The organism is Marinibactrum halimedae, assembly GCF_021234875.1.
GTDB lineage: Bacteria > Pseudomonadota > Gammaproteobacteria > Pseudomonadales > Cellvibrionaceae > Marinibactrum > Marinibactrum halimedae.
Window position 1 is genome coordinate 173,014 of sequence record NZ_JAJQVM010000003.1, and the last position, 57,671, is coordinate 230,684.

42 protein-coding genes (1 of these 42 running past the window's edge) are annotated in these 57,671 nt (G+C 43.3%); 23 read left to right on the top strand and 19 right to left on the bottom strand.

Annotated elements, in window-relative coordinates:
- The first annotated feature begins 144 nt into the window (after positions 1–144).
- The 5 genes from aceE to sbcB all read left to right on the top strand — a co-directional run bounded on the left by aceE (position 145) and on the right by sbcB (position 9,719).
- Entirely contained in the window at positions 145–2,796 is a 2,652-nt protein-coding gene (gene aceE, locus LU351_RS03080) for a pyruvate dehydrogenase (acetyl-transferring), homodimeric type (RefSeq protein ID WP_232592532.1), read from the top strand.
- Positions 2,797–2,974: 178 nt separating this feature from the next.
- The gene (gene aceF / locus LU351_RS03085; protein WP_232592533.1) at positions 2,975–4,921 is read left to right on the top strand and encodes a dihydrolipoyllysine-residue acetyltransferase; all 1,947 of its coding nucleotides are present in this window, start codon (positions 2,975–2,977) and stop codon (positions 4,919–4,921) included.
- 369 nt (positions 4,922–5,290) lie between these two features.
- Positions 5,291–7,507, top strand: a complete 2,217-nt coding sequence (locus LU351_RS03090; RefSeq protein WP_232592534.1) for a TonB-dependent receptor — start codon at positions 5,291–5,293, stop codon at positions 7,505–7,507.
- A gap of 183 nt (positions 7,508–7,690) precedes the next feature.
- A complete protein-coding gene (locus LU351_RS03095; RefSeq protein ID WP_232592535.1) occupies positions 7,691–8,059 on the top strand; it encodes a 4a-hydroxytetrahydrobiopterin dehydratase in 369 nt (122 codons plus the stop codon).
- 214 nt (positions 8,060–8,273) lie between these two features.
- Positions 8,274–9,719 carry an exodeoxyribonuclease I gene (sbcB, locus tag LU351_RS03100; RefSeq protein WP_232592536.1) on the top strand — a complete coding sequence of 482 codons (1,446 nt, stop codon included), beginning with the start codon at positions 8,274–8,276 and terminating at the stop codon, positions 9,717–9,719.
- An 88-nt stretch (positions 9,720–9,807) separates the two neighbouring features.
- Here sbcB and LU351_RS03105 read toward each other — a convergent pair whose 3' ends face one another.
- Positions 9,808–10,707 carry a DUF2971 domain-containing protein gene (locus tag LU351_RS03105; protein ID WP_232592537.1) on the bottom strand — a complete coding sequence of 300 codons (900 nt, stop codon included), beginning with the start codon at positions 10,705–10,707 and terminating at the stop codon, positions 9,808–9,810.
- Between the two features lie 263 nt (positions 10,708–10,970).
- Here LU351_RS03105 and LU351_RS03110 point away from each other — a divergent pair, with 263 nt between their 5' ends.
- Together LU351_RS03110 and LU351_RS03115 are read left to right on the top strand one after the other, a co-directional pair.
- Complete coding sequence (locus LU351_RS03110; RefSeq protein WP_232592538.1) at positions 10,971–11,981, top strand: aspartate carbamoyltransferase; 1,011 nt, start codon at positions 10,971–10,973, stop codon at positions 11,979–11,981.
- A 346-nt stretch (positions 11,982–12,327) separates the two neighbouring features.
- Positions 12,328–12,921, top strand: a complete 594-nt coding sequence (locus LU351_RS03115) for an EF-hand domain-containing protein (protein WP_232592539.1) — start codon at positions 12,328–12,330, stop codon at positions 12,919–12,921.
- A 270-nt stretch (positions 12,922–13,191) separates the two neighbouring features.
- Here LU351_RS03115 and LU351_RS03120 read toward each other — a convergent pair whose 3' ends face one another.
- Positions 13,192–14,271: a DUF3549 family protein gene (locus LU351_RS03120; protein WP_232592540.1), complete on the bottom strand. Its 1,080-nt coding sequence runs from the start codon at positions 14,269–14,271 to the stop codon at positions 13,192–13,194.
- A 330-nt stretch (positions 14,272–14,601) separates the two neighbouring features.
- On the opposite strand from LU351_RS03120, the gene LU351_RS03125 reads away from it, so the two are divergent.
- Positions 14,602–15,795, top strand: coding sequence for an aminotransferase class V-fold PLP-dependent enzyme (locus tag LU351_RS03125; protein ID WP_232592541.1), 1,194 nt, complete (start codon positions 14,602–14,604; stop codon positions 15,793–15,795).
- Between the two features lie 57 nt (positions 15,796–15,852).
- Here the strand turns inward: LU351_RS03125 and LU351_RS03130 are convergent, their stop codons facing one another.
- Entirely contained in the window at positions 15,853–16,374 is a 522-nt protein-coding gene (locus tag LU351_RS03130; protein ID WP_232592542.1) for a YchJ family protein, read from the bottom strand.
- Between the two features lie 246 nt (positions 16,375–16,620).
- Between LU351_RS03130 and LU351_RS03135 the strand changes: the two genes are divergently transcribed.
- The 5 genes from LU351_RS03135 to LU351_RS03155 all read left to right on the top strand — a co-directional run bounded on the left by LU351_RS03135 (position 16,621) and on the right by LU351_RS03155 (position 24,517).
- On the top strand, positions 16,621–17,814 hold the full coding sequence (locus tag LU351_RS03135; RefSeq protein ID WP_232592616.1) for a 1-acyl-sn-glycerol-3-phosphate acyltransferase: 1,194 nt from the start codon (positions 16,621–16,623) through the stop codon (positions 17,812–17,814).
- 586 nt (positions 17,815–18,400) lie between these two features.
- Positions 18,401–20,272 carry a hypothetical protein gene (locus LU351_RS03140; RefSeq protein WP_232592543.1) on the top strand — a complete coding sequence of 624 codons (1,872 nt, stop codon included), beginning with the start codon at positions 18,401–18,403 and terminating at the stop codon, positions 20,270–20,272.
- Between the two features lie 198 nt (positions 20,273–20,470).
- Positions 20,471–22,600, top strand: a complete 2,130-nt coding sequence (dinG, locus tag LU351_RS03145; protein WP_232592544.1) for an ATP-dependent DNA helicase DinG — start codon at positions 20,471–20,473, stop codon at positions 22,598–22,600.
- A 242-nt stretch (positions 22,601–22,842) separates the two neighbouring features.
- Positions 22,843–23,649 (top strand): flagellin, encoded by an 807-nt coding sequence (locus LU351_RS03150; protein ID WP_232592545.1) that lies wholly within the window; start codon positions 22,843–22,845, stop codon positions 23,647–23,649.
- A gap of 460 nt (positions 23,650–24,109) precedes the next feature.
- The gene (locus LU351_RS03155; protein WP_232592546.1) at positions 24,110–24,517 is read left to right on the top strand and encodes an RrF2 family transcriptional regulator; all 408 of its coding nucleotides are present in this window, start codon (positions 24,110–24,112) and stop codon (positions 24,515–24,517) included.
- A 41-nt stretch (positions 24,518–24,558) separates the two neighbouring features.
- On the opposite strand, the gene LU351_RS03160 is transcribed toward LU351_RS03155, so the two are convergent.
- The 5 genes from LU351_RS03160 to pspA form a co-directional block, all read right to left on the bottom strand.
- Positions 24,559–24,846, bottom strand: coding sequence for a hypothetical protein (locus LU351_RS03160; protein WP_232592547.1), 288 nt, complete (start codon positions 24,844–24,846; stop codon positions 24,559–24,561).
- A gap of 106 nt (positions 24,847–24,952) precedes the next feature.
- On the bottom strand, positions 24,953–25,405 hold the full coding sequence (locus tag LU351_RS03165; RefSeq protein WP_284285473.1) for an NINE protein: 453 nt from the start codon (positions 25,403–25,405) through the stop codon (positions 24,953–24,955).
- Positions 25,406–25,539: 134 nt separating this feature from the next.
- Entirely contained in the window at positions 25,540–26,028 is a 489-nt protein-coding gene (locus LU351_RS03170) for a PspC domain-containing protein (RefSeq protein WP_232592548.1), read from the bottom strand.
- Positions 26,029–26,051: 23 nt separating this feature from the next.
- Complete coding sequence (pspB, locus tag LU351_RS03175; protein WP_232592549.1) at positions 26,052–26,366, bottom strand: envelope stress response membrane protein PspB; 315 nt, start codon at positions 26,364–26,366, stop codon at positions 26,052–26,054.
- A 74-nt stretch (positions 26,367–26,440) separates the two neighbouring features.
- Positions 26,441–27,118, bottom strand: coding sequence for a phage shock protein PspA (pspA, locus tag LU351_RS03180; protein ID WP_232592550.1), 678 nt, complete (start codon positions 27,116–27,118; stop codon positions 26,441–26,443).
- A 251-nt stretch (positions 27,119–27,369) separates the two neighbouring features.
- Between pspA and pspF the strand changes: the two genes are divergently transcribed.
- Positions 27,370–28,551 (top strand): phage shock protein operon transcriptional activator, encoded by a 1,182-nt coding sequence (gene pspF, locus LU351_RS03185; RefSeq protein ID WP_232592551.1) that lies wholly within the window; start codon positions 27,370–27,372, stop codon positions 28,549–28,551.
- 78 nt (positions 28,552–28,629) lie between these two features.
- Here pspF and LU351_RS03190 read toward each other — a convergent pair whose 3' ends face one another.
- Positions 28,630–29,517, bottom strand: coding sequence for a fructosamine kinase family protein (locus LU351_RS03190; RefSeq protein ID WP_232592552.1), 888 nt, complete (start codon positions 29,515–29,517; stop codon positions 28,630–28,632).
- Between the two features lie 617 nt (positions 29,518–30,134).
- On the opposite strand from LU351_RS03190, the gene LU351_RS03195 reads away from it, so the two are divergent.
- Positions 30,135–30,893 (top strand): ParA family protein, encoded by a 759-nt coding sequence (locus LU351_RS03195; RefSeq protein WP_232592553.1) that lies wholly within the window; start codon positions 30,135–30,137, stop codon positions 30,891–30,893.
- Positions 30,894–31,322: 429 nt separating this feature from the next.
- A complete protein-coding gene (locus LU351_RS03200; RefSeq protein ID WP_232592554.1) occupies positions 31,323–33,713 on the top strand; it encodes a response regulator in 2,391 nt (796 codons plus the stop codon).
- A 6-nt stretch (positions 33,714–33,719) separates the two neighbouring features.
- Here the strand turns inward: LU351_RS03200 and LU351_RS03205 are convergent, their stop codons facing one another.
- The 3 genes from LU351_RS03205 to LU351_RS03215 all read right to left on the bottom strand — a co-directional run bounded on the left by LU351_RS03205 (position 33,720) and on the right by LU351_RS03215 (position 38,347).
- Positions 33,720–36,881, bottom strand: a complete 3,162-nt coding sequence (locus LU351_RS03205; protein ID WP_232592555.1) for an ATP-binding protein — start codon at positions 36,879–36,881, stop codon at positions 33,720–33,722.
- 495 nt (positions 36,882–37,376) lie between these two features.
- Positions 37,377–37,904 carry a flavodoxin FldB gene (gene fldB / locus LU351_RS03210; RefSeq protein ID WP_232592556.1) on the bottom strand — a complete coding sequence of 176 codons (528 nt, stop codon included), beginning with the start codon at positions 37,902–37,904 and terminating at the stop codon, positions 37,377–37,379.
- On the bottom strand, positions 37,901–38,347 hold the full coding sequence (locus LU351_RS03215; RefSeq protein WP_232592557.1) for a flavodoxin domain-containing protein: 447 nt from the start codon (positions 38,345–38,347) through the stop codon (positions 37,901–37,903). Before LU351_RS03215 ends, fldB begins: the two co-directional genes overlap by 4 nt.
- Positions 38,348–38,618: 271 nt before the next feature.
- Between LU351_RS03215 and LU351_RS03220 the strand changes: the two genes are divergently transcribed.
- Positions 38,619–39,083 (top strand): tRNA (cytidine(34)-2'-O)-methyltransferase, encoded by a 465-nt coding sequence (locus LU351_RS03220; protein WP_232592618.1) that lies wholly within the window; start codon positions 38,619–38,621, stop codon positions 39,081–39,083.
- A gap of 97 nt (positions 39,084–39,180) precedes the next feature.
- On the opposite strand, the gene LU351_RS03225 is transcribed toward LU351_RS03220, so the two are convergent.
- Positions 39,181–40,941 carry a sensor domain-containing diguanylate cyclase gene (locus LU351_RS03225; RefSeq protein ID WP_232592558.1) on the bottom strand — a complete coding sequence of 587 codons (1,761 nt, stop codon included), beginning with the start codon at positions 40,939–40,941 and terminating at the stop codon, positions 39,181–39,183.
- A gap of 518 nt (positions 40,942–41,459) precedes the next feature.
- Positions 41,460–42,359, bottom strand: coding sequence for a hydrogen peroxide-inducible genes activator (locus LU351_RS03230; RefSeq protein ID WP_232592559.1), 900 nt, complete (start codon positions 42,357–42,359; stop codon positions 41,460–41,462).
- A 258-nt stretch (positions 42,360–42,617) separates the two neighbouring features.
- Between LU351_RS03230 and ahpC the strand changes: the two genes are divergently transcribed.
- Entirely contained in the window at positions 42,618–43,181 is a 564-nt protein-coding gene (gene ahpC / locus LU351_RS03235) for an alkyl hydroperoxide reductase subunit C (protein WP_232592560.1), read from the top strand.
- Positions 43,182–43,397: 216 nt separating this feature from the next.
- The gene (gene ahpF, locus LU351_RS03240) at positions 43,398–45,041 is read left to right on the top strand and encodes an alkyl hydroperoxide reductase subunit F (RefSeq protein WP_232592561.1); all 1,644 of its coding nucleotides are present in this window, start codon (positions 43,398–43,400) and stop codon (positions 45,039–45,041) included.
- Positions 45,042–45,206: 165 nt separating this feature from the next.
- Here ahpF and LU351_RS03245 read toward each other — a convergent pair whose 3' ends face one another.
- From LU351_RS03245 to LU351_RS03260, 4 genes are all read right to left on the bottom strand, one after another.
- The gene (locus LU351_RS03245) at positions 45,207–46,841 is read right to left on the bottom strand and encodes a putative bifunctional diguanylate cyclase/phosphodiesterase (protein ID WP_232592562.1); all 1,635 of its coding nucleotides are present in this window, start codon (positions 46,839–46,841) and stop codon (positions 45,207–45,209) included.
- A 400-nt stretch (positions 46,842–47,241) separates the two neighbouring features.
- Positions 47,242–48,930 (bottom strand): methyl-accepting chemotaxis protein, encoded by a 1,689-nt coding sequence (locus LU351_RS03250; protein WP_232592563.1) that lies wholly within the window; start codon positions 48,928–48,930, stop codon positions 47,242–47,244.
- Between the two features lie 492 nt (positions 48,931–49,422).
- The gene (locus LU351_RS03255; protein WP_232592564.1) at positions 49,423–50,856 is read right to left on the bottom strand and encodes an ATP-binding protein; all 1,434 of its coding nucleotides are present in this window, start codon (positions 50,854–50,856) and stop codon (positions 49,423–49,425) included.
- Between the two features lie 15 nt (positions 50,857–50,871).
- Complete coding sequence (locus tag LU351_RS03260) at positions 50,872–52,161, bottom strand: FIST signal transduction protein (protein ID WP_232592565.1); 1,290 nt, start codon at positions 52,159–52,161, stop codon at positions 50,872–50,874.
- Between the two features lie 242 nt (positions 52,162–52,403).
- On the opposite strand from LU351_RS03260, the gene LU351_RS03265 reads away from it, so the two are divergent.
- The 4 genes from LU351_RS03265 (at position 52,404) to LU351_RS03280 (ending at position 56,895) form a co-directional block, all read left to right on the top strand.
- On the top strand, positions 52,404–54,458 hold the full coding sequence (locus LU351_RS03265; protein ID WP_232592566.1) for a DNA topoisomerase III: 2,055 nt from the start codon (positions 52,404–52,406) through the stop codon (positions 54,456–54,458).
- A gap of 113 nt (positions 54,459–54,571) precedes the next feature.
- The gene (locus LU351_RS03270) at positions 54,572–55,147 is read left to right on the top strand and encodes a DUF1415 domain-containing protein (RefSeq protein WP_232592567.1); all 576 of its coding nucleotides are present in this window, start codon (positions 54,572–54,574) and stop codon (positions 55,145–55,147) included.
- A gap of 85 nt (positions 55,148–55,232) precedes the next feature.
- Positions 55,233–55,604 (top strand): nucleotide pyrophosphohydrolase, encoded by a 372-nt coding sequence (locus LU351_RS03275; protein ID WP_232592568.1) that lies wholly within the window; start codon positions 55,233–55,235, stop codon positions 55,602–55,604.
- Positions 55,605–55,962: 358 nt separating this feature from the next.
- Positions 55,963–56,895, top strand: a complete 933-nt coding sequence (locus LU351_RS03280) for a vWA domain-containing protein (RefSeq protein ID WP_232592569.1) — start codon at positions 55,963–55,965, stop codon at positions 56,893–56,895.
- A gap of 246 nt (positions 56,896–57,141) precedes the next feature.
- On the opposite strand, the gene LU351_RS03285 is transcribed toward LU351_RS03280, so the two are convergent.
- Positions 57,142–57,671, bottom strand: the 3' portion of a protein-coding gene (locus LU351_RS03285) for an FHA domain-containing protein (protein ID WP_232592570.1). Its footprint extends 403 nt past the window's final position; 530 of the gene's 933 nt are visible here — the last part of the coding sequence; its start codon lies off the right edge, out of view — the gene reads right to left on this strand; the stop codon is at positions 57,142–57,144.

Genomic DNA, 57,671 nt, shown 5'->3' on the forward strand with positions numbered 1-57,671 from the left:
TCTAATTAAAACCATTGGGGTTGATATTCTGCTTTTGTTGATTTGTTACCACGATGAAGACAGAGCAAGAATGTTGACTTGAAATATTCTGGAAACCATACCCTGACTCTTACGTTTAAGGGTGCAGTGCCGAGGAGATTATTAATGCGAGAGGACATCGATGCCCTGGAAACCCAGGAATGGACTGACGCGCTATATTCAGTCATCCGCCATGCCGGGCCAGAGCGTGCCGCTCAGTTACTCATCGAGTTGGCTAAAAAAGCCAATGCAGCCGGCGTGGAGCTACCACAAGCCATAACCACTCCCTACCGCAACACCATCCCCACGTTTAAAGAAAAACGTATGCCGGGCGACCTCTTTATGGAGCGCCGGATTCGATCTTTAATTCGTTGGAATGCCATGGCGATGGTGATTCGCGCTAACGATAATAAAGATGGCTTAGGTGGCCATATTGCGACCTTTGCATCGGCAGCCACACTGTATGATGTGGGCTTTAACTACTTCTTCCGAGGCAATGATGGTGATCAGCCCGGTGATTTAATTTATTTCCAAGGCCATGCTGCACCAGGCATGTATGCTCGTTCATATTTAGAAGGTCGTTTTGACGAAGAGCAATTGGATAACTTCCGTCGCGAAGTCGATGGCAATGGCTTGTCGTCTTACCCGCATCCTTGGCTAATGCCGGATTACTGGCAGTTCCCAACCGTTTCTATGGGCCTTGGTCCCATCAATGCAATTTATCAAGCGCATGTTATGCGTTACATGTCTGCTCGTGATTTAGTGAAACGTGGTGATCGTAAAGTCTGGGCGTTCCTTGGTGACGGTGAGTGTGATGAGCCAGAAACGCTGGGTGCGATTTCTTTGGCCGGACGTGAAGGGTTAGAGAATCTTATCTTCGTCATTAACTGTAATTTGCAGCGTTTGGATGGCCCGGTTCGTGGTAACGGTAAAATCGTTCAAGAACTCGAAGGTGTCTTCCGTGGTGCAGGTTGGAATGTCATCAAAGTATTGTGGGGTCGTCATTGGGATCCATTACTTGAAAAAGACAAAACCGGCTTGTTGCAAAAGCGCATGGACGAAGTGGTCGATGGTGAATTGCAAAATTATAAAGCCAATGGTGGAGCCTATACCCGCGAGCATTTCTTCGGTAAATACCCAGAGTTACTTGAGTTGGTAAAAGACATGAGCGATGAGGACATTATGCACCTCAATCGCGGTGGGCATGATCCATTTAAAGTCTATGCTGCTTATGCCGAAGCAATGGCCAGCAAAGGTAAGCCAACGGTGATTCTTGCGCAAACCGTAAAAGGTTACGGTATGGGCGCATCGGGTGAAGCCATTAATGAAACTCACTCGGTGAAAAAGCTCGGTAAAGATGATTTGAGCGCCTTCCGTGATCGTTTTGGTATCCCGATCAGTGATGAAGAATTAGAAAAAGTTTCTTACTATCGTCCATCGCCAGATAGCCCAGAAATGAAATATATGATGGAGCGTCGTCGTTCGTTGAACGGGTTGATCCCATCTCGTAACACCGAATTCCCTGTCTTAAAAACACCTGAATTAAAAGCCTTTGAAGCGCAAATGAAAGGTTCGGGTGAGCGTGAAATTTCTTCCACCATGGCTTTTGTTCGTGTGTTATCGACGTTGGTGAAAGACAAAAACATCGGCCAGCGTGTCGTACCGATTGTTCCAGATGAAGCGCGTACTTTTGGTATGGAAGGCATGTTCCGTCAGTTAGGAATTTATTCTTCTGCGGGACAGAAATACACCCCGCACGATTCCGGTCAGATCATGTATTACAAAGAGGATAAGAAAGGTCAAATCCTCGAAGAAGGCATCACCGAATCGGGCGCTATGTCAGCATGGTTAGCGTGTGCAACGGCTTACACCAACAGCGGTTGCCCAATGATTCCGTTCTACATTTTCTATTCAATGTTTGGTTTCCAACGTATTGGTGACTTGTGTTGGTTGGCCGGTGACATTCAAGCACGCGGCTTCTTGATTGGTGCAACGGCAGGGCGAACCACATTGAATGGTGAAGGTCTTCAGCACGAAGATGGCCACAGTTTAATTATGGCGAACACCATCCCGAACTGTAAAAGTTATGACCCGTGTTATGCCGGTGAATTGGCGGTGATTATTCAAGATGGTGTGAAGCGTATGTTCGAAGACCAGGAAAACTGGTTCTACTACGTGACCGCCATGAACGAAAACTACGTTCACCCAGAAATCCCAGCAGGCTCTGAAGAGGGCATCATTAAAGGGATGTATCAGTTGAAGCCGGGTAAGAAAAAATCGGGTAAGAAAATTCAATTATTGGGTGGGGGTACCATTCTTCGTGAAGTGGAAGCGGCAGCGGAAATCTTGCGCGATGAGTACGATGTAGATGCCGATATCTGGAGTTTGACCAGTGTGAATGAGCTGACCCGTGAAGGTCAGTCGGTGGCTCGCTGGAACATGCTTCACCCAGAAGACGAAGCAAAAGTGCCTTACGTCACTGAGTGTTTGAAAGGCACCAAAGGCCCCATCGTTGCGGCGACTGATTACATGAAAGCCTACGCAGAACAATTGCGTGCCTTTATGCCACGTTCGTACACCGTTTTGGGTACCGATGGCTTTGGCCGCAGTGATACTCGCGCTAAGTTACGTCGCTTCTTCGAAGTGGATCGCGGCTTCGTTGTGGTTGCTGCACTCACGGCGTTGGCCGAAGAGGGCAAAGTGGAAAAATCCGACATCGTCAAAGCCATGAAGTCATTTGGTATTGACGCCGAAAAACCAGAGCCTATGAGTTGCTAGGCCACTGCGCTGTTAGGTGTTGTTGACGGCGATTGGCTCCTCAATATTGATGAATTTCATCGAGGATGCGAATCGTCGTTAAGCAAACAGCGAATGTAACCGGTAAAACGCAAAACGTCTAAAACGATCACGATTTACCGAAGACTGACAGCTACGACAACAGAATTAAGGAGTTACAGTGTCTACTCAAGATATCACTGTTCCAGACATTGGCGGCGCAGAGGGTGTGGAAATTATCGAAGTGTGCGTCGCGCCCGGTGATGCCATTACCGCCGAGCAGTCACTCATTGTATTGGAAACCGACAAAGCCACCATGGAAATTCCCAGTGAGTTCGAAGGCACCATTGCCTCGCTCACGGTGAGCGTTGGCGATAAAGTTAGCCAAGGCGACAAAATAGGAGAAGTCTCTACCGGCGATTCGACGGGCAGTGCCTCTGATAGCGCCAGCGCACCTGCTGCTGAAGCTGTCCCAGAACCTGTCGCTGAGCCCACGTCAGTGGCAGCGGCGGCTTCAGTAGCTTCAGCTGCGAGTGTGGATGCCACCGTTCCCGATGGTGTCGAAGAAGCTGAAGTGATTGAAGTCAGTGTTGCCGTGGGCGATACCATTGCCGAAGGCGATACTCTTGCGGTTTTAGAAACCGACAAAGCTACCGTTGAAGTCCCAGCTAATGCGGCGGGTACCGTAACGGAAATCAAGATTACCGTTGGTGACAAAATCAGTTCGGGCGATGTGGTGGTCAGCCTTGGCGGTGGCAGTGCTCCGGTGCCAGCGCCGACCGAAGCGCCAGCACCGGCTGCTCAGGCAGAACCAGCTCCCGTTGCAGCAACGGCCACGCCTGCTACTTTGCAAGCGACAGTGCCGGAGGGTGCCGAAGACGCTGAAGTGATCGAAATTAGTGTAGCGGTGGGCGACACCATTGCTGAAGGCGATACACTAGCGGTGCTGGAAACGGACAAAGCAACGGTTGATGTACCTGCTAATGCTGCGGGTAAAGTGACTTCAATTGCCATCAAGATCGGCGATAAAATCAGTTCCGGTGATTTGGTGGTTACCCTAGAAGGCTCTGCTGCGGCAGCGCCGGTGGCGGCGCAATTTCCCTCAGCACAATCTTCCGTACCCCAGCCTGCTGCAACGACAAGTTCAACAGCTGTCTCGAAACCGGCACCTACGGTTACGCCTTCACCATTAGAATCAGGTGCGTTGGATTCTGCTGCGACGGATGTCTATGCCGGCCCTGCGGTGAGAACCCATGCGCGTGATTTGGGTGTCAACTTAAAAGAAGTGAAAGCCACAGGCCCGCGTGGCCGCATCTTGAAAGAAGATGTGGATAACTACGTTAAGAAGATCATCGCACAGAAAGACAAAGCGCCTACGGCATCATCGGGTAGCGGTATTCCGGCCATGCCAGAAATTGATTTCACCAAGTTTGGTGAAGTCGAAGTGGTGCCAATGACGAAAATTCAGAAAATTACGGCCTTTAATATGCACCGTAATTGGTTGAATATTCCTGCGGTTACCCAATTCGATGATGCCGATATCACAGAGTTGGAAGCGTTCCGTAAAGGCTTAAAAGCCGAAGCAGAAAAACGCGGTGTGAAATTAACGCCATTGCCATTCTTGCTAAAAGCCTGCGCAGCAGCTTTACGTGCAGAGCCAACATTTAACGTATCTATTACCGCTGATGGTGAATCATTAGTGAAAAAAGATTACGTCAATATTGGTATAGCAGCGGATACGCCGAATGGTTTGATGGTGCCTGTCATTCGTGATGTAGACAAAAAAGGCCTATGGCAATTGGCGGAAGAAGCCAATGCCATCATCAAAAAAGCCAGAGATGGTAAGTTAACCCCGGCGGATATGCAGGGTGGTTGCTTTACGATTTCAAGCTTGGGTGCGATGGGTGGCAATGGATTTACCCCAATTGTGAATGCACCAGAAGTGGCTATTTTGGGCGTATCTAAAGCGCAAATGAAGCCGATCTGGAATGGCAAAGACTTCGAGCCTCGTAATATGTTGCCATTGGCATTGAGTTACGATCATCGTGCTATTAATGGCGCTGATTGCGGCCGATTTTTCACTTACTTAGTGAGTGTGATTGCCGATGTGCGTCGCTTGCTGTTGTAATTACTGATTTTATATCAGGCCACAAAAAAACCGAGCATTTGCTCGGTTTTTTTGTGGGTGAGTTGCGTCTGTCAGACAGGATTAAAATAACCCCTTCAATGTCTCGGATTGTATAACGAATTGGTTGTATAACGAATTGGTTGTATAACGAGTTTCGAGAGCGCGCTCTTGGTTGCTTTTTATTAGCTCTTGAGTACACAAGTAGTTATTCTGAAAATTTTAGTAGGTAGAAAAATAATAAGTTCTTCAAAAAGTACCTAGAGTATCCTATTTTTCCTATATGGCATGAAAATTGGTTTCAAAACGATACTTGAATAAAGAATAAAAACATTATCGAGCCTATTTGAAATAGCTATTAAGTGAGGATGTATGAGCAGTAAACCCGTATCTAGTTTTCTCCCTTTTGCAACCATTTGCACCATGCTGTCTTCGTCATTAGCCTTGGCGCAAGAAAATAGTGCGGAACCGAGCACGATTGAAGAAATTACCGTAACGGCCACAAAACGAGAGCAGAGTATTTATGAAGTGCCGATAGCGATCAGTGCGTTCAGTGGTGATGCGTTAGCTTCTCAGGGTATTACTGATTTAACCGATGTGGGTAAGTTCGTACCCAATCTGAATATTACCGGTTTTTCAGCAGGACACACCTCCTCTGCTAACCCTTTTATTCGTGGTATTGGTTTGCAAGACCACTTAATTACCACCGACCCAGGTGTGAGTGTGTATGTGGATGGCGTCTATCTTGGACGTCAGGTTGGCCAAAATTGGAATTTGAATAACATTGAGCGCATCGAAGTGTTACGAGGGCCGCAGGGAACCCTTTATGGTCGTAACTCCATTGGGGGAGCGATCAACATCATTACGAAAGAACCGGATACTGACGGTTACACCAGAGTGTCAGTAGAAGGTGGTACGCGTGGGCGCATTAAAACGGATTTCTTCGCCAATCATGGAGTTAATGAAAATTTAGCCTTCAACATTAACTTAGGTTACAACGAGCGCGACGGTGTAGGTGATTTTATTAATGTCCCTGATGCTGAATACGATGTGGGTGAGCTGGAAGAAATGTATGGAAGGTTTTCGGTTAAATACACCCAGGGCGATTTCAGTTTGGTCGCAACGGCGGATGGTAACAATGGTAAAGGTGGATTGCGCCCTTATACGACATTAATTTTACCCGGTGGCGCTTTGGACTCGGCAGGTTATACCCAAGCGGATATTACCCGTGATGCCTATGATAATGCGACGGGTAATTTAAATGTGACGGAGGTTCGCAACAATGCTCGGGGTTTATCGGTCACCGCCAACTGGGACTTCAGTGATACAATGGCTGCTAAAGCCATCTACAGTAATCGCTCCTCTGACTACAAAGCGGGTTTGGATGACGACAGTTTGTTTGATGATTTTTTATCCTTTCCTGAAGAAGGTAAAGCGGAACAGACGTCGATCGAATTGCAGTTAAATGGCGATTTTGGGAGCGTGGATTTTGTATCGGGATTGTATGCATTTGAAGAAGACGGCTCTAACCGACAACCGGATGCTGTATTTAACGGTGGACCATCGCCCTTCTTTTTAGAGCAAAATACCACCAGCCAAGCAGTATTTGTGAATGTGGGTTTCGATATTACAGATCAGTTCCGATTATCTGGCGGCCTACGTTATACCGAAGATGAAAAAGACGTGACTGCCAACGTCTTTGATGTTGTTGGTAACGTGAGTGATACCGACAGCTGGGATGAGTTAACTTGGGAGCTCGCTGCCAATTACACCTTGGATAACGGCATCAATTTCTATGGCACCATCCAAACGGGTTACCAATCGGGGCAATACCCTGCTCGTCCGTACTGTATTTTTGGTGATTTTGGTGCTGTCGGTGGTTTTGATGCACTGGGCGCAGGAGATGAAAACGCCATTGCTGCGGCTGTTGCCGCCGTTCAAGCCAACAATTGTGTCGTTGCTTCCGATAATATCACGGCGGTTAATTACGAGGCCGGCATGAAGGGTTCGATTGGCGGTATCCTAAGTATGTCGATTGCTGTATTTAATACCGAGTATGAAGAATTGCCCTATCAGGTCAGTTCCACCAGTGGTGTTGGGTTCACCACCACGAATCAGATTGTGGAGCAAACCTCTCGTGGTGTGGAGTGGGAAAGTACAGTCTATTTCAATGAAAATTTCACGCTTCATACCTCGTTAGGTTATATCGATGTTGAAGTGGAAAAACAAAATAACGTTAGACCTGTCGCACCACTCACCCCAGAACTCACTGCCAGTATTAGCCCATCGTATACACACTATTTAAACAGTGGAAAAATAATCGCCCGTCTCGATTATTCCTTCCGTGACAGCATGTATGGTGAACCCAGTGATCTTCCAGGACGTTTTACCGAAATCGATAGCCGTGAAATCACGAATTTTGATATCGCTTATAAAACAGAAGACGAAGCTTATACCATCGCTCTGTATGGCCGTAATATTTTCGACGAGCGATACGATAATGCGCGATTGAATACGGGAGATTATGTATTGCAGATTCTCAATAATGATTTGAGTGAATTTGGAGTCCGGTTATCGGCTGAGTTTTGAGAAATTATGGGGCGGTAAGTAGGATAAATGAAAGGGGTGCAGGGTGGTTGAAAGGTAGTTGAAGGGTAGACCGTAGGATGTGCAAATCTTCCTGTGTCGCGTTACACTCGCTCAGCGATGACTCAAAAGGTGATCGATAACAATAATGAGAGAACACATCCTAAAAAGATGAGGAGATACCGTATGGCATCACCAGATTCCACCCAAGATACCCCTGTTTGTGATTTGGCTGATCAAGCTTGTGAGGCTTGTAAAGTGGGGGCGCCCTTGGTCGAAGGGGACGAAGCCCAGCGTTTACTTGCTGAACTACCCGGTTGGGAAGTTGTGACATTAGACGGCGTTGAGCAATTAAAAAAAGAATACACCTTTAAAAACTTTCGCTTGGCGCTTGAGTTGACCAATAAAATCGGTGCGCTGGCAGAAGAGTACAAACATCATCCTGGTATTTTGACGGAGTGGGGGAAAGTCACGGTCACTTGGTGGACACATAAAATCGGTGGTTTGCACAAAAATGATTTTATAATGGCGGCAAAGACAGACTCAGTGACTTAAGTTTTGTTTGTAACTCATCGGCGTTTACATTTTCCGTTTTCATAATGTGAATGCTATAGGCCAATCCTTTGGGTTTGGCCTAGTTATTTTTTTTGCTATTTCTTTTATCCTTTCTTTGCCACTCCTTTACTTGAGCCCCTCGTTGAGTTGAGCAGCGTATTTTCCCTCGTGTTACAGTACGCGTTTTGACTCATAATGAAAGCAAGGGTGACTTTTGAATACCTTTTATTGGCATGACTATGAAACTTGGGGAGCCAACCCCGCCTTAGATAGACCCTCTCAGTTTGCGGGTATTCGTACCGATGAGTCACTGAATGTGATCGGTGACCCTTTGGTGATGTACTGTCGCCCAACGCCTGATTTTTTGCCTCACCCAGAGGCATGTTTAGTCACGGGCATAACACCACAGCAAGCTTTATCGGAAGGCGTGAGCGAGGTGGAGTTTATTCGTCGTATTCACGAGGAAATGGCTACGCCCGGTACGTGCACGGTGGGATATAATTCTATCCGCTTTGATGACGAAGTCACCCGTTATACGCTGTGGCGTAATTTTTACGATCCTTATGAGCGGGAATGGCAAAACGGCAACAGTCGTTGGGATATTATCGACATGGTACGTTTGGCGTATGCCATTCGGCCCGATGGGATTGAGTGGCCTACCCACGATTCTGGAAAGCCGAGTTTTCGATTGGAAGATATTACCGCCGCCAATGGTATTGGTCATGAAAGTGCTCATGATGCGTTATCAGATGTTATGGCAACCATTGCCGTGGCGCGTTTAATAAAAGATAAGCAACCGAAATTGTTCGATTATTTACATGGCCTGCGCAATAAAAAGCGGGTATTGGAAATGATCGATATTGAAGGTGCGAAACCGCTGCTGCATATCTCATCTCGATTCCCGGCAGAGCGGGGGTGTGCGGCATTGGTATTGCCCTTAGCGATGCATCCAGTCAATAAAAATGCGGTGATTGTGTATGATTTGAGTGTCTCTCCTGAGGCATTATTGAATTGCAGTGCTGAGACCATTCGAGAAAAACTCTATACCCCCACTCATGAGCTTGCAGAGGGTGAGTCGCGTATTCCCTTAAAATTGGTGCACGTTAATAAATGCCCGGTATTGGCTACCCCGAAACTCTTGGACGAATCGTCTGCTGAACGCTTAGGAATTTCTCTGTACGATTGCCGGAGACATTGGCAGCAAATGCGCGCAGCGCAGTCAGAGTTGTTTCACAATCTGGTGGAAAAAATGCAGTCGGTATTTACCGAAACCCGAGAGTTTAATCAGGATGCCGATTCAGCTCTGTATGGCGGTTTTTTGGGCGGAGACGATAAACGTTTGGCGCAGCAAGTTCGCGAAGCATCGGCGGATGAGTTGGTCAGTCGCTCATGGCCTTTTGAAGACGCTCGTTTAAAAGAATTATTCTGGCGTTATCGAGCCAGAAATTTTCCAGAAGTTTTGGGGGATGAAGAACAACGTCGTTGGGCGATGTTTTGTTTAGGAAGATTAACCGATGCGGCTCAGGGAGGGGTGACCATAGACGCATTGCAAGAGCGGATATTTGAATTGCAGGAAACGCAGGAATTGACCCCTTCTCAGTTGTATATTCTTGAGTCGCTCTCAAACTATGGGGATGAGCTGGTTTCCTACCTCTATTAATAATTTTTCTGTTGCCCTGTAATCTAGTGCTGGCTTTAGTGTAGTTAAGAGCCTTACAGGGCGTATGTATTTTCATGCTTTCATGGCGCTATTTTTGACCAATGCGCTCATAAACAATTTCATATTTTCCTGGCAGTGCGCGACATTGGTAGACTTTTACTCGTGGATAGAGTTCTTTAATTTTGGCGTACAGTGCTTTCTTAACCGGGCCTGGGGTATAAACACCAAAGTAAATACCCTTGACTTCTGTTCGCTCAAAGCGAATATCTTTAAATAATTCCTGATTGCTATTGTCTTTTTTGTCATCAACCTGAGTGAAACATCGCCACTCTTGATGTGCCGATAGAAAAGGGGGTTTAGTGGTGAATTTCTTCATGAAGTTATCTTGAGGGCGTTCGGGGTCAGCATGAATGATCGCTGAGAGCTGTTCTTTCAGCGAGGTAATCTCCGGCCTTACATTTTGGTAGACAACTCGTTTGGGGTTGGGCAGTGCAGTGTACTCCCCGGCTTGAAACCGTATAGCGATGCCTCGGTGGTGGTCGCCAAAGTCTTGCCATGCCGAAATATTGTCTGCCTTCGCACAAAAACTGCAGATACGTAAAGTCCGCGTAAAACGTCGCCAGTCCACCATGATCTGGTCTATAACTTTCAGGCGAGCGTCCACCATTTTGGCAAGCAAATCTTTCAGTACTACTTCGGCTTCTTCTGGGGACTCAAATCGCTCTTCTTCTCGCCAGCGCCTGATGGCTTGTAAAAGAGGGGTATTGCCTGTTGGGGCTTCAATACTAAATAGCATGGCCGACGCACTTTTGATGGTGGCAGAGAGTAAATCGGATGGTCCGTAGGTGAGTTGTGTTTCGTGGTTCAGCTCAAAAGGGTCGGAAAATAGGTGAGGGGCGCTCCAGCGCAAGGTTTGTTCTGTGAGGATTTTCTCAGCCGTTTTGGCATCACAAAATTTTACAAGATCATCGGGAGAGTGGTTAGGCACGGTTTGTCCTTATTTTTCATTAATACACGGGTGCCCCGCAATGTTTGATTGTGCCAAGGGCAACATAGTGGGTATCGGCACACTGGCAAAGAAGTTTACAAAGTAATGACAGCCAGTTTTAAAAACTTTTACAGATAAAGGTGAGCATACAACGTTTCTTTATATCTCATTAAATGGCTACAATGCGCCGCGTTTTGCCTAACGTTTTTTTAGCTGCTAGTTGTTAGCGATTAGTTTTAGCCTAGAGCATCAGGGGAATTTTTGTGGATTTTACCGGTAGTCATATCCTTTCGATACAACAATTTGATCGCTCCTCCATTGAACGCGTTTTCGCAGTTGCTGATGATATGGAGCCTTATGCCGCTCGTGAGAGGGTTACGCGAGTGTTGGAAGGTGCCATTCTTGGCAACATGTTTTTTGAGCCCAGTACGCGAACACGGGTCAGCTTTGGTTGTGCTTTTAACTTATTGGGTGGCAATGTTCGTGAAACCACAGGATTTGAAACCTCTGCCATCGCGAAAGGGGAGTCGTTGTACGATACCGCCCGAGTACTATCGGGTTACAGCGATGTCATTTGTATGCGTCATCCTCAGTCGGGTTCTGTAGAAGAATTTGCGCAGGCCAGTCGTGTCCCGGTCATCAACGGTGGTGATGGTCCGAACGAACACCCGAGTCAGGCATTGTTGGATTTGTACACGATTCATAAGGAGTTAGCGCATCGTGGTCGTGATGTAGATGGTTTGCGAATCGCTATGATTGGAGATTTAAAATACGGTCGGACGGTCCACTCCCTGAGCAAACTTTTATGCAAATTCGATAACGTTCAAGTAGTGTTAGTGTCTCCTGAAGAACTGGCAATGCCTGATTATATTGTGGAGATGTTAAGGGAGGCTGGTCATCGTGTGACGGTGACGGATATTCTGACGGACAGTATCCAGCATGTAGATATCGTCTATTCCACTCGGATTCAGGAAGAGCGTTTCGCCTCTAAGGATGAAGCGGATTTGTATCGCGGTCGTTTCCGCTTAAACCAGGCGATTTATACCCAATTTTGTGAGCCTAATACCGTCATTATGCATCCACTGCCTCGTGACTCTCGTGCCGATGCCAATGAGCTGGACAACGATTTGAACCAGAATCCCAATTTAGCTATTTTTCGGCAAACTGATAATGGGTTGCTGGTTCGCATGGCTTTGTTTGCTTTAGTGCTCGATGTGGTGCATTTGGTGGACAAATACTCTCATGAGGTGAGTTGGTCTACGGTAGGTCGATAACTGACACTTTGGGACAATTTGCCTCTTTTTGCGCGCATAGATTGATTGGTATGCCGTCTGTTAGGGGCAATAGAGATAAAAGTGAAGGCTTCCCTAATTAATTCGTTTATATATTGCACATATTGTGTGATGTGTGTCACAGTTACATCTAGGTTGTCTGTCTACTATTCTCCTTACACGGAATGTGCCTTTTGGAATAATAGCTTAAGTGATTAAGCGGCATTAGGAGCTTGGCTCGTTCTGTGCACTGTCTCTTCAGACCTTCCATATGAACTGTTTGAGTCATCAATTTGCCAATCAATATTCCCTAAAATAAAACACAAGTCTGCGTGGTTTGAGGTAAATAATGATGACAATTCAGGGCGTTTTAACAGCAGTCACCTCTCGGCTTTCTCGACCATATCAACACCTTTCTCTACCACAGGGCGCTGAGTTACAGAACACAGTTTTTCAGACCTTCAACTTTGGCCGGACTTTTGGCGCAATGGCCAGTGTAGTCATAGCCAGTGCCGTAATGACCTTCAGTATTTCCCCTTTCTCGCAGGCGGAAGAGCCGAGTTGGATTCTTGCTAAGTATGACCTTAATGGTGATGAGCAGATTACCGCTGAAGAAATCACATCAAAAAAATTGCGCGTCTTTCGTTTTATGGATGATGATCAAGATGGAGGTGTGAGTTTTACTGAGTACTCGAAATCGGACGCAGATCGTCGCCAGGCCCTATTAAAGGCGCGCTTTTTGAAGCTGGATTTTAACCACGATGGTTTTATAACGGATGAAGAGTACAGCTCTTATCTGGGAATGTTTGCAAGCATTGATTCCGATGGTGACGGCAGCTTAAGTGCGTCAGAAATGCGCGATTTGGAATCTTTGGGTGAGAAGAAAGGGGAAGACGAAAAGTATTGCTTGTTGTGGCTGTGTTTTAGAACGGATCTGGATTGATTGGTCGTTTGCATTGAATAATAAAAGGGTTTTGGGGTGAGGCAAAACCTAGTAATCGTTCGCAACGTACGTCGATTACGCAAACTATAATAAATCTACATTGTGTTGCTTGAGGTAACTGTGTTCATGGATTCATGGGCAAGAGAAAAGCGTTGCAATAATTGCAACGCTTTTTTTATGGGTGAAGCCTTTCATGGGTGACGTTTTTATCGGGCATGGAGCGTTTTTTCGACGATGGCCGATTGACGATGACCGATTAGTGTAGGCGCATCAGTTTTTAAGACTGGCCTCTGCTTGCTGGACACGATTAAACAGAGCGCCGATGGCTGCATTGAGTGTTTCAGAGCGAGCGGTGTGGCGAAAGGCTTGCATAATGTGTGGCCGGACTTCCGGTAGTGACATCAGGTCAGAAATGACTTGTATAAAATTGTCATGACCAAGTTTGGCTAGCAGTTCAAGAAATTGCAGGCCAACCTCTTCATTGGCTAGATCCTCGTAACAGCGAGAAGCCAACGCGGCAATCACTTCTACATCGGGCTTGGGTAATACAGCCATCACTTTAAGTAACGTTTGTTGACGCAGGTAGGAGGCATCAGACAGGGATATTCCTCGAATGCCTGCCGCAATAAGCGCGCCGTTAATAACGGCGTTTTCGGGATTCTGTACCAATGATAATGTGCTTTTTAGTCGTTCGGTGATGGCGGTCACCAACTTAATATCCAGCATTTCATGTTCGAGTAGTTGGGTGATACCGATAAAGGCCGGGTCTGGTAGTACGGACATGGCTTGGCACAATAGGCTATGGTTGTCTTTCCAGCGTGCGGCGACATCTGCCAATCCCTGGATACCTAACGCTTTCCAACTTTCGGTATCAGGGCTTTGAAAGTACTTCAATGTATCGTCGTAAAAGCGACTGGGCGGGCGGCCAAGTAGTGCGCTTACTTTGGCGTGATAGGATGCCCGACGATCATCGGGTAAATCAAAAGAATAAGGGTTATTATCCAAAACGGCTTGAAGGCGTTCTCCCGTCTTGGCTGCGCGCAAATTGGTGCCAATGGTGATCAATAATTGTTGTAAAAATCGATCGCGATCTTCAGGGTGTAACCGGTTAGTCTCATCCAAAGGAAATTTGAGTGTCCAGACCATGGGGCTGCTGTGAGTTTCACTGGACCAGAATACAACGCCTAACCACGCACTACGCAGATAGGGGTAAGGGTAAGGCGCATTATGAAGGTCGCTCTTTTCAAAAACGGGGTTATCAATTTGACGGATGCGCCGGCCTAAATCGAAATAGCGAGCCTCTACGCCGAGGTGTTTAAAAAATCCGCTAATTCCCTCAATTTTTTCCATGAAACATTACCTACTTGCTTGAATATTATGTATTGAACGTCGCTATTATGCACAACGCAGAGCATTGTAACGATTACACTGGGTAAAGTCGCAGCCATCTGGCGTTATCATGGATTTGTCTTGTTGTGGATTTGTCCTGTTATGGATTTGTCCCGTGATGGATTGGAATATTGGGGGCTGGTCTATACTTCCGGTAGGCACTTAATAAATCTAATGCCATTAAAATGTGTTCCTAAAATAATCTTCGTTGAAGCAGTCTTCAAGAAGACAATCTGATTTTACATAGATTAAGTTACTTTTCTCACCTCATTCAATCACTGAGAGCACGGTATGTATTCTCTTGAGGATTTTCAGCAAAGCCCCAACCCCATCGCCCAACACTATGGACATGCACAAGTCCAGTTAAAGTTGATGTTTACAGGCCATGTGCATCAGGCTCTTCCTGATGTTGCTGAGAGCGCATACGCAGAGCATTGGGACTGTTTGAACAAACAAGGTGATGAGCGATTTGATATCGTCTTTTCAAAAGCCGATCAAGTTCGCGAAGGGTTTGCAGGGATGATTGATGCACAGGCGTGGAACATTGCGTTGGGTTCAAGTGTTCACGATTTGTTTGTTCGATTTCTCTCGTGTTTACCACTGCAAGAGCGTTCTCGAATCGTCACCACAAATACAGAACACCCTTCATTACTACGGCAGTTACGTCGGCTTGAGCAGGAAGGGATTGAGCTGGTATTGGTGGAAGGGGACCCAGCCAGTGAAAGCGTTGAAAAGTTGGCAGCGGTAATAAACGGGAAAACCGCTGCAGTGTGTGTGTCATCGGTCAATTTCCAAAGTGGATTGCAAACCCTTGAGTTGGATACCCTCATGCCCATATGCCAACAACACGGGGCAGAGTTGTTTGTTGACGCTTACCAAAGCGTGAATGTGTTGTCTTTTTCTGTGTCTGATTACAATTTGCAGCAGGCTTTTGTCGTGGGAGGCGGTTCTAAATATTGCCAAATGGGTAATGGTGTTTGTTTTATGCACGTCCCGCCAGATCGAAATTTCGAACCGATTGTGACGGGTTGGTTTGGTCAATTTGACCCTGTATTGGACAACCCTGCAGCCTTGCCCCTTGCCTATGCCGATGATGCGACCCGTTTCAACGGCTCGACCTATGATGCGTTGCCTCACTTTCGAGCGGTTCACGTTTTTGATTACTTTCTAAAGCAAGGGCTAAGCCCCGAGTTGCTGCACGATGTTAATCGTTATCAATTGGGTGTATTGGCGCGTGCGTTCCATGCAGAAGATTTTGACCCAGCTGTTATCCGTTTACCTCATGAGGTTGAATACATGGGTGGGTTTATTGCGTTCAAAACCCCTTATGCTCAAAAACTGTATGAGTTGATACGCGATATTGGCGTTGTGAACGACTATCGTGGTGATTACCTACGTTTGGGGCCTGCGCCTTATTTGTGTGAAGAGCAATTGCGAGATGCCATTGTGGCCATGAAGGAGGCCACTGATCGGTTGGTGGTGTAGTGGTAGTGTTATTTTAAGCACATTACTTTTACCTCCTTGTCTTAGATACTGACTTGTTTAACATCCACAGCATATTTTGTACTTTTTCCCACTGCCGCAAGGGCACGAGTCATTACGATTGAGCTTGATGGGTGGCATTGGTTTGCCTTCCACGAAATACCAATGGCCTTCTAAAAAACGGAATGTGGATTTTTCATGGTGTTGATTAAATCCTTGTTGGCCCTTTTGACGAAAAAAAGCGACAAACTCGACAGAGGCCTGCATCCCGGTGGCATGTCGTGGCATTCCTTGTGTTTTCAGTACGCGCAATTCCAGCCATTCATTGCTGTTGGCAAACTCTCGAATATCGTCAATATCTTCTTCAAAGCGATGGTCGGGGTGCCACGTGTCCAGAATAAATTGCACATTCCCAGATTCGTAAGCGCTATAACGGGCACGCATTAACGCTTCCGCTGTTGAGGCTTTTTTCTCTCCATCATGAATAGGTTTGCAGCATTTTTCATAGGGCCGAGTGTTACCGCAAAAACAGTGTGGGCGCGAGTGTGAATGTGAGGCTTGATAAGGCATAGAGTCAGTCATGATGTATTCTAGTTCGGTGTATTGGATGATTGGTTATGTTTATGGTGTGAATTCGATAGCGGCCAATAAATTGAAGTCTATCTTTATTGAAGTCTATGTTTAATGGTACCAGATTCACCTGTGTTGCTAATGCCTATTCCTTCAAACGTCATTATTCATAGTGATGATTTTGAGAAACATGGCATTTTCATGTCAAGTTCGGTATGTTTGCCGATCTTTTAGCAGCAGGTTTTCACCTGTATTTTGATGACATTAAACGATATTTATCCACCGCCTATGAGCAAATTTGACGATATCCGTCCTTACAATGATGACGAAGTAGCCGCTACGGTTTGTCGTATATTGAACGACCCAGAATTATCTCACGCTGTTGCCAGTTTCAAGTTTCCCGCATTAACCAAAGCCGCCCCTTGGCTTATTTGCCCTTTAGTAAAGTGGTATTTGAAAAAAGAGTTTGCTTCAGTATCCAGTGTGCAAGCTTTTCAGGCCATTGTTGAGCGTTATATGAGCAGAACCATTGATACCACTTCTGAAGGTTTGAGTACGTCTGGCCTGGATAAGCTTGATCCCTCTAAAGCGTATTTATTTGTCAGTAATCATCGCGATATTGCAATGGACCCGGCTATGGTGAATTGGGCACTGTATCAAAAAGGCTTTACGACTTTGAGAATCGCCATTGGAGATAATCTTCTCACAAAGCCCTATGTCTCTGACATTATGCGTCTTAATAAAAGTTTTATTGTGAATCGCTCAGCGACGGCGCCCAGAGAAAAACTAAAAGCGGCCAAGCATTTATCTTCGTATATTCACCACTCTATTGTGGAAGAGCGAGCCAATATTTGGATTGCTCAACGAGAAGGGCGTGCAAAAGACGGTAAAGATATTACGAATTCTGCCATCATTAGTATGTTCAGTTTAAGCAAACCCAAAAAAGACGATTTTGGGCAGTATATTGCGGACTTAAATATTGTGCCGGTATCGATTTCTTACGAATGGGATCCTTGTGATGCGGCCAAAGCTCGTGAATTATATACCTTGTGTGAAGAAGGCAAATACGACAAAAGCGAACATGAAGATATCGCCAGTATTGCGACGGGTATTACCGGACAAAAAGGGAAAATTCATGTGGCCTTTGGGGAAGTATTGGGAACTGAATTTGAAAATACCGATGCAGTGGCAGAAGAAATTAATCGTCAAATTCACGCTAATTATGTTTTGCACCCCAGTAATATGATCGCATACCAAAAACGCCATGGCAGCGTGCCTGATGTCCCCGTGGGTGAAGATAATTTGCCGTTTGACCAGGGTCGATATGCAGTGGAAATGGATACGTTTAACCAGCGTTTATCGAACTTAGATGCCAGATACCATGATGTCTATTTAGCTGGGTACGCTAATCCTGTAGATGCTAAATTGCACCCCGAGATGGAGCAATCTTAGCGTAGAATAGAGTGTTTACTTCGCTGTTTATGCTTCTCAATAATCTTTTATTTTTCTCAATGTCGGTATTTTGGGGAAGTATTTGAGAAGCCGCTTGCTGTAGGTGGCGATAATAAACGGCGAAATCTTTTGTTTTCCCCTTTCTTTGCTTCTCTGTTTTTATTCCCTAAATTCAACTCTCAAGTGCATCACTTCTATATTGCTAATCGTTTGGCATGGCGTATAAATCCTTCTAATGGAACCACTTTTAATACTCATTTAAACGTATTGCTTTTGAATGTGGTGTGTTATTGGCATTAACAAAAACCCCCAGTTGGGGATCTTCCAAATTTTATGAAAAATCAATAGTGCCATTTGTTTAATGCTTACGGCAAAATACAGACCAATAATTAAGGTATATAAAATTACCGTTTTAAAAACAGGGTGTACTGTGGATTCACATGATGAGCGGATGAAATTGACCACTGCCTAGGGTTTTGCGGCACGGTTCTTGTGGCATCGTGGTCACCGATTGCACAACAGAAAATATAGATGTACTTCATCCCGGCGTGTGAATAAAAAGTGCTTATTTGAGGCAGTATGCTCTGTGATGAAAACTATTACTCGCTTATTTAATCAAGTCGACCAGTGTGAAGAAAACACAAATCCATCAGTGTCGCATCTCTCTATTCATTCTTCTTTTTTCTCTTTACAGTATTTTTTTACTCTTATTAAAATTGCTCTCATCATGTTTGGCCTAGTTGCTTGTGGTGGCGGCGGAGGTGGGGGCAGTGGCGCCTCAACTGGCAGTACTAATGGCAGTGCTAATGGCAGTGCTAATGGCAGTACTAATGATAGAAGTACTGCTCCCTCGTCTTCCAGTGAAAATACCAATGTCTCTCAAGCCATTTTTACGTCCACTGAGGGAACGATAACCGGTAAAGCTACTTATGATTATGTACCGACAAGACGCTTTTTTGGGTTGGATTACAGTGCGATAGAAGCACGCCCCATTCGCTATGCAACGGTACACATTGTTGATGAAACCAATACCGTTATTGCTACAGGCATGACGGATGAACAAGGTGATTTTACCTTAGAGGTTGCCGCTGAATCCGACTTGCGTATACAAATTCGAGCTGAAATTCTTCACCAAGGTGCCGAGATTAAAGTTCAAGATAACACAGCAAATAATGGATTATTTGTACTGCAGTCGTCTTCTTTTTCTTTCAATAGTTCCGGTACAAATAACTCCAGTACAAATAACCCCAGTACAAACAATCCCAGTACAAACAATCCCAGTACAGTCGTGACGAAAAATCTTCATGCGCCCTCTGGGTGGGCAGAGGGGGGCTATCAATCGACACGCTCTGCGGCGCCTTTTGCGATATTGGATACCGTTTATACGGCAATGGAGAGCAGTGTTTTATCGTTAGGTATCAGCTCACCACCGGTGATGTTACGTTGGAGCCCAGAAAACCGACCTGCCAGAGGGGCTGTCAGCGACGGTGAAATTGGTTCCAGTCATTATTCTACCGGCGAAAATGCCATTTATATCCTCGGCGCAGAAAATCAAGACACCGATGAATATGATCGTCATGTTGTGGTGCATGAGTTTGGGCACTTTCTTGAAAAAAATATCGGGCGTATGGATTCTATTGGTGGATCACACAGTTTATCCCACCATTTAGACCTTCGTGTTGCTTTTAGTGAAGGGTTAGCAACAGCCTTGGCAGGCAATTTATTGAACGACCCTCTGTATGTCGACTCAGTAGGGCCGCAACAGGCTCGAGCTTCCAGTTTTGATATTGAATCTGATATTTATGGGGTGGAGGGTTGGTTTAACGAATCGACCGTTCAACGTTTGCTTTATGATTTAATGGATGCGAATAACGAAGGTGCAGACATTTTTAACTTTGGTATTGAATCCATTATTGCGGTGTTGTCCAGCGATGACTACCGTCACCAAGCGTCATTTGCCGGTATTCATAGCTTTTTACACCGGTTTACGGCCACTCAGCCTGATGATGAAATTTATTTGGATCAATTTTATGAAGGCTTTGGCATTACGGTTGTTGATGAATGGGGAGCACAGGAAAGCAACAGCGGTAATGCCGAAGATGCGGTGGAAATTTACACTTTGCTTGAATTGGGCACTCCTCAACAGGTGTGTACCAACAAACGCCAAGGTGAGTTTAATAAATTGGGTAATCGCCGCTTTTTTCGGTTAGACACTTTAGGCAGTGGCAATTATCGCATTTCGGTAGTGGGGGATTCTGGCTCAAACCCAGAGTACCGCTTATGGAGGCAGGGTGAGTTAATGATGAGAGCGAATCATGCCTCCCATCATCAAGAAGTGTCTACTCACTTTCTGAATGAAGGCACCCATGTGATGGAATTGTATGACTATGGCAATATCGATGGCGAGAGTTCAGGTGGTGGTGATCATTGTTTTACGGTGGCGTTGAGCCACAGTTGAGAGTGACTTTGTGGTTCAATGTTAAGTTCTATTTTTTATAAATTCTATCTTTTATGGATTCTGTCTCTTAAGTTTTATTTTCTAAGCCCGATGGAAGGAGAGGAAGGAGCCTCTCCGCTCCTGTCTCGAATACCTTAACACCCCTCCAAAAAAGCGGTAGACTGCGCGGCTGATTATGCTTCTAGTACCTGCCCGCCCATGCTAACCAACGACATAAAACAATCGATTCAAAAAGCCTACAGCCAGTTTTTAGAGAGCCGCGAGCTTAAGCCTCGTTATGGACAAAAACTGATGATTGCAGAAGTGGCTCGAACCCTTGGGGGAATCGAGTTGGATGATGATAATGCCCGTGAGTCCGGCGGCCATGTTTGCGTTGTGGAAGCGGGCACCGGCACCGGAAAAACCGTTGCGTATTTATTGGCCGCGATACCCATTGCGAAGGCCCTTGGTAAAAAGCTGGTAATTTCAACGGCGACGGTAGCGTTGCAAGAACAGATCGTAGTGAAAGATTTGCCTGAGATTAAGCAGCACTCGGGCCTCTCTTTTACCTATAACCTCGCAAAAGGACGAGGACGTTATCTGTGTTTGAGCAAATTGGATCGTCTAATGCAGGAGCAAGACTTGGTGGCCGATCCCACTCGTGCATTGTATGAAGATGAAATGCCGAATGTGGATGAACAAGCGTTGAAGTTATACAACTCAATGGTTGAGGCATTGGCCGCCAATGAATGGGATGGCGATAAAGACAATTGGAAGGATGAACTCTACGATCGAGATTGGTCGCGGGTGACGACAGATCATCGGCAATGTACCGGGCGTCGTTGCAGTAATGTCACGAATTGCAGTTTTTTGAAAGCTCGAGATACCCTTGGCAGTGTGGATGTCATCGTGACCAATCATGATTTGGTACTGGCTGATTTGGCTTTGGGGGGAGGCGCTATCTTACCGGCCCCTTCCGATGCGATTTATGTTTTCGACGAAGGTCACCATCTTCCCGACAAGGCCATCAACCATTTTGCCTGTCATGGTCGTGTAATTTCGACAACTCGTTGGTTAGATCAATGTATAAAATCCATTGGCCAAATGCTGGGGCAGATTAGCGGCGCCGGTAGAATTGATCGTTTTGCCGAACAATTGCCGGGTGAATTAGGCGCCACTAAACGAAATATGGAGTTATTGTGGCCTCAGCTACAGGGCTTGGCGGGAGATTTGGCGGAAAGCGAAGAACACAGCCCAAAATATCGATTCGAGAATGGCGTCGTGCCCGATAACCTCCGTGTTTTGGCCGGAGAACTGGCGCAAGGCTTTCAAAAGCTGAATGACCTGTTCCGTAAAATGGTCGGTGAGTTGGAAGACGCCATGGAAGATTGTCATTGTGATGTACCCAAAGTCGATATGGAAAACTGGTACCCGGTATTAGGGAACTGGCAAGCCCGGGCGGAGGCCAGTATTGATTTATGGTCTAGCTACGCTAACGCAGACGACGCTTCCCATATTCCTAAAGCGCGCTGGCTGACCTTGTTTGATACAGGTGCTTATGTGGATATCGAAGTCTGCTCTAGCCCCATTCTTGCGGCGCACACCTTGCGCCACCATTTGTGGAATGAGTGCTGCGGTGCAGTGGTGACCTCTGCAACGCTTGCGGCATTAGGCCGGTTTGATCGCTATAAAATGCGTTCGGGTGTGCCGGATGAAACACTCTTTCAAGTTGTTCCCAGCCCCTTTGATTTTTCTCGTGCCACGTTGGAAATTCCCAAAGACGCACCGGATGCAGGCTCTGCCTTAGAGCATACGCGCGGACTGATTAATGAGGTGCCGAAGTTATTGAGCAACGAAGGGGGAACACTGGTGTTGTTTTCATCTCGACGTCAAATGATGGAGGTGTATGAGGGCTTGCCCCGCTCATGGCAATTGAAGATTCTGTTACAAGGTGATCGTTCGAAACAAGAAACCATTCGTTTGCATAAAGAGCGTATTGAGGATGGTAAATCCAATGTTCTGTTTGGTTTGGCCAGCTTTGCAGAAGGGCTAGACCTTCCTGGAAAATACTGTGTGCATGTTATTATTGCAAAAGTGCCGTTTGCAGTTCCAGATGACCCCGTTGATGCCGCGTTAGCCGAGTGGATTGAGTCACGAGGCGGAAATTCGTTTATGGAAATCACAGTTCCGGATGCGGCGATTAAGATGGTTCAGGCTTGTGGACGATTATTGCGAAAAGAATCGGATGAGGGAAAAATTACTATTATGGATAAGCGCTTACTGACACGTCGTTATGGAAAAGTCATATTAAATTCTTTGCCTCCGTTTAAGCAGTTATTAGGGAAATAATGTTTTAGCCAAAATAGCGCTCGTTTTTATTGGTTAAACAACCAAGAGCCTTATTCATGGCAATTCTAATAACAATTCAGTCATTGGGACGTATGGATAAATTGCGTACAATCAGAAGTTAGTATTTTCATAAAGCTATTTCAGTAAACTCGCTAAATATCAGTTTCTTAAAATAATTGTATGGCACTGTGAATAAGTAACAGTGAATAAACAGAGCCGCTAAATAAATTGGGAGCATCCTTATGGCCATTGGTTTGGACAGTGCCACCAGTAACTTATCGCCATTGCAACAAGCTCAGCAAAATCTTGATACCACGCTTGAGCGGATCAGCACCGGGTTACGAATCAACAGTGCCAGCGATGATGCAGCGGGCTTACAAATTGCTAATCGACTCACCTCCTCCATTAATGGTGACACTCAAGCCATTCGAAATGCCAATGATGCCATCTCCCTTACTCAAACCGCCGACGCGGCGTTAGCTTCCATCAGTGATGGCTTGGATCAGGTGGAAAATCTGGCTCTGCAATCTGGTAATGGTATTTTAAGCGCAGCGGATCGTGATGCCTTGGGACAGGAGCTCAACCAGGTGACGGATGAAATCACACGAGTGGCTGAGACAACTGAATTTAATGGGCGCTCAATCTTTAATGGTGATGATCTCAATTTTGGTTTAGGGGAAAACGGCAGTTTGAACGTGAGTGCCCAAGATGTTTCCAGCTCGTTAGAACAGCTTGGAATTAATGATGTTGATTTGAATTCCCCTGAGAGTAGAGAGCAAGCATTAGAAACGGTGGGGCAAGCACGAGAAAATATTGATGCGTTACGTGCAGAGCTTGGTGCAACTGCAAATCGAGCAGAATCTGCGGTAGAGCAGTTGGGCGTACAGAGTGAAAATAATGCGGTAGCGCGCTCTCGTATTGAAGATGCTGATTTTGCCCGCGAAACCGCAAACCAGGCACGAGATAATATTTTGTTGCAGGCCAGTGTAGGTGTACAGGCGCAAGGTAATGTGCAGAGTGAAATTGCTTTGCAGCTTTTAGGCGGATAAGCCTGCCGATTGAAGTGACTTAAACGTTAGTTGGAATCATCCCTTTTCCTGATACCTCGCCTATCCATTCCCAAAAAAAGTGTTCAATATCATTGAGCGGCCGTTTAAGGTCGCTTTTCTTTTTTGTACATCCCTTCAAAAAGAAATAGGTATCATAAAGACATATATTTTGATTTTTTATTAATCGTTGTCTTTTCTTTTTTTTGATTTTTTTGATTTGTGACTGTAAGCCAATGATCCGTTTACATTTTTGTGGCGTTTATTAGTAGAAAATCTATCTTCTTTTATATGTTTATTATCAGTGTCGTATTGCTTGCGCTATACTGTGCGATAATTGAAATAAGCCAGTTTTTCTTTTGGTAATTTTCAATGTGAATGATTCGTATGTCGGCTGTTTTACTGAGGGTCGTTTGAATATGAGTCGTTTGAATATTGAGTGGTGTTAAGAGGTACGTGATCGTTGGCAGCTAATCAGAATTTTGCTATGGCGCTGCATTTGCTTACATTGTTAGGCTTTAATGACATGCGTTTATCGTCAAGTGTATTGGCACGAAGTCTAAAAACAAACCCTTCGTTAGTACGTAAATTAATGTCTCAACTGACATTAGCTGGGCTTGTGACTTCCACGGCGGGGAAAGACGGTGGTTTTGAATTGGCACGTAAGCCGAATAAAATTAACCTGCTTGATGTGATGCAGGCAGTAGACAGCGGGCCTATTTATGCGTTGCATGATCACAGTCATCATCCTGCATGCCCTGTGAGCCGACAGCTAGATTCCATTGTATTGCCTGTTTTTGAAACAGCTCAGACGTCACTGGAAAAATCATTGAAAAAACAAACACTCAAAGATTTATTGGCGTCGGTGTAATCTGACTACCTTGTCGTTTTGCGGTGATTTTAAATAAACAATTAAAATGCTCGAATGCTGAACCCTTGTAGCGATAAGGTTATATTGGGGTAACTGTCTCTTGGGGGTGATAATTGACGAACAGGCTTATCTTTTTTTACTGCCTCTCGTGTTGGTTTAGGTGGCTGATTCACTGAGCTATGATTAGTACTTGTGTGAAGACGGCTCTGTGTAAAATGTCCACTGTCTCGGGAATACATTCCGCTCATTACCGCAGTTAAAGTGCTTGTAATAATTGCCGTCAGCATTAGGCCAATCATGGTTGTGGTGATACGTTGTGATTTTGACATATCCAAAACCTCCCTAATTAGGTAAAGGGGGGCTTCCCCCTTTTTTGTTGATGTGTATTATTGTGGTTTAGCCAATTGTCTTATTATTTGGTACACAAAACCTGATTTATCGGCGGTAATGATTATCTTCATAATTCAAATCATCAATTTGATCGTTCAGCGTCCATAGGTCGTACAAATACCCAATTCCGAACAGACCAAAGGTGAATAGGTAAAGAATGCCTGTTAACCATTTGCCCATGTACATACGATGGATCCCAAAGACACCTAGAAATACAAGCAGGATCCATGTCAACGAATAATTAATGTTTCCCGGTTCGTAGCGGCGGTCCGCTTGTCGATCCATGCTGGGTATTAAAAATAAATCGATAATCCAGCCAATACCTAGTAAACCCAAGGTGAAGAACCAAAGAGTCCCAGTGACGGGTTTGCCAAAGTAAAAGCGGTGACAGCCCATAAATCCGAACAGCCAGGCGACGTACCCTACAACGACAGAGTGTGTATTATGAGACCTCTGCTCTCGCCTTTGGTATGTTGGTGTTGCGTAACGACTTTCGATAGATGGATCCTGATAATTGCCGTAGGTATCCTTATGCATGTGGTTAACTCCCTAAGTTAAAAAATTTTAATAAAAAAATTTAAGTATTATTCCTGTTTATAGAAATTGTTGATTCCCAAGTTACGCTAAGTTTTTTACAATTTCGAAAATTCTTTGTTTAGTTGATATTGGCGCGATGTCACATAGGTTTCGATGTCCGCCAAGCGGTCTTGAGCGTTTTGCATACGCTCTTGCAATGTTTTCAAACGATTTCCCGTGCTCTCGCTGTAACGAAACATTCTTCTTGGTCGATAACTTCGGTACTCTTCATCGTATTCCATTGAGCATTCCTTATCGCCTTTATAACGTGGGGCGATTGCGAACCATGCTCCGATGTAGGCAAAAAAGATCAGTGGGCCAATAAATAACACCCCGGCAATAGTGGCAATTCGAACAACCCAATGAGCAATATCCAGATTTTCTGCAATGCCTGCGCACACTCCGGCAATTTTAGAGTTTTCTGTATTTCGGTAGAGATTCATGTCCCAACCATTACGTTTCTTCTCCGCAAAGGTTTTGTAATGGTGCATGGAGCGATGACTCATTGAGTGGCGATAATAGGCCTTTTTGGTTCTCCGTCTCATATATTTTCTCCGTAGTATTGGTTTCACACATGTCGTGATGACTGATGTTGTGCATGGCTAGTGCGACGATAGCCATGAGTATTTTTTTCTGGCCGCTGAGTATGGGGGGTATTGTGTTTTTCTCTCCATTCAGGGTGGTCGTGATCTAAAATCGACTCCAGTGTTTCAATGCGGTCAACCATTTGATCAAAACTTGCGAGAATATCTTCCAACTGTTCTAATTCCTCTTTATTTAAGTGCCTTGAAGATGTCCGTAAACTTCGGTAATGCATCGTTATCCACAGCGGGGCGACGATTACGATAAATAAAATCGTTGGTACAAATAGAAATTCGAGCATTGTCGTTAGCCTTTAAGGTTTTGCAGAATATGGCAGCTACCATGCTGCCAGTGCATTGATGGACTGCCAACCTTTTATGATTGTTTTTCCGCATTCATTTCGGCTTTTAAGCGGTTGAGTTCGGCATTGATGTTTTCATCTTCTTTTAATGCGGCGATTTCATCGGCAAGCTGTGTTTTATTGTCTCGTCCCATATCCATGGCTTCTATTTGTCCTTCAATGTTATCCATGCGTCGTTCGAAGCGCTCAAATTTTGTGAAGGCTTCATTCAAAGTATCGCGATTGACTTGATGTTTCACTTTCATGCGTGACTCAATGGTTTGGCTACGCATGATGATGGCCTTTTGCTTGGCTTTGGCATCGGTCAGTTTTTGTTGCAGCTGATCGACTTCATCGTGTAAGTGGGCAATGTGCTCATCAAGAGCGGACAGCTCTTTTTCAACCGCCATCACCTCTTCACCAATGGCGTTCTTTTCCATAATGGCGGCCTTGGCCAAGTCTTCTCGGTTTTTGCTGAGAGCGAGTTTGGCTTTTTCTTCCCAGCCTGCCATTTCTTCTTGTAAGCGCTCTATACGGCGTGTGGCTGTTTTGCGATCGGCCAATACGCGAGCTGAGGTACTTCTGACTTCTACAAGTGTGTCTTCCATTTCTTGAATAATAAGACGAATCATCTTTTCCGGGTCCTCAGCGCGATCAAGCAGCGAGTTGAGGTTGGAATTGATGATGTCGGTCATGCGAGAAAATATACCCATTGCATCGTTCCTTTTTGGTCTGTGTTTCACCGTTTGTTGCCGTGAAGATATTTTCACGACACTATTCCTATCAATACATAAAGTGTGCCAGTTTTTTAAGTCATTGATTTTATTGAAAAAATTATAATATTTAGATTGCGCAGGTGCTATTTGATCTTTTTTTAGGTAAATTTAACTATATTTTTAGTTTTATTTACCACGTTTGGTCTTTTTAACTTTTCTAAATATAAATGAGTGTGAATTGAAGAGCCATGTCAAAACAGCATGAAGAGATGTTGGGGAATTCATTGTTAATGAACCAGGCGTTAGCTCATCTTTCCCGAGCCGCGCCAATTGACCGACCCGTGCTGATATTGGGTGAACGCGGTACCGGTAAAGAATTGGCTGCTGAGCGTTTGCATTTTCTCTCCAATCGGTGGGGAGGGCCGTTGGTGAAAGTCAATTGTGCCGCATTGAGTGATGAGTTGCTTGAGTCGGAATTGTTTGGCCATGAACCAGGGGCTTTCACGGGGGCCACACGAGTTCACCAGGGGCGTTTCGAGCGTGCGAATGGTGGGACGCTGTTTTTGGATGAATTGGGGACGATGTCTGGCCGAGTACAAGAAAAGCTATTACGTTTGATTGAGTACGGTGAGTTTGAACGCCTAGGCGGGCAGAAAGTACTTTCTGTGGACGTGAGGGTAGTGGCAGCCACTAATGCGGATTTGAAAGCGCAAGCAAAGAAAGGACGCTTTCGAGAGGATTTATTGGATCGATTGAGTTTTGATGTGGTTCATTTACCCCCCTTGCGCTTGCGGAGTGAGGATGTTGTGGATTTAGCACAACATTTTGCGCTAAAAATGTGTCGTGAGTTGGGTTGGGATTACTTTCCTGGGTTCAGCGACATGGCCCAAACGCAGTTGCGTCATTACGATTGGCCGGGCAATGTACGTGAATTGAAAAATGTGATTGAGCGTTCCCTCTATCGGGCGGAAACCCCCTTAGAACCGATTGAGACGATTATTTTAGATCCTTTTTTATCTCCATTTGAATCGATACTGCAACGTGATGCGGTGGATGATAGACCAAATGATTCGGTACCGAATTCGGTGGAGAAAAATGATTGTGAAAAAAATGGAGAGGAGTTTGATTTAAGAGGAAAGCCGGAGGCAAGTGAAGTAATACCACTGACAGAAATACGAAAAAACAATACGTTGAGTGGTTTAATCGAAGCGTCATTGGGTGGTGTTATTTCGGCGCAACAACTGCAAAGCTATTTATCTGGGAATTCTCTCAATGAAGCGGTGGATGTATCAGAACGTTTATTGGTTAAGCGAGCGTTAGAACTTAGTCAAAATCACCAAGGGCGTGCGGCTGAGCTCTTGGGGTTAACCTACCACCAGCTACGGGGGCAGCTCAGAAAACATGCTAAGTTTTTCCAGACACTCTCTTAAAAATACTCTTAAAAAAACTCTTAAAAATAGCGAACTTACTAACGAGTTCGCTATATAAGGGGATTATAAATGCCGAGCTTACAGATAGCGTGGTAATGCACGCTTTTGAGTGTAGGGCGTTAAAGAGGCCATCACTTGTGGGTAGTAACTGATACCAAATAAATTTAAATGATTTAACAGGTGGTAAATATTGTAAATGGCAACACGTTCTTCCCAGTCTGGTTCTAGAGGGTTGATTTCATTGTAGGCGTCATAGAATGCTTCATCAAAACCACCAAATAGCTTGGTCATGGCGATATCGGCTTCCGCCCATCCGTAGTAACAAGCTGGGTCGATTAAAACGGGAGCGCCTTTTTCGTCAAAAAGTACGTTGCCAGACCACAAATCACCATGGAGTAAGCAAGGAGGTTGTTCTGGAATGAGGTAGGGTAGCTGATCACAAAGGTAATCGATGGACTCCCCTTCTTGAGGGCTGAGTAAGCCGTTATCAATGGCCAGCTTCTTTTGGTAGTGCAATCGGCATTCAGCGTAGAAGGTATAGCCATCTTTGTGCTGAGTATTAACTTGTACTGTGCTACCACAAAAGTTATTGCAACTGAACCCAAATCCTGGAACGGGTAGTTTATGTAACTCGGCCAAGGCCCGCCCAAGGCGTTGCCAAGAGAGCCTGTCTGGTTGGCCTCTTTGAATAAACTCCAACACGAGAAATTCTTCGCCAATGGCCACCACTTCCGGGATTCTCAATGGGTTTTCAATACGCTCCTGAGCATTTCTTAAAGCCCGTAGGCCTGTTGCTTCGCTGCTGAGTAGGTTGTCATATTCGGTAAGCTCGCTGGGTCGTTCTTTCACACAAAGGAAGGAATCGTCATCGAGTGTGACACGAAATGTCTTACAAATATCACCACCTTGAAGGGCAATAGCGCTTTTCATCGTGCCCAGCCCTTCTTGCTCTAGCCAATCTGCCATTACCTTGAACATAATCTCTTTACTGTCTTTTGACTTGCCGTTGCGCTGACTTTTATGGAACTTTAAAAGGGGCGCTTATTTTTCTAGTTTGTATTGTGGTTTTGATAAGCGTCTTTATTTTAAACGTTTGCTTAACTCTTGTGTTTGTATCATTTACGGTTAAAGCTACTCCCCCAATGAAATAAATAAAAATGACATAATTGATGACACTTTACACCCTTTATCGCCTGTTTGAAGAGCCGGGGCAAGTGTCTAATTTTCAAGCTGTTACGTGTGTCAAATTTGTAGACTGATTGAAGTAAATAACAGAGCAGTTATCAGGTGATCTTTGTTGGCTTTAATGATGATTATGGCGACACATTGCTGTTCTAAAAACTCTCTCGCTATACTTGGCATATATGATACGGTTTTACGGTCTATTGGCGGATAAATTCTATGTGATTTGCGGTATTTGTAGGTTAAAAATTTCTTTAAGCCCCATTTGTCTGAATATGCGCTGATTGACAGACTGTTACCCTTCTGAGGTTAATGAAGGAGTGAACTACATTGATCGGGGCCAAACCGAGCAAGAAATGTGATAGTTTGAGTATAAAAGTAAGGCTGTTGAGGAGGAATGTTTGAAAGTTATTGCTTGTTATAGCATGAAAGGGGGCGTCGGAAAGACGGCTACGTCAGTAAATATTGCATACTGGGCCGCCAGAACAGGAAATCGAACCTTATTGATTGACTTAGACCCACAAGGCGCCTCTTCGTTTTATTTTAAAGTGTCTTCGGTAAGGAAAAACTGGAGTAAGCGCTTTTTTGATGCTTACGAACATTTAGTGGGTCAGATCAAAGCCACTGAATTTATGAATTTGGATATTATTCCGGCGCAGATTAATTTTCGAAAATTCGATGTTATGCTTTCTCAATTGGCGCGCCGTAAAACGCGCCTAAAAAAAGTCTTATCTGGATTGGATAAAGAATACGATTTTATCGTGCTCGATTGCCCACCTTCTATTGGGCATTTGGCTGAAGCGATTTTTGAAGCCTCTCACGCCATTTTTGTCCCTGTGATTCCATCAACCTTATCGGAAAGAACTTTCGAACAACTCCATGATTTTTTTACCCAGAATGGGTATGCCTCTAAACGTATAGTGCCTTTCTTTTCCATGGTGCAGCGGCAGAAAAATATGCACAGAAATACGATGGAACGACTGCGCCGCCAGTATAAGCGTTTTTTAAAAGTTTCTATTCCATTTTCGACAGATGTTGAGAAAATGGGAGAGTTTAGAGGTCCTTTGGATACGTTTGCAAAATCTCGCCCAGCCAATAAAGCTTACTATGCTTTATGGAAAGAAATGGTTCCGATTATTCGACGCGCTCGATACGATTAATGAGGTTTATATCATCAATTAATAAATTTGATGGAATAAAAAATTGTTTAAATGATGATATGAGTAGCGCCATGGCCTTTGGCGATATAAATGGTAGTGATGTCTGTTTTTTGCCTCATAATCATTGCATGGTGATTTACTATTTGTTTCATGGTAATGGTGTTTGAAAATTAGTCGTATTTTAATTCTTTTTTAGTTTTAGTGTTGCCATGTTCTGAGGTTAAGGGTGTGTTGTGCTTAAAGTTTTTGGGGTTAAGGGAGTTATGTTTTACATTCCATTTTTTTAACGATTGGATTTGTGCTTTAAAAAGTTTGCATCAAGAAAGTTGTACATCAAGAAAGTTGAACTTCAAGAAATGAGACGGTAGGTGTTGTTATCGAAAATTAAAGTTTAAGCTTTGTAGAGCCCTACTGGTTAAGGAGGACAAAGTGTTGAATGAAAAGCAAGCCAGTAAAAAAGTGGTTCGTGGTTTTCGGTGGCGCTATTGTCTGGCGCTACTGATGATTGCTTTGTTATCGTCTTTCAGTTTTTCTTTGATTTATCGTGTATTGGAGTTGCAATTAAGTGATGGCGCCACCATTAATATGGCTGGTCGTCAAAGAATGCTGTCACAGCGTATTGCTTTTTTGTCTCAAATTTATCTAGAGGCTAGTCCTGAGTTTACGGTTTCTCATTCGACATCAGAGTCATTGCAAGAAGCGGCGGAAGAGCTTTTTCATTCTCACCAGATATTAACTCAATTATCTATCAGGCCATTGTCCAAAACATTAGAGAGGCTTTATTTTGAGGGTGGAGAACAATCTGTTGATCATCGTGTCCGATATTATGTGGATAATGTTCAACTTTTGTTGAGTGTTAATTCTTTTAGCGGATTATCAAATGTCAACTTGCTTGTATTTGAGAGAGAGTTTGTTGATGGATTGCTTGAGGATCTCAATAATATTGTCAATCAATATGAGGAAGAGGCTTATTCACGATCTCAAGATTTGTTGTATATGGAGTGGGGAATTTGGCTATTCACTTTAATGGCATTATTGACGGAAGCCATTATTATTTTTCGGCCTATGGAATTTGCACTTAAATCTTCTTTTCGAGAATTATTTCGGCAGAAAGATAATGCGCTTATGCTGAAGTTTGAAGCTGAGAGCGCCACACTGGCAAAGAGTCAGTTTCTGGCCAATATAAGTCATGAAATACGCACACCAATGAATGGATTATTGGGTATGCTGAATATTATGTTGGCAAAGCCGCTTCCAGAGGATCAAAAGCAGAGGGCGGAAATTGCTCGAGACAGTGCTGAATCACTAATGGGCTTAATCAGTGATGTGCTTGACTTTACGGATATGGAGTCCAATGCGCTTTCAATTGAATCCAACCCATTTAGTGTGCATAGTTTGATCTCTGCTGTTGTTGAAGCGAATGTAAAAAAGGCAGAAGAAAAAGGGCTTGAGTTTATAGTTGATACTGCTGAGCTAGACGAAAAAGTCCTGCTAGGAGATCTTTTTCGCCTTCAGCAAATTTTAGATCACCTTATTGATAATGCGATCAAATTTACTAAAAAGGGGCATGTAATCGTCACCTTGACGGTAGATGATTCATCATTCGGACAGCCCAAATTAATTGGAGTTGTCCGTGACAGCGGTATTGGTATTCACTCCTCTAAGCAAAATATTCTCTTTAATGTTTTTACCCAGATCGATGATTCTCATTCGAGGGAGTACGGAGGCGCAGGATTGGGGCTGGCCATTGTAAAGCGTTTATGTTATGCAATGGAGGGCGAGATATCTGTTTCCAGCGAGGTCGGCAAAGGAAGTACTTTTTCTTTCACGATCCCAGTGCAGCTATCGAGAGAGCATTCAGAACCTTTGCCTGTTCAAGATATAGAAACATTAACCGTGTTAGTTGTCGATAGTAATCAATACCATAGGGAGGTCATTTGTCGACAATTGGAGCACTGGGGAGTTACCGTTCAAACCTCAAGCGATGGCCAAAGTGCTTTGGATGTTTGTTTGAATTTAGTGGGCGAATCTCAGAGCATCCCTTTTGATGTGGTAATTATTAATGAAAATTTGCCAGGCATTAGCGGTGTTGAGCTTGGCAGTATCTTTATGACAGATGTGAAACTTAACCGTATGAAGAGCATTCTTATGGTTGGTGCTACGTCGACACTGGAAAATAAATATATCCGTTTAAATGGCTTTTTTGCTTATTTTGAAAAGCCTGCTACTTCATATCGACTTTTTTCTGCTCTATATTCGGTGGTCAGTCCTGAGTTGCAGTGGGGGACGGATGCTTTTTCCGTGCTGTCTCGCCATGTTTATCTTCTGCAAGCTCATTCTGATTCAATTGCCAAAGAAATGGCCGAAAAACCGGTTGTGTTGGTTGTAGAAGATAATCAACTGAATCAAGAAATAATTTGTCAGTATTTACACTCGCTGGAGTGTTATACAGAGGTTGCCAGTAGTGGTAAGGAAGCTTTAGAGAAAATCAGTCGCCGTATGGCTGACCCTTACACATTTATTTTAATGGATTATCAAATGCCAGTATTGGATGGGCTTGAGGCGGCAGAGTATATTCGACAAGGTATGGCAGGCGATTATGCGAAAGGGACACCTATTGTTATCATGGTTTCTTCCGCAATGAAAGGAAAGCGAGGTACATTTATTGATGCGGGCATAGACGATGTAATAACAAAGCCTGTCAATAAACACTCTTTATCTAAGATTGTAGCTCGATGGAAGGGGGGGGATCCTCACTTTGACCTACTACAAGAATCACAAGTTGTGAGTGACAAAGAATATTCAAACAGTCAAGAATAATGCTCGTTACCGTTTTTGAAAATAGGTATCGAAAATACCCCACAGTTTTTCTTTTTGAATGGGCTTCGATAGATAATCATTCATCCCTGCTTTGAGTGCTTGTCTTTTGTACTCTTCAAGTACGTGTGCACTTAAAGCGATAATAACCAACTTTTTTTTGTTTTCTTCTTCTCTGATTATTTTTGCTGCGGTATAGCCATCCATGATGGGCATTTCACAATCCATAAAAATTAAATCAAATACATCCGGGTTTTCTCGAATTTTGGTGACAGCCTCTTCTCCATTATTGACGATAACAGGTTTGATGAATACTTTCCGCAATAGGCCTGTAATGACCTTTTGGTTGACGCTGTTGTCCTCTGCTACCAAGACATGCAATTGAGAAAAGTCAGTGGTACCTGCCTCACTGTGGTTGGTTTTTGCAGGGGTTATTGAAGTGGTTGGAATGGAACTTATTTTCTCGAACGTAATAGAGAAGTAAAAACAAGCGCCCCCATGAGTGTTGTTTTTTACGCCAATTTCACCTCCCATGGCGTGAATAAGAAACTGGCAAATAGAGAGCCCCAAGCCTGTACCTCCAAAATGTTTAACAGTGCTGGGGTCGGCTTGGGCAAAGGGGTTAAAGATCTTTTCTCGATTTTCTTCGGCAATCCCAATGCCTGTGTCATTAATTTCAAAATTTAATTGGCCTTCATACTTTGAGTCAACTGAAATAGAAACTTCGCCTTTTTGAGTAAATTTAAACGCATTCCCTATAATATTATTGAGGATTTGTCGAATTCGATAGCTGTCAGCACATATCCATTCTGGACAATCTTTTGAGATTGTTACGGTTAGCTCAATACCAGTGGTTAACGATTTGGCTTCGAATATTTTAAGGCTTTCTTTTATGAAGTTATTTAGATGAAAAGGTGCTTTCTCCAGTTCATATTTTCCAGATTCTAGTTTTGAATAATCAAGAATATCATTAACTATAGTAAGGAGAAGGTTGGATGAGGAGCGTATAGTGCTAAGATATTCTGTTTGCTCTTGATTAAGTGATGTCTCGTTAAGAATGTCTGACATTCCTATAATGCCATTGAGTGGTGTTCGTAGCTCATGGCTCATTGTTGCAAGAAATTCACTTTTCATGTCTTTTTCTTTTTCTGCTTTTTCGGCTCGCTTAAAGGTCTCAAATTGATCTTGAATTAAGCGAGCTCGCTCTTTGTAATAGTTGATTTTTTTATGAATTTCTTGCGGAGTTAAGTTGATCTCATAAAGCAATTCAGAGTACGCGCTTTCCAGTATTTTTTTCTCGTTTTCACTAAAAAAATTTGATTTTTTAATAGATTGGTGTGCTTCGGCTGCTCCAATGTGACCTGATAGAACTCGTTCTATTTCTGACTTTATGCGAACTAAATCGAAAATAGTCATTTTTGCTTTGTTGTTGGCTTCGTGTACAGAGAAACAATGGTTGACATGTTTTTGAGCGAGGGTGGAATCAAAGTAGTGCTCAAAGATATCAGTTGCCAGTAATTTTTTCTCATGAGTATCAATGTTGTTTTTGCTATCTTTAGATTCTAACTTGATGCTTTCAAGCTGTGTAAAAAAGAGTTGAGTTGTCCAGCTCTCGTTGTCGCTTTGCCTAGAAAATATAGAGGCGATAATATAAAAAGTAATGTTAAAAAATAGGCTCCAGAATACTGTGTGAGCCGTATTTCCGCCTACTTGTAGACCAAATAACGCTTCGGGATTTAGAAAGCCACTTGCCCACCCTGCTTCTAGGTAAGTCAGGGATATGACATCACTTTTTTCGAGTGCTGGTAACATCATGCAGTACAACCAAATGAAAAGCCCGGCAGATAAGCCCGCTATAGCGCCTTTTGATGAACCTTTCTTCCAAAATAGCCCACCTATTGCCAAGGGAGCGAACTGTAATACGATAACGAAAGCAAACAGCCCAACTTGAGATAACATGAACGATTCAGATAAAACCGACACAAACACGTAGGCCGCTAATATCAATACGGCAACGATTGACCTACGAATAGCCACAATGTATCGCTTTAAGTGAACAAGTTGTGGGTAGGTATCAATGATTGGTAGTGCAATGTGATTGGTCATCATATTGGATGTGGTTAATGATGCTACCACTATCATCCCCATGGCGGCGGAAAAGCCTCCGATAAAAATGATTGTTCCAAAGAAGTGGCTATTGTCGGCGGCCATTGGGATTTGCATTAATAATGTATCAGCTTGAGAGGGTGCATAACCTAATAGTATACCGGCCATTGCGATAGGAATGACGAAAAAATTAATGGCGATTTGATAGAAAGGAAATAGCCATTTTGCTGTTTCTATTTGCTCTTCACTTTCATTTTCAACAATTAAAATGTGGAACATATGAGGAAGAAAAAAGACGGCCGACATCGAAAGCACCATTAGAGCTACCCAATCCGGAAGGTGAGGGGGTTGCATTAGTGCTTTTAGTTCGGGTTGTGATAATGAGGCTGTTTCAAATTGTGTAAAAATGTCGCCCAAGCCATCAAAAAGAAAATAGACAATAAAGACGGAGGCGATCAAGAAAGTGAGTAGTTTAAATATGTTTTGAAAGGCTAAAGCACATAATATGCCTGGTTGTTTTTTTGTGATGTCTGAGTCTTTTACTCCAAACAATATGGTGAAAATGATAATGGAGATTATGAAAAAGAAGTCAATAAAGTAGCTTTGCGATAGTGAGTTGCCGACGCTTTGTGTGTTGCTGATAGTGGTCAGGGAGTTGAGTATGGATCGTATTTGAAGCCCAATATAAGGCAGTATGGCTAAGGCACAAACAATGGAAATGTAAGCGGCGATGATTCTTGAGCATCCATAGCGAGCTGAAATGAAATCGGCAATATTGGTAATGTAATAATTCTTTTTGCACGCTAAGATTCGTTTGGCAATAAATCCTCCAAATAGCAAGGCAAAGCCGCTGCCAATATGAATGGTTAAAAAACTGTAGCCGGATGTGGCAGCCCAACCAATGCTCCCAAAAAAAGTCCATGATGTGCAGTAAATAGGTAGTAATAGAGAATAAAGGTATTTGTTTGTACTGAGTTTTTTGCATTTTTTGGATGCGAAAGCAATATAGAAAAGAAAGGCCATGTAGGCTGCGCATACTAAAACTAGCAGAAGAATACTTTCCATGAGAGGCAGTTATCCCTTTGTGCGCTTTTCTATGCTATGGATAATAAAGTCAATGAAAGGAAATAGGAACCAGCTGGCAAATAAATAGTAAAACGTAGTTGCATACCCGATGGTAAGATCTGCAATAACAGGCCAGCTAACCATGCAAAATGCAAAAATGCACAAAATGCATTGTGCTTCTGGGGTGTGATAAGATTTAATAAAAGACTTCATTTATTATTACTTTTTTATTTGTATGCTTATCATTTAGTATAGGTGATAGATACTGTTGTTGGCTCATTTTGTTTTCTTTTACGACGTTTTTTAACACTTTTTCTTTAAGCTATAAGTTCAGGCGGTGTAAATTGACGGAAGGGGTTTGAAAGGGTGGTGGTTGCAAGTAAGATCAAAAAAGACCAATAAAGCGATCAATGAACAGGGAAGTAGCTATAAAGAGGTGTGTTGGTGTTAAAAGGGTATATTGGTATTAAGGAGTTTAGTTTGCCTGTAGCTAAACTACAGGCCAAACTCTTGTCGTATTTGCTTACACCAAATTTCAATTCTTTCTTGTGACTGGTCAAATTCGTTTTCGTCATCCAGCGCCAGTCCAACAAATTGAGATTGATCGGGGGTCAACGCTTTAGAGGCTTCAAATTCATAACCCTCGACACTCCAGTAACCCACTGGAATGGCGCCCAGTGCGACTACTTTGGCATGCAGGTATCCCATTGCATCTAAAAACCATTCAGGGTAGCCGACTTGATCGCCAAGCCCGTATAAGGCGACTTTCTTGCCTTTAAAGTAGTCGGGTTCAAACTCACCCCATATTTCTTCCCAGTCTTCTTGTAATTCGCCGTAATCCCATGTGGGTATGCCCAAGATGAGATAAGGGTATGACAAGGTGGTGGATAAAGGCTCGTCAGCAATATTAAAGATATCGACTAATTCCGATCCAATAGTATCCCGAATTTTTTCTCCGGCCATTTCTGTGTAACAAGTAGAGCTACCATAGAATAGCCCGATGGGTTTGGTGTGTGCGGTCATAGGTTTTTTATCCACTCTTCTGCCCAGGTGAGCGCTTGTTGTTGAGGGCTTTCTCCTATTGAGGCATCCAGTGTAAGAATGTCCCCAAGGCGGGTGGCTCCGATGTCGGTAAACGCTTCGTCTAGGCTGATACCGGCTTGACCGAAGGTGGGGTAGGCACTGTCTCCTAGGTTGATGATGCTGTATGACCGACCAGCAATGCGTGGGTAATCATTTTTCAAATGAAGGTAAAGGGGCTGGAGTGACGGTGGAATATCACCGGCTCCGGTATTGGAGGTGCAAATAAGTAATATCTCGTTTTCATTTTCAAGGTCTGAGGCTTGAAAAGCAGAGCTTTGCATTATTGTCTGATGGCCCTCATCAGAGAGAAATTTATTGAGTGCAATGGCGACACCCTGGGCTGTCCCCATTACTGTGCCATAGAAAATACGAATGGTTGCCATAGATAAAACCCGTTACTGCGTCTCGATGTTATCTTGAAACCACCGACACTCATAAAGCAGATAACGTTCGTCGGTGATAGAATACAAAGGCGTTATGGTAATGCCTTCTAAAGCAGTGAGCAAAACCTAATGCAATCAGTTTATCCATTGAGCTTTAGAGTAATAAATAGGCAGTCTCTTTGGCTGCCTATTGTGTGAAAGGGCAGCATTTTTTGATTAATGAATAATCAATATGCAGTCACAGAAATCGATTAATGGTGTATTTGAAGTCATGTTTCATATTGCTTTGCATGAGCCTCGTATTGCTCCCAATACAGGTAATATTATTCGACTGGCGGCCAATAATGGTTGTCATTTACATTTGATTGAGCCATTAGGGTTTGATTTTGAAGAAAAAAAATTACGTAGGGCAGGGCTTGATTATCATGACCTCTCACGAGTGACACGCTATAGCGATTACTCTGCCTTTAAAGAAGCAATGGGAGAGCGCCGCATTCTTGCGTTGACGACAAAAGGAAGTCGGCCCCATGATCAATTACATTATCAACCTGATGATGTTTTATTATTTGGTTCAGAAACGTCGGGTTTGCCTGATGATATTCGCAACAGTTTTCCACCTGAGCACCGCTTACGCATTCCCATGTGTGAGAATAATCGAAGTTTAAACCTATCCAATGCCGTCGCCATTGTGAGCTATGAAGCGTGGCGCCAGCAAGGGTTTAAAGGTGCGCTATAAAGCAAGCCTTTCCGATCTATTCTCCATTTTATAATAAGCGGTTATTGTGCAATGGGTGATATTGGAAATGACGTATAAATAATAAAGTGATCAACACTTATTGAGAGAGTTGTATAACCGGTGCAGGTTTGTGGGTATTCACCGCTAGTCTGGGCGCTTTGCAAATGCGGTTGCGCCCTTTGTCTTTGGCTTGATATAAAGCCGTATCAGCCGCCTGAACAATTTCATCTAATTTGCATTGTTGTCCATAGGCAACAGAGGCTACGCCGACAGAAATGGTGAGGGGGATGGGGGTACCGTTATGGCTGAATTGAGTGATTTCAACTGTTTTGCGTATTTTTTCGGCAACAAAAGCGGCGTTCTCCAAGTTGGTAGAAGGCAGAATCAGCGCAAATTCTTCTCCTCCGTATCGGCAAATACTGTCAATGTTTCTGCCAATGACGGATCGTAAACAATCGCTAACCATTTGGAGTGCTTGATCACCCACCGTATGGCCCCAGTTATCGTTGATGCGTTTGAAGTGGTCGATGTCTGCCAGGAGCAGGCTCATATCCGAAAGATTGCGCTTCACTCGATTTAATTCTTGTTCCAAGGCTAAGTCAAAATGATAGCGATTACGCAGCCCTGTTAACTTATCGGTGACAGAAACGCGTGCCAGCTTTTCATTGGCAGTGGTTAATTCTTCCAAGGCACGAGTAAGTTCACCGGTGCGCTCAGACACTTGATGTTCCAAATTGCTGTTTTGTGCGGCTAAATCCTGATACGCCTTTTTAAGGTGTTTTCGAAGTGTATTGAGCCGGTCTGCCAGAGCCAGAGACAAAAGCAGCATTTCCAAGCATGAACCGAAAATCATTGAGTGTTCAGTTAAGAAATTAATGGGTAGCCAGCCCAATTGTTTACTGAGGTAGATCATGCTGCCGATGACGGCCGCAATCCACGCTAAAAGATAATAGCGGGCGTCTGAAAACCCTTGTCGATATCGTTGTGCCCCCATGACGATGACAATAATGGAAAATGCCATTGTTGTTACCGCCAACGGTTTTATGACTTGAGAGTATGAAAAAACAAAGGTGGCGGCGATGATACTGACGCTAAAAGCGATCATGAGGTTAATGATTTTTTGCATCATTCGATCTTCATTGAGTTGCAAGAACGATTTTGCAAACAGCATTAAAAAGAAAAGGGCAAAAGCACCTGAGCAGGCAATTGCGTAATTATTGACCCCTGGATATTGAGGCCAAATGAATTGATAGCCGATGCCTCGAAGACCTAACTGCAAAACAATAAAAGAAGCCACAAATAAGACGTAGTACAGGTATGCCGCTCTACCTACCGAACAGTATAAAAAGAAGTTGTAAATGATCATGCTGATCATCAGTCCAAACAGTACGCCATTTAGGGTAGATTGATAGGATTTCTGTTGGTAGTAGTCTGTTTGTGTTGAAAATTCAACGGGTATTTGTACAGAGCTGCTGGATTTGGCTCGAAGGTAAATCGAAGAAATATCTCCCATATTAGTGATGGGAAAAATAAAATGGGTATCAAAAATGGGTCGTTGATTAAAGGGTTGGCGGTCGCCTGTTATGTACGTGTTGATGATTTGTTGGTCGTGATTAATATAAAAAACCGAGAGCTCATCCAACAGTGGGTACAATATTTGTAATAATAAGGTTTCTTGTATTTCGGGGGTGTTGTCAATTTTAATTTTGACCCAAACTGGATGTGATTTCCATCCAAAAGACAGGCCTTGTTCTCCGGGCTCTTGGAATAGGTTTTCTTGGTTATGCAAAATGTCTTTAATCGATAGAGTGTTGCCTGATGCGTAAGAATTTTCTTCAAAAAAACTCAGCGAATACATGATGGGTGAATTTGATGCTGATGTTGATAAAGAATAAAAAACCGTCAGTACGAATAGTATAAAAAAAGGTTTAATTAGAAGGAAAGGGATGATAGTAAAAGGAATAATTTTTTTCCTTCTTAGTGTTTTTGGGTACAAATAGAGTTGTGCAAAAAAGCAATAACCTAACTGATGTAACCTCGGTTTAGTGAGGAGGCAGGCGATGGTATCTTGTTTTTTATCGATGGACTGATGCATAGAGTTAGATTGCCATGCTTTTCCATGTTTAGGGCAGTGGAGTATTAATCCCAATGTTATTTGCAAAAAAATGTTAATTTCAGTTTAGAATACATTTGGTATTGATTTCTAGTTTTTAGCTATAGCGATGCCTAATAACCATGGCCTTTATATTCTAATTGAAGATAAGTTTGTCGCTTTGATATTGTGTATCTTTATAGAATTCAGTCATTGAGAGTCGTGCTATTGAGAGTCGCGCTATTCAGAGCCGGTTGTTCAAAATAAATACTTCCAAAATACCCTTAAGCTATGAGTTCGACCAGTTGTGAGCTTAACAATTTTTTTAACCGCTCGATGTTTTCCAAAGCGGGATAGTTAGGGCGTACTGCAAATGCAATACGGCGATGGGGGCCGGGTTCGTTCAGTGGTATAGCTCTGAGCCTTGGGTGATGGTTAACCAATTGTTGTAGACCCATTTCAGGTATGAGAGTGGTGCCAAGTCCTCCTGCCACCAATTCAACCAGAGTGTTAAGGCTACTCCCTCCAATGCTGAACGGGGTGTTGATATTGACTTCGCACACCGCCAAGGCGTGATCTTTCAGGCAGTGCCCATCTTTTAGCAGCATTAAGTTCGAGAGCCGAATATCTTCACTTTTTACACTGGCTAATTGTGATAGTTCATTTTCAATAGAGGTGACTAAATAGAAATTTTCTTCCCAAAATTCAAATGTTAATAGCCCTTCACAGTCGTAGGGAAGTGCCAAGATGGCTGTGTCTAATTGCCCAGACAAGACCTTCGCCACTAAATGATGAGATTGGTCTTCATCCACTTGCAGAGCCAAACGAGGGTAGTGTTCTGCGAGTGCCGGCAGCATCAACGGCAAGAGATAGGGGGCTATGGTGGGTATGATACCTACGGAGAAGCTGCCTGAAAGTGGTGCTTTAATGGTGTCGGCTAAGCCTGTAAGGTCATTCATTTGCATCATGATGTCATCGGCCATCAACAGCATTTGTTGGCCTAATGTCGTCACAAGGACTTTTTTGTTATCTCGTTCAAAAACCTTAAAGCCCAATTGCGCCTCTAAATCATTGATGGCGGTGCTGAGTGTGGATTGTGAAATGGCACAGGCATCCGCTGCTTTCTTGAAATGTAAAAACTCTTTCACAGCCAGTGCGTACTTTAGATGTTTTAAGGAGATCATGGTTGGGCTCTTCTGGTCACAGGATGATCAAGTTCTAGTCATTGGAAAAACTGAACATCACAATTGGTTTTATTCAATTTACTAGAACACTGATACAGCCTACCATACAATCATTGTTAGCAAAGACACGAAACAGTGGTTGCCTTTATTTTACTCAAGCCGTTTTGCTAAGAGCAGGCTTAAATGTAGGCAGAGATTGTTTCTTTATAAAACGCGTGTTTAACACGCCTAAAAAAACCAACGAATGGAGCATTTGTAATGGCTTTAATCAACACAAAAATTAAACCTTTTAACGCCACAGCTTTTAAACAGGGTGAATTCGTTGAAGTAAGTGACAAAGATTTAGAAGGCAAGTGGTCTGTGTTCTTCTTCTACCCAGCTGACTTCACGTTTGTTTGTCCAACCGAATTGGGTGACTTGGCTGATCACTATGATGCTTTCCAATCTATGGGGGTCGAAATTTACTCAGTGTCTACCGATACTCACTTCACCCACAAGGCTTGGCACGACTCTTCTGACACCATTGGTAAAATTCAATACACCATGATTGGCGATCCAACCGGTGAAATTACTCGCAATTTTGAAGTGATGCGTGAAGGTCAAGGCCTTGCTGATCGCGGTACGTTCGTTGTTGACCCAGAGGGCGTGATTCAAGCCATGGAAATCACTGCTGAAGGTATTGGTCGTGATGCTGAAGACTTGTTGCGTAAAGTGAAGGCCGCTCAGTATGTTGCCTCTCACCCAGGTGAAGTTTGTCCAGCCAAATGGAAAGAAGGTGAAGCAACCTTGGCGCCTTCTTTGGATCTTGTTGGAAAGATCTAATTTGTTGGCAAATTATGAATGTTGGACGATGTTCAACACAAAGCGCTCGGTAACGAGCGCTTCTCAACCGCAGATACCACAGGCAGCGGCGCCACTGTCTACCGGTAACCGAATATTTCTAGCCCTCTATCCAAGGTAAATAAAAGAGTGTTTTTAACAGCATTCTAAGTAACCAGTTTGATTTGAATAGAGCTTACGTTTTTATTGGAGAATATTGTGATTACCCCAGAGATTTTAACCGCGTTAAAAGGCTATGCAGAACACCTTAAGAAAAACGTGACGCTAGTTTTACAAACCGGAGACCATACTAAGCGCGCAGAACTTGTGGAATTCCTGCAAAAAGTGGCAACTGTTTCCGACAAATTGACATTCGAAGAGAGAGATAGTGTCTCTTTACAAGAAAACCAAGCAGCAGTACCACTAAGAAGTGCAGTGTCTTTTACACTGGAAGTACAAGAAGGAGAGGCGGCGATTCCCACCGGCGTTGTTTTTTCCGGCATACCGGGTGGGCATGAATTTAATTCTTTTGTCTTGGCGGTTTTGCATGCCGGCGGCCATGAAATAAAATTGGACGACAGCGTTATTCAATTGGTGCAAGGTATTTCAACACCATTAAAATTTGAAACCTTTATCAGCTTAAGCTGTCACAACTGCCCAGATGTCGTTCAAGCACTGAATCAATTTGCGTTACTCAACCCGCAAGTGAGTAATGAAATGATTGATGGGGGGCTATACCCGGAGTTGATCGAAGAGCGTGATATTCAAGGGGTGCCCAGTGTTTATCTTAATGGTGAATTATTTGCTAATGGTAAAGTGGAAGTGGCAGAGCTTGTAGACAAGCTAATTGAACGCTTCCCTCCACAAGCTAGCACATCGCAAACAAATCAATTACCCGTACAAGATGTCACGGTGATTGGTGGCGGGCCAGCCGGTGTGAGTGCGGCTATTTATAGTGCCCGTAAAGGTTTAAACGTAACGCTCGTGGCCGATCGTTTAGGCGGGCAAGTAAAAGATACCATGGGTATTGAAAATCTTATTTCTGTATCTAAAACCACGGGCCCTGAGTTGGTGGGGGCGTTGCAAAACCACATGCAAGATTATGACATCACCACCAAAGAGCATGTGCGTGTGGTTGAGGTCAATGCCCAAAACGGCTTAAAAGAAGTTACTCTAAGCACGGGTGAGGTGATTCAAACCAAAGCGCTCATTGTGGCCACAGGCGCTCGGTGGAGAGAGCTCGGCATTCCGGGTGAAAAAGAAAATATCGGTAATGGTGTGGCTTACTGTCCCCATTGTGATGGGCCTTTTTTCAAAGGCAAAGATGTTGCGGTTATTGGTGGTGGTAATTCTGGTGTTGAAGCGGCGTTAGATCTGGCAGGCATTGTAAAATCGGTCAAACTGTATGAGTTCATGCCTGAACTGAAAGCAGATCAAGTGCTTATTGATAAAGCAAAAGCCACTGCGAATATTGAGATTTACACTAATGCCGCAACTCAAGCAATCGAAGCGACAAGTGGTAAGGTGAGTGCTTTGTCTTACCAAGATCGTAATAGCGGTGAGATAAAATCCCACTCTTTAGAGGGGGTGTTTGTCCAAATTGGGTTGGTGCCTAATAGCCAGTTTATTAAAGATGTGGTTGAAGTTTCGCCCTATGGTGAAATTGTTATTGATGAAAAATGTCGTACTTCAATACCTGGTGTGTTTGCCTGTGGTGATGTGACGACGGTGCCCTACAAGCAAATTGTCATCTCTATGGGAGAAGGTGCCAAAGCTTCTTTATCCGCTTTTGAATATTTGTTGACAGAGTTTGATGCGGAGGTTAACGATACGAAAGAGACTGCCGAGCTGGAATTGGTCTAACGTATAGGTTTTCTCTTCGGATAAAAAATGAGTTGTAAAAGACGTTCTATAAAGGACGTTCTATAAAAGAGGCATCAGAAAATGAAGAGAGAGGCCGTTTTGCTTCTTCCTTCATTTTTAAACCTCAATTGTTATCCATTAAATTTTCAAGCAGAAAATGAATCATTAGTGCAGTCGTTTTGTTTTGGTCAGTTCAATTACATTTCTGCTTTTTGGCATGTCTTTTAAAATAATGTTTTTGAATTTAGAGGGGGAGAATAGCAAAGCTTCATTTGATTTTAATGGTTTGCTGAAATGGTGGCCTTGAAAGACATAGCACCCGAGCGCTTGTAAAATCTCTACTTGCTGTTGAGACTCAACGCCTTCTACAATGGTATCCAATTCAAGATAGTAAGCTAACCCTACTATTGCTTTCACAATACTTTTTTGTTTCTCATCGCTCTGGATTTCTGTGATAAAACTTCGATCAATTTTTAGCTTATGAAAAGGAAGGTCTTTTAGGCGTGCCAAGGATGAATGGCCCACACCAAAATCATCAATGGCAATAGTGATGCCTAAATCATTTAATTCTTTGAGTTTGGTGTACACAGTTTTAAAATCAGAAATTAACGCGGTTTCGGTAATTTCCAGTTCTAGTTTTTTCGCTGAAAACTGATATTCATCTAATGTTTTTTTGATATAGGGTATCAGGTCGTGTTGATTAAACTCTACTGCGGAAATATTCACTGATAAACGTGTGTCATCAGGAAGCCATGATTGTGTTTGCTCTATGGCTTTTTTTAATACCCAGCGATCAATATGACGAATAATACCCATGTCTTCTGCAATAGAAATAAAGTCATTAGGGCTGATGTCTTGACCTGAATGGTGCCATCGAACCAAAACTTCGTAAGCTTGAATGCGTTGTCGATGTAGATCAATTTGAGGTTGAAAAACCAAGTACAGTTCTTGGTCGAAATTCGCTTGCCGTAAATATTCTTCAATTTCTCGCCGAAAGCGTAATGCCTGCCCTAGCTCTTCAGTATAGAGTTGGAACCCTCCCTTGCCTGAGCTTTTGACGTGATACATAGCCGTATCAGCGGCTTGCACCAAGTGACTTGCTATGTGTCCGTGGTCTGGGTATAAAGCTACGCCCACACTATAGTTGACCATTAATCTCTTTTCTGAAACGGTGATCGGCATTTTTTGGCTATTGATAATATCGTTTAGTACATCGTTGAGATGATCTTTTTTTTGAGACAGGTCTAAGATGCACAAAAACTCATCGCCACCAATTCGGCAAAGTAAATCTTTGGAATGTAATAGAGTATTTATTGTTTTACTTACACTTAAAATTAATTTATCTCCAGTGGCATGGCCGTGAGTGTCATTAATGACTTTGAAATTATCTAAATCAATAAACATGACGGCCAGTTTCGAATTTTGATTGCTGGCTTTTAACAGTGTGTGTGATAAGTATTCAAATGCCATAATGCGGTTAGGTAGGTGAGTAATGGGGTCGTAGTACGCTTGCATGGCAATGGTATTGTTCAGTGATTTAATATCTTGCACTCGGCGTATGGAATAAATGATAGCGCCTATGCCTAACCAAAAAATAAGTAAAATGATTTCATCCAGTTCCCAGCTTTCATGATTGCGCGATAAAGTGTATAAATTTTCGGCTACGTCCAGTTCGAGTAAAATACTCACTGCTGTGCCGAGAAGAGCAATGCCAAATCCAATCCAAAAATCCAGTTTTGCAGATTTTTTTTGTGTACGAAAAGCCTGCATTTTGGGTAACAGGTGATTGTGCTTTTCCATTGGGCTGCTCTAAGGGTTGCTCTATGGGTAAGTAAGGCCGTTCTTTTATTTTAATCTATGATGGGATTATTCTAGAGCTGGTTAAAAGAGAGATGGCTATGGCAGATTATTCATTAATCTGTTTTTATGGTGAGGTAATAGGTGCAGTTGTTTTATCAGTGTTAAATGCTTCGGGAAAAAAGTTTAAGTAAAACAATTGGTTGTTTTGGGTGTGCTGATTTTTAAGCGGCGCTTTTGTAAAGCTTAGGTATCCATTTGTTGAGCTTATAAATGAATACCTGTAAAAATGATAATTGCTTTGTTTCTTTTAATTAAAAATGGCTATCATAAATAGCGTTTATCTTAGTTTAAGATAGCCTCTTACTTTTAAATAATCTAGAGTTAGGCGTCAATCCTTCCATTAAAGTTTAAATTGACCGACGATATCCTCCAATTCTTTTGTTTTGCTTCTTAAAACCTCGGCAGCATGGTTGTTTTGAAGGGCGATGTCATTCAAGCCTGCGGTTTGTTCTGAAATCTCTACGATACGTTTACTGATATCACTACCCACTAAACTCTGCTCTTCACTGGCGGTGGCAATTTGAGAGGTCATATCGGTGATAACACCAAGGGATGAGGCAATCTCATTTAATGCAGAAGAGGTTTCTGTGACGCTTTCTTCGGCTGCGCTACTGCGTTTAATGCTTTGTTCCATCACTTGCACTGCAGAGCGAGAACCGGTTTGCAGCTTGCTAATCATTTGTTGAATTTCTTCGGTACTGCCTTGTGTTTTACTGGCTAGATTGCGAACTTCATCGGCAACGACCGCAAACCCTCGCCCCTGTTCACCCGCTCGAGCAGCTTCAATGGCGGCATTAAGGGCAAGTAAATTGGTTTGTTCAGCAATACTTTCGATGACTTGCAAAATGGCACCGATGTTTTCTACATCGTCCCCTACTTCTTTCACAACATCACTGGCTTTACTCATCTCTTTCACCAGCTGTTCCATTTCATCACTACTGCGCTGAACTTTTTCTAAGGCATGTTTACCATTATCGTCAGCACCTCGGGTTGCATTGGCGGCGTTTTCAGCATTGTTTGACACCTCATGGGATGAGGCCGACATCTCGGTTGTGGCAGACGCCACTAGGTCAATTTCGGTGTGCTGTTGAACACTGACATCTTTAATACGATCAGCACGCTCTGCCAAAGCATCGGTTTCAGTTTTTACATCACTCGCCACCTGGTAAACCCGTTTCATCGTTTGCTGTAACGATTCCAATAGGCCATTAAGGTTGTTTGCCAGTTCGCCTGTTTCGAATTTATCTTGTACCGGAACTCGTTGAGTGAGGTCTCCGTTCCCTCTACTGAGTTTGGCTATGGAGTTGGAGACGGTACAAAGTGGAGTAAGGATAGAATTGACGACAGTAATACTAATAAAAACCATGATGATAATAAGCACTCCAGAGGTGATGCTGATGGAGGTGACTAGGTTATTGCGTGCCTCTAGAATATACCTTTCAAAGACTTTAATTTCTTCATCAATGCGATCAATATAAATACCGGTGCCGATCATGAGATCCCATTTTTCAAGATAAATAGCATAGGAGAGTTTCTCGGCAGGCACGGTTTCTCCCAGCCTTGGGAAGTGATAGGTAATAAATTCGTCTCCGCTTCCAAGGCGGTTGTTTTTACTGGCTTTGACGAGGTCATTAATCAAATAGACACCATTGGCATCTTTAAAATCTCTGTAGCTTTCTCCTATGTTGGTACTGCTTGAACCACTGAAGATGCGGATTGAGTCGCTATCATAGCCAAATAGGTAGCCATCAGGACCAAATTCCATATTCTTCATGATTTGCACTGCTTCAAAGCGACTTCCCCCTTTCTCATACAAGGGTTTTACGGTGCGATAGGCCATGTCGACAATGTTTTTGAGTTCTTGCTTTTTAGCCTCCACCAGCATTTCTTCAGCAGATTGAACCTCAGTGGTCATAAGATTATTGATTTGTTGGATGGCCACCATCAGTAAAATCAGTGCAGTCACAACAAGAGGAGCGATAGAGATAAAAAATAATCTATGGCGAATGGAAAGTTTTTTCAAAAACATTGTTTGGCCTCAGTCAAGTCCTTGTTTAATTAGTTTGTTCAATTAATTGATATTAAGTTTGGATGACCTGTGGTATCTATCATTGTCATAGAGGGTGATAAGCGTCATTGTCAGTAATGTAGGTTTCTCTTGGTATTCAGTCTTTTGATTTTTATACGCCATTTTTATTCTTCTTGTTGTCTCAGTTTTGCCAATATTTATTGGGCTCTGATGTTATATGCCTTTTCTGTGTTTTTTCTGCGTGTCTGCTTCACTTGACAGTTTGTGCTGCTCGCTTGTTATATTGAATGCTTGTTATGTTTCCTTATTCTTACTTCATATCGGCAGTAATGAAGGTAACTTGATTTAAATCGGTTAGTTAATTTTGGCGCAAATTATTCCAAGTGTTGTGTTGAGATTACTTTTTACAATGTAAATAATCGTTATATAGCAAAATTGTCTTAAAGTTCTTAATTTCTAGTTCTGTTATGAGCCTCTTGAGAATAAAGTCTCTTATTGTGAGGTTTTAATTGGTACTGAGGTTTTAATTGGGAGTGCGATGGTAAACGTAGTGCCGATATTAAGTTGGCTATCCACCTCAATAGTGCCCCCCATTTTGTCGATAATATCGTAGCTTATGGTGAGTCCTAACCCCGTGCCTTCCCCCACGGGCTTTGTCGTATAGAAAGGTGTAAAAATGCTCTTGATTTGGTCTGGAGAAATGCCACAACCGCTATCGCTAATGGTAAACCATACGCACTCGTCATGATCTTTATGATGACTGAGGCCAGAGCGAATGATAATAATTCCACCTTCGTCGATGGCTTGCCCTGCGTTGAGTAATAAATTGGTAATGACTTGAGTAAGTTTTCCACCATTACCTTTGATAGGCATAACTTCGCCTAAATTCAATTCAACTTTGGTATGGTACTTAAGTTCGTTGTTCACCAATTTTAATCCACTTTTGAGGCATTCATTAATGTCCACATCTTCATCATTTTCTTCGTAGTGTCTTGAGAAGTTACGCAGTTCATCTACAATAACGCGGACGCGCTCAACACCATCTAAGGAATCTTGTGAGGCTTCTAAAATAGCTTCTACGGTTTTTAAGGGCGTTTGTTGAGAGAAGTCTGAAATAAGGGTGCTTATTTTTTCTGTGGGTTTGAAGTTGGGCTCTATAGAAAGATCATCTAGAAATGTTTGTAAGTTAGCAAGATAATCCCTAATTTGTTTGAGTTGTTTTAGTGTGTAATTAAGATTGGCATTGATAAAGCCCATAGGGTTATTAATTTCATGGGCTACACCTGCAGCCAGTAACCCTACTGAGGCCATTTTATCGGCATTGATCAATGTGGCTTCCATTTTCTCTTTTTCTTTTCGTAAAGCATAGCTTTCTATTGCCAGCAGTTTGGTTTGCACACCTAATTGTGCTTGACTCGTGAAGTTTTTATAGTTCTCTAATATGTCGATGTGAGTTTGAACATAGAACCCTTTTTGTTTGTGAGCAAAGACTAATACCCCTTCATTTTGTGGCCCCTTAAAAGGGGAGTACAAAGCCGAAGTGTAAGGTTTTTTGAACTCTTCAGGAATCTTTTCCCATGTTGGTTGCAAGTGAATATTAAAGACGGCCAGTGTGCTGCCATTAATGACTCGCTTTAAAATATCATCCACCAACCATTGGGTGCCTACCATGTTGGTGTCTGTACTTGAGCTGCAAATAAGATATCTGGGTTTGTTTTGCTGGAGGATAAAACAGGCTTCATAGGGCACAATTTGTCGAAAAATATCGTACATGCTGGCAAATAAATCATCGCTGGTATTTGCCTCTAATAATGCCGTAATCCCTCTTAAAATAACTTCGGTTTGTTGCTGTTCTGACTCAGCTTTCTTTCTAAGCTGATAGGCATGATTTAATTGCTCTTGAAGTTCTTCTACCGTGGTTTTCATAACACGCATGACCGCTTACAAATTGGGTTGAGAATTCATCGGAGAGAGTGTAGAAGAATTTGTTGTAGAGGTGATCGTTGATGAAGAGGTCGTTGATGAAGACAGCACAACGGCAGAGATCATTAAATTGCCATGTCGGTTTACGCCATCGGAAAACTGCCCCTGCTCACCAAAGGTGTAATACCCCATGATGGGGAGTGCTGGAAAAGCGATGTTTAATTCTTTCAGCATGTCGGTAATGTTGTCTTGCAGTGCCAGCATACAGCCTGCACAATAAATCATCAGTATCCCGGCAGGTGAGCGCCCTATGGGTAATAAGGAAATGGCATTTTCAATGACGCGTTTTGCACGAGCGATTAAATTTGGTGTACTGCCTTGCATCAAGATGAGTTCATCTCCGTTATGAATTTCTGAAAAGAAGGTCAATTCGCGATGTTCTGTTACGGCCTCAGGATGGGATAAAATGAAATCATCAATACCATCGGGTAATGTGACTTTACGGCCCATAGGATTGAGTGTGCTTAAGGCGAGTATATTTCCACCTTTTAATTGTTGATGAATGCTGTTTTGTGTAGCTGTATTGTAACAGTCTGCGGCATGTTTTCCGTCGAGCCTCCCGACGGTTCGGTGATGGCATTGGCTGGCAATAAAGCGGTGTGAGGTGGGCTCATAACCCGAGCTAAAATAAAGTCCGAGAGGGGTAGAAGGGTAAAGGGTAACGACAACCACAGCATTACTGTGTGCGCCCACATCATTGAGCACATGCCAATGACCTTCAATATTGTTATCCGCACAAGAACCGCCAAACACCGGTACGTGAGGCCCAATAACACTTTTAATGCCTTCTAAAGCAAGCTCTTCACTGCCTGGGGTGAGCATACACCAGATGGCTGTTGGGCTTTCCAAGGCACGATCTGATTTTTGTAAGGCTTGTTGTGTTGCTGTTGCGGCGGCTTGGTGAGCATCATTTTGTTCCGTCATGATGGCTTGGCCAACACCATAATTACCTTCTGAGTCGAAGATTGCCAGTACGGACAGTGAGACATCCAGCTGTTGAGAGCGTGTGGTGAGTGGGCTTAAGCAAGAGGAGGCGCCAACAATGGGGCAGTACAACTGTTCTTTTAGCGTCTTGTGGATTTCATGTGCGTTTAAGGTTTCACAAAAAGACACAAACAAGATCGAAGGGATCGAGTGTGAATCTTTGTGATGAGTATCGGTATTAGCCGATACTCCGAGGCCATCAAGGACGTCAGCAAGCGCGTCTTCGGTTTGAGTGGCCTTCGAGATGGCACTGATGATGTTCATCGATATCACCCGGCTTAAGGTTAAAGGATTGAGTCTTCTTACCTATGTGTAGCCAATTTTCAGTGGGTGGCAACGATTTATGTTTTTAATCTTTAGTATAATTTCATTTTGTTAAGACGTTGTCGTGAAAATGTGTATTTTAGTTCAATTAAGCGGCAATGTGTGAAAATATAAACCTATGATGGACTTGAGATCATTCCCAAATCTGGTTACTGTATTAAAAAACAGTATTGGGTTGAGTAATGATTGTTTACATCGCAGAGAAGCCAAGTTTAGGGCGCGCCATCGCTGAGGTGCTGCCTAAGCCGCTGGTTAAGTCTGAGGGCTTTGTGACGGCAGCAGATGGTACTGTGGTCACTTGGTGTATTGGCCATTTGCTAGAACAAGCCGAACCTGAAGTGTATAACAGTGAATTTAAAAAATGGTCTCATACTCATTTGCCCATTATCCCTCATCCTTGGAAGTTAACGACCAAAGCTTCTACCGCTAAGCAATTGGGCGTTGTTCGCAAGTTGATTAAAAAATCTACAGGTATAATCCATGCTGGTGATCCTGATCGGGAAGGTCAGCTATTGGTGGATGAGGTGATTGACTATGTCGGCGTTTCTGCCGAGAAAAAACGCAAAATAAAACGATGCTTGATCGCTGATTTAAACGCTTCCGCCGTTCGCCGGTCAATAGCGAATCTTCGAGATAACTCTGAGTTTATTGCGCTTTCTGTTTCTGCTTTGGCGCGCGCTCGGGCAGATTGGCTATTTGGTATTAATTTGACCCGTGCCTACACACTGCAAGGGCAAAAGGGTGGGTACAAAGGTGTATTGTCAGTAGGACGTGTGCAAACCCCAGTGTTGGGGTTGGTGGTGCGTCGGGATGAAGAAATCGCTCAGTTTCAAAGCAAGCCTTTTTATGAGGTATGGGCAAATTTATTCACTGAAAATCAGGAACGATTTCGGGCTAAGTGGGTTCCCAGTGAACATTGCTTACCGTATCTAGACGAATCAGGACGAAATTTATCCCGTGCCTTAGCCGAAAATGTGGTTAGTCGCATTAGTCATAAACCCGCCAGTGTGGTGAAAGTAGAAGCCCAACCGAAACGGATTCCACCCCCGCTACCGCATAATTTATCCGCATTACAAATAGACGCAAATAAACGTTTTGGGCTCAGTGCGCAAAACGTCTTAGATGCGGCTCAATCTTTGTATGAAAAGCACAAATTAATTACCTACCCTCGTTCAGATTGTCGTTATCTCCCTCTGGAACATTTTAATGATGCATCGATGGTGGCAGGGGTTGTTCAGGGCAATGCTAAGCAATTGGGGTTGTCCGCTTTGGTGGAGGTTTCTTTATCTTTCGCTCAGAAATCCCGCGCTTGGAATGATAAGAAAGTTGGGGCCCATCACGCTATTATTCCAACGAAAAAATCATTAAGTAATACTCAATCACTCACGCTTGCGGAGCGGCAAGTGTATGAGCTAATCAGTCGACAATATTTAATTCAATTTTTACCTGATCACCGATTTGAAAAAACAACCGTTACGATAACGATTGAAGGAGGAAAATTTATTGCAACCAGTAAGCAGGTGCAAGTGCCTGGATGGAAGGTGCTATTTAAAGCCGAAGAAAATGAGGTGAAAGGGGGAAAAGATAAAACGTTAAAAGAAAGAGAGAATTTCCAGTGGAATTCTGATGCTTCCGGCTCAGATCCGTTTGAGGTCAATAATAGTCAACTGCCAGCGTTAGTGCCGGGTCAGCGTTTACATTCGGAAGCAGCTGAGGTGGTTGAGAAACAAACATCGCCCCCCAAACCTTATACTGATGCCACTTTACTGGGAGCGATGACCGGAATTGCAAAATACGTGAAAGACCCGGCGCTGAAAAAAGTATTACGTGAAACCGATGGGTTAGGAACGGAAGCGACTCGTGCGGGAATCATTGAATTGTTGTTTCGACGAGGGTTTCTTGAGCGCCAGGGCAAAGCGGTAAGAGCGACCGATTCAGGGCAAGCTTTTATTCGGGCACTACCAGAACGTATTACCTTACCTGATATGACTGCTCAGTGGGAATTTCAACTCAGTGCCATTAGTGAACAACGCAGCACCTACGACAGTATGATTACTCCACTTATTGAACAGGTAGGGACGCTAGTATTAGAAAGCCAAACGGTTATACCAGAGGGGCTACGAGGGTTGGGTGATCAAAAGGCGACTTATTCTAAGCGGACAACCTACAAACGCAAAAAAGCAAATACAGCTACCGGCCAAAGAAAACCAAGAAAAAAACGGAAAAAATCTTATTGATGTGCGTGATGAAAAGACATATCAAGGAGATTATTTTGCTCTCATACATGCATTTATTTTCTTATATTATTTAAGATAAAATGACGTTAAGTATTATTAATGAGAACGTCATTATGCAAAGTATTAACACGCAGGTCACTAATACGCAAGAGGTGGTAGAACTTACTCAGCGTTGGGTAAGAGAAGTGGTTGTTGGGCTGGGGCTTTGCCCTTTTGCGGCCAAACCTTTTGCGGAGAACACTATCCGTTATTGTGTGGCACCTAGTGCTGCACCGGAAGATATTCTTCACTCTATTTACAGCGAATGTGTTCTTTTATCGTCTGTATCTCATGAGGCGACTGAAACAACGTTAGTGATTACACCCAATGCGTTGTCAGATTTTCATGATTACAATCAGTTTTTTAATGAAGTGGATTTGTTGCTGAGCCGTAATGACTGGGAAGGGGTATTACAAGTCGCCAGTTTTCACCCTCAATATCAATTTGCCGGAACCTCTGTCAGTGATGCGGAAAATTATACTAACCGTGCGCCTTACCCTATTTTTCACCTTCTTCGAGAAGACCGCCTTGAGAAAGCAATAGAGTTTTACCCCGATGTCGATGAGATACCCGAGCGTAATATCGCACGAATGAATGCCTTATCTCAGGATGAAATACACCGTCTCTTCTATTATCTCAATAAAACATAGCCTGTTCTGGTGATGCTTCAAGTGCATCACGTATAACCGCGCTTATTGTATTGTTCTCTAATCGGGTGAATAAAAGGTGATATATATGAAAGAGATGTTGTCCATTGAGGATATAACAGAATATCTTCGTGTGTTTTCGAAAGAGCGTGAGTGGGATCAGTTTCATTCACCGAAAAACCTATCTATGTCTGTCGCCATTGAGGCTGCTGAATTAATGGAGCATTTTCAGTGGTTGTCGCTGGAGGCGTCTGCTAACTTGAGTGAGGAGGTAAAAGCAGAGGTATCTGATGAAATGGCAGATGTCCTGTTGTACTTGGTGCGTTTGGCGGATGTGTTAGGCATCAACTTACTTCGCTCGGTTAATGTTAAGGCTGGCAAAAATGAAAAAAAATACCCTGCAGAGGCGGTAAAGGGAAGTTTAAAAAAGTACCAAGAGTTTCGTCGAAATTACAAATAAAAATAGGAGTATTTTTCTCTCTTTTGTAGATGATTCTTTCTTTTTTTGTGATTTGCAATGTGTTTGTCAATAAAATGTAATTTGTAAAAAAATGTTTCGTTTTGTTGATTTTTTTCGTAACTTTTATATTCCCCGTTTTTTTTAAAATTAAAATAATTGATGTTAAAAGGGTCTAGTGTTGGCGTTTCTCACTTTGTTTTTGTCATGATAAATTCTAAATTAAAATCCATTACCAGTACAATGACATCGCTTGATTGCGCAAGCTGAAATAGAGTTTTTTATAAGCCGTCTGTTTTTTATGTAATTTATTTTGTGCTCACGGTTTGTATTCACTGTTTTGTCTTCATAGGGGATAGCGATGTTTCTTAAAAAAATGCTTAAAAAAAGTGCTGTTAGTGCAAGTGTTGCGGGTGCGGTGTTGGCGACTGCCATGGGTGTTTCCATGCCTGCGTCTGCGTTAGATGTGGTTATTATTTTGGATGTGACGGGTAGTACGGGTGCTTTATTGCCCAACTGGAAATCCAGAATGGAAGCAGAGGTAATTGATCCTATTAAACTGGTAGATCCTAATGCGCGTTTTGCATTGGTTTCACATCTTGATTTTCCTTATAGCCCTTACGGTGGTGCGGGCGAGTATGCCTACCGGGTGGAAGCGACATTAAATCAAGACTTAACCTTATTCAGAGCAGCATTAAAAAATTTAACTAATGGTGTTGGTGGTGATACTCCAGAGTCGCAGTACGAGGCAATTCGCCAAGCCAACACGGGAGTTGGGTTAGATTTAAATGGTGATGGGGATTATGTTGATCTAGGCGATATTCCGCCTCAGTCTTTAGGCTTTAACCCCATTACCAATTCTTTCACCATGCACTTTACGTCTCCATTGGTGTATCACAATGATCCTTTCGAGCCGGATTACCCTTATGCGGGTGTAGTAAATAATCCAGCAGATTATAATGATGCGCTTAATGCAATGACTTCCCAAAATAATACTTATTTTATCTTAACGCCCGATCCTCTTCCTACGGCATTAGCGGCAATGGGCGGAAAAATGATGCCATTGGTGGATAAGCAAACTGGTAAAGCAGTTTCAAGTGCCGCATTATTCAGAGCATCCAGCTCTGCAGAATCTCTTGCGAAAGCAACGGGTGGCTCAGTGCTGTCTGTTGGGAGTGACTTAAGAGGGGTGAAAGAGGCAGTTGAAGAGATTATTGAAGTCGTTCGGCCTTGTCCTAAAGGTCAAGTACCTGTCGAATTACCTTTCGGCGTGGTGTGTGTCCCACAGACATAATCTGTGTACCAAATTGATTCAAGCGCTGTGAGTTGACTCAATGTTGACACGGTAGTGAGACAATCGCTGGAATAGTAATAGTTGAAATAGTAGTTGAGATAGTCGTTCAGATAGTAAATGTGTGCCTGTACATTTTTCTTGATTTTTGGGACCTCTTTTTGTTTTCAGCCATCGGTGGACCCAAAACATTGATTGTTAACGAGTTCAATGAGAAAAATGATTCAGGCACATTGCTAATGTTCCAATTTATTTCGCTTGAACGTTGAATCCGCCTTCTATAGCAATGTCGGAATAGGCAAAGCGGAGTTCTCCTGGCCTGCGCTCAATGACTTGTTGCAAAGTGGAGCTATTAGGAATCATTTTGGTTACTTGTTTTCTGAAGCGATGCACTTGAATGTTAATGTGTTGCTCTGCCATTTTCATCATACGCATTAATAATTCTTTATCGATCCAGCCTTGGTCAGATACATCCAATCCTCTATTGGCATCTTTGAGTCTTTGTTTGGCCAGCAGTAAGAGCAGGTAATGGTGGTTTCGCTCTCCTAAATTAATGGTTAGGTTATCTACCACTAACTTCAATGAAACGTGTTCTTCATCGGGGCTGACTTGAAAGCAAAATTTAATGTTATTGGTGATGCTTGCAGGGGTAATGATGGCGGTTGCCGCGCAGGGCCTGGCATCCACAAATTGCCAGAACAGTCCATTTGCTCCCACTTTATCGCCTGATTGCAAGGTAAAGCGCTCTTCGTTAGCCTCGCACTGCCAGAGCCCACCCT

What these genes read in the sequence shown, in the direction of transcription:
- aceE (WP_232592532.1), top strand. Translation starts at nt 145, where the DNA reads ATGCGAGAGGACATCGATGCCCTGGAAACCCAGGAATGGACTGACGCG.
- LU351_RS03090 (WP_232592534.1), top strand. Translation starts at nt 5,291, where the DNA reads ATGAGCAGTAAACCCGTATCTAGTTTTCTCCCTTTTGCAACCATTTGC.
- LU351_RS03095 (WP_232592535.1), top strand. Translation starts at nt 7,691, where the DNA reads ATGGCATCACCAGATTCCACCCAAGATACCCCTGTTTGTGATTTGGCT.
- LU351_RS03115 (WP_232592539.1), top strand. Translation starts at nt 12,328, where the DNA reads ATGATGACAATTCAGGGCGTTTTAACAGCAGTCACCTCTCGGCTTTCT.
- LU351_RS03120 (WP_232592540.1), bottom strand. Translation starts at nt 14,271, where the DNA reads ATGGAAAAAATTGAGGGAATTAGCGGATTTTTTAAACACCTCGGCGTA.
- LU351_RS03125 (WP_232592541.1), top strand. Translation starts at nt 14,602, where the DNA reads ATGTATTCTCTTGAGGATTTTCAGCAAAGCCCCAACCCCATCGCCCAA.
- LU351_RS03130 (WP_232592542.1), bottom strand. Translation starts at nt 16,374, where the DNA reads ATGACTGACTCTATGCCTTATCAAGCCTCACATTCACACTCGCGCCCA.
- LU351_RS03135 (WP_232592616.1), top strand. Translation starts at nt 16,621, where the DNA reads ATGACATTAAACGATATTTATCCACCGCCTATGAGCAAATTTGACGAT.
- dinG (WP_232592544.1), top strand. Translation starts at nt 20,471, where the DNA reads ATGCTAACCAACGACATAAAACAATCGATTCAAAAAGCCTACAGCCAG.
- LU351_RS03150 (WP_232592545.1), top strand. Translation starts at nt 22,843, where the DNA reads ATGGCCATTGGTTTGGACAGTGCCACCAGTAACTTATCGCCATTGCAA.
- LU351_RS03160 (WP_232592547.1), bottom strand. Translation starts at nt 24,846, where the DNA reads ATGTCAAAATCACAACGTATCACCACAACCATGATTGGCCTAATGCTG.
- LU351_RS03170 (WP_232592548.1), bottom strand. Translation starts at nt 26,028, where the DNA reads ATGAGACGGAGAACCAAAAAGGCCTATTATCGCCACTCAATGAGTCAT.
- pspB (WP_232592549.1), bottom strand. Translation starts at nt 26,366, where the DNA reads ATGCTCGAATTTCTATTTGTACCAACGATTTTATTTATCGTAATCGTC.
- pspA (WP_232592550.1), bottom strand. Translation starts at nt 27,118, where the DNA reads ATGGGTATATTTTCTCGCATGACCGACATCATCAATTCCAACCTCAAC.
- pspF (WP_232592551.1), top strand. Translation starts at nt 27,370, where the DNA reads ATGTCAAAACAGCATGAAGAGATGTTGGGGAATTCATTGTTAATGAAC.
- LU351_RS03190 (WP_232592552.1), bottom strand. Translation starts at nt 29,517, where the DNA reads ATGGCAGATTGGCTAGAGCAAGAAGGGCTGGGCACGATGAAAAGCGCT.
- LU351_RS03205 (WP_232592555.1), bottom strand. Translation starts at nt 36,881, where the DNA reads ATGGAAAGTATTCTTCTGCTAGTTTTAGTATGCGCAGCCTACATGGCC.
- fldB (WP_232592556.1), bottom strand. Translation starts at nt 37,904, where the DNA reads ATGACCGCACACACCAAACCCATCGGGCTATTCTATGGTAGCTCTACT.
- LU351_RS03215 (WP_232592557.1), bottom strand. Translation starts at nt 38,347, where the DNA reads ATGGCAACCATTCGTATTTTCTATGGCACAGTAATGGGGACAGCCCAG.
- LU351_RS03220 (WP_232592618.1), top strand. Translation starts at nt 38,619, where the DNA reads ATGTTTCATATTGCTTTGCATGAGCCTCGTATTGCTCCCAATACAGGT.
- LU351_RS03225 (WP_232592558.1), bottom strand. Translation starts at nt 40,941, where the DNA reads ATGTATTCGCTGAGTTTTTTTGAAGAAAATTCTTACGCATCAGGCAAC.
- LU351_RS03230 (WP_232592559.1), bottom strand. Translation starts at nt 42,359, where the DNA reads ATGATCTCCTTAAAACATCTAAAGTACGCACTGGCTGTGAAAGAGTTT.
- ahpC (WP_232592560.1), top strand. Translation starts at nt 42,618, where the DNA reads ATGGCTTTAATCAACACAAAAATTAAACCTTTTAACGCCACAGCTTTT.
- LU351_RS03245 (WP_232592562.1), bottom strand. Translation starts at nt 46,841, where the DNA reads ATGGAAAAGCACAATCACCTGTTACCCAAAATGCAGGCTTTTCGTACA.
- LU351_RS03250 (WP_232592563.1), bottom strand. Translation starts at nt 48,930, where the DNA reads ATGTTTTTGAAAAAACTTTCCATTCGCCATAGATTATTTTTTATCTCT.
- LU351_RS03255 (WP_232592564.1), bottom strand. Translation starts at nt 50,856, where the DNA reads ATGAAAACCACGGTAGAAGAACTTCAAGAGCAATTAAATCATGCCTAT.
- LU351_RS03260 (WP_232592565.1), bottom strand. Translation starts at nt 52,161, where the DNA reads ATGAACATCATCAGTGCCATCTCGAAGGCCACTCAAACCGAAGACGCG.
- LU351_RS03265 (WP_232592566.1), top strand. Translation starts at nt 52,404, where the DNA reads ATGATTGTTTACATCGCAGAGAAGCCAAGTTTAGGGCGCGCCATCGCT.
- LU351_RS03270 (WP_232592567.1), top strand. Translation starts at nt 54,572, where the DNA reads ATGCAAAGTATTAACACGCAGGTCACTAATACGCAAGAGGTGGTAGAA.
- LU351_RS03275 (WP_232592568.1), top strand. Translation starts at nt 55,233, where the DNA reads ATGAAAGAGATGTTGTCCATTGAGGATATAACAGAATATCTTCGTGTG.
- LU351_RS03280 (WP_232592569.1), top strand. Translation starts at nt 55,963, where the DNA reads ATGTTTCTTAAAAAAATGCTTAAAAAAAGTGCTGTTAGTGCAAGTGTT.